Here is a 44,855-nt window from a genome sequence, read left to right on the forward strand (position 1 = left end):
CAAGGCTTCGAACAGGGCGCGCCGCTCCGCCGGCGCGGTGCGATAATGGCGCAGGATGATGCCAGCCTGCCCCTTTGGCAGTGCGGCCGCCGCCGCCAGCAGCACCGCGTCCGCCACCCGCTCGTCGGTCATCAGCCACAGGCCGGGCAGCTTTTTGCGGTGGCGGCGGTGCATGGCCATCCCTATAGCAGCGCGCATGACGACCGCCAGCATCCCCGCCGATCCGGCCGCCCAACGGCTGGCCGCCGTGCGCGACGCCATGGACCGCGCCGCGCGCCTGACCGACCGCACCGCGGACGACGTCCGCCTGATCGCCATATCCAAGACGCATGACGCCGATACGATCCGCCCGCTGATCGCGGCCGGGCAACGCGTGTTCGGCGAAAATCGCGTGCAGGAAAGCCAGGAGAAATGGCCGGCGCTGCGCGAGGAACAGGGCGACATCGAATTGCATCTGGTCGGCCAGCTTCAATCCAACAAGGCGGCGGAGGCGGTCGCGCTGTTCGACGTGATCCACGGGCTGGACCGCCCGTCCCTGCTCGGCGCGCTGACCAAGGCGATGGATGCGGCGGGCCGGCGCCTGCCCTGCTTCATCCAGGTGAATATCGGCGCGGAGGAGCAGAAGGGCGGCTGCGCCATTGCCGACACGCCGGCCCTGATCGCCGCCGCGCGCGACGCCGACATCCCGTTGCTGGGCCTGATGTGCGTGCCGCCGGCCGACATGGAGCCTGCGCCCTTCTTCGCGCTGCTGGCGAAGATGGCGCGGGAGGAAGGGCTGCCGCGCCTGTCCATGGGCATGTCGGGCGATTATGAAACGGCGATCATGCTGGGCGCCACCGATATTCGCGTGGGCACCGCCCTGTTCGGTGAAAGGCCCGCGCCCGCCCGGCCGGTCCCGGCGAGCGGGCGCGGGATGATCAGAAATTCCCGCGCCTAGAAACTCCCGCGCAAAGTGATGCCATAGGTGCGCGGTTCGGCCAGATAGGCCGAGATCAGCTGGTTCGCCATCGGCGCGCCGGCGGCGAACTGGCCGGTGGTCGATGTCGCCGGGCTGCTCGACTGGAGCGGGCTGGAGAAGGCGACCTGGGTATAATCCTGGTTGAAGATATTCTGGCCCCACAATTCGATCGCCCAGCGCTGGTTCGCCCCGCGAATGCCGACGCGCGCATTGACGATGGCATACCCTTCCTGCCGCTTTTCGGGAAACAAGTCGGACCCGGTATTATAATCGCTGGTCATGCGGCCATCGACGTAAAAAAGCGCCGACAGGCCGCTTGAGCCGATCTCCGGCGTCCAGGCCGCACTGGCGGTCGTGACCAGTTGGGGCGCATTGCTGTTGATCGATCCGGGCAGCAGGAACAGCGCCGGGTCGAGCGGCACGCTGCCGTCGCTGCTGCCCACCAGCCGGTTGGCGAATTTGGCGCGGGCATAGGTCAAGCCGCCCGAGATGCGGACATTGCGGGCCGGCGTCGCCGACAGTTCCAGCTCCACGCCCTGGCTGATCAGGCCCGGTCCCACATCGCCGCTGTCGCAGGTGCGCGTGGCGCTGAGGTCGCCGTCGCAGCCGTTGATATTCTGGACGACGAAGCTGGTGCCGTTGAAGGTGTTGAGCTGGAAATTCTTGAACTCCTGCCGGAAGGCGGCGATGTTCGCGGTCCATTTGGGCTGGGCGAATTTCAGGCCCACCTCGAACGCGTCGACCTTTTCCGCGGCGAAGCGCAGGCTGGTGACGTCGGCATTGGTGCGCGGCGCGAACACGGCGGGAATGGCGTTGAGCCCGGTCGATCCAAGCTGGAAGCGATCCAGATTATAGCCGCCCGCCTTATAGCCCTTCGAATAGCTGCCATAGAGCAGCAGTTCGTCGATCGGTTTCCAGGACAATACCGCCGTCCCGGAAAATTCGCCGTCGCTGATGCGGTCATTGAGGTCGAGCGCGTTGAGGCTGGTCGATCCGTTGCCCAGGCATCCGAGCGTCAGGATGCCGCCGGCCAACGCGGCCGCGCTGCCCAGTTGCGGGTTGGTCGCCAGCGACGGCAGCGCGGAGGACTGGAGCGCGGCGCAGGTGGCGTTGTTGTTGTTCAGGTCCGCCGAGAAGCGCTTGCTTTCATGGGTGTAGCGCAGGCCCAGCGTCAGATCGAGCCGCTTGGTCACATGAATGATATTATGGGTGAAGAGCGCCCAATTCTCGCTCTTCTGCCGATAGATGGACCCGACATCGCCCGTGCCTTCGGGAATGGCGGCAAGCGCGCGAAGTCCATCGCCCAGGCCGGTGGAGATTGCGCCCGCCTGCGCCGCTGCCAGTGCGGGCGGCAAACCGGCATTGATGAAGGACGCGGTCAACCCGGCGTTGAGATTGGCCTGCGTCCCCGCGATCAACGGCTGGGTGGCAAGGCCGCTGCCGCAGGCGGCAAGCTGTTGCGCGGTGAAGCTGCTGTTGGTGCCCGCGCCCGCCATCAGGCGGCAGGCGGCGAAGCGGCCATAGTCGGCGCCGAAGCGGATATTGTCCTGAAGCGTCAGCTTTTCATTGGCGTAATAGCCGCCCACCAGCCAGTCGAGCATGTCGCCGAAGGCCGACCCTTGCAGGCGCAGTTCCTGGGTGAAGGTCTTGAACTGGCGATAGGTGCCGGGATCGCGATAGAGAAGGTCGGCGCGATTATAGTCGTAATCGCCATAGTCGCGCGACTTATAGTCGCGATAGGCGGTGATGCTGGTCAGCTTGGCGCCGCCGAAATCATAGTTGATCTCACCCGACAGCCCCCAGTCCTTGAGCTTGCTGACATAGTCCCGGCCCGGCGTGATGCTGAGTTCGCGGTCATAGGGATCGGCGGGAATCACGCTGCCCTGGCCCGCCAGAATCGCTGCGATGCGGTTGAAGGGCGCCTCGACATAGCCGGTGCCGCCGCTTGGGCGCCGCTCGCGCGATTCGATATAGGATGCGCCGCAGCAGCTTTCGTCGCGATTGGTATAATCGGCGATCAGACGGATGGAGAGCGCGTCATTCGGCTCGATCAGCGCCTGGCCGCGCAGGAAATAGCGGTCGCGATCATTGGTGTCGCCGACTTTCGCGCCGGCACCGTCGACCAGATCGTAAAAGCCGTCGCGCTTGCTCCACACGCCGTCGAGCGCCAGCGCGATGCTGTCGCTGATCGGACCGGTGACGCGGCCCGACAGGCGCCAATAATCATAATTGCCGTAGGTGATCTCGCCCTTGGCGTGGAAGGTCTTTTCCGGCGCCTTGCTGATGATGTTGATGAGGCCGGCGGACGCGTTGCGGCCGAACAGGGTGCCTTGCGGCCCGCGCAGCACCTCGACCCGCTCGATCTCGCCCAGTTCGTTGAGGCCCGCGCCGGTGCGCGAGCGGTAGACGCCGTCGATGAACACCGCGACCGAGCTTTCGAGGCCCGGATTGTCGCCGACCGTGCCGATGCCGCGAATGCGCGCCGAGGCATTGGCTTCCGACCCGGTCGAGGACACGAGCAGCGAGGGGGCGAGCTGGTTGAGCGTGCGGATGTCGCTCGCGCCGCTATTCTGCATCGCCTGCGCGCCCACGGCGGACACGGCGATCGGCACGTCCGACAGCGGACTGGCACGGCGGGTGGCGGTGACGATGATATCGGCGCCCGGTTGATCCGCAGCGGCTTGCGGCGTGGCACTCTCCTGCGCCAGCGCGGCGGGGGCACATAGGCACAGCGCCAACGCACCCGAGGTGGTCAGCCAGAGACTCTTGTTCGTCATGATGTCGATCCTCTCCTGGCCCCGCACGGCTTTGGCCGCGTCGGGATGCGGGTGATTATGCTGACACAGCAGGGCGATGGCAATAGAGCCCAGCTTTTCCGCGCCTTTTGGGCGGGCAAGTGACCGCAAAATCATGCCGTGTTGCTTATCGGCAACGCCTTAAAATCCGGTTTCCGTAGCGTCCCCTTACGATAAGGGAAAGCGCAGCAGCCGGTCCGCGACCGGCACCAAAGCGGCCGCGCCCGGCCCCACCGCACGCCGAATCTCTCCATGGCCCGCGTCCAGCCCCCCCGTCAGGGCGCCCAGGGCAGGGAGAATCAGCTTGGTCGCCGACCCCACGAAGCAACGGCGCGACACATGACGACCGCGCAGCGACAGGCGCAGCTTGGGATGGAAATGGCCGGAAATTTCGGGTCGGGGATCGTCCGCTTCGGCTTCGTGCCGCAGCCAGATCCCCCCGACCTGCGCCTCCGCCACGCGCCGTCCCCCCGGCATGGTCATGACACCGACATCGTGATTGCCCGTTATCCAGGTCCAATCCAGCCTTGCCGTCAGCGACATCAGGCGATCGCGGGAGTCGGGGTCCAGCCGGGCGGCGCCGTCGCTGTCATGGAAACTGTCGCCCAGCGACCAGACCGCGCGCGCGCCCGTGCGCGCCACCAGCGCCTCTATCACATCGAGCGTCGCGGCGCTGTCATGGGGCGGCAGGAACTGGCCGAAGCGGGCATACCAGCTCGCCTTTTCAAAATGCAGGTCGGCGACCAGCAGGGCGCGCTGCGCCGGCCAGTAGAGCGCGGCCTCCGGCAGCGCCAGAAACGCCTCACCTGCGAACGAAAGGGGAACCATGCCCCTGCCTATGCGCCTGTCCGGCACGGCTTTCAAGAGGCAGGGCGAGCGCCTATAGGCGCTGCCATGTCCACTTATACCGTCGCTGCCCTTTATCGTTTCGCCCGTTTCGCCGATCCCGGCGTGATCGCCGCCAACCTGCGCACGCGCTGCGCGGCGCTCGGCACCTGCGGCACGCTGATCGTGGCGGCGGAAGGGATTAACGGCACGGTCGCCGGCGATACCGACGCCGTCGCTACGCTGGTGGCGCATATCCGCACGCTGCCGGGCTGCGCCGATGTCGACGTCAAATATGCGCTAGCCAACGAAGCCCCCTTCGCCCGGATGAAGGTGAAGGTGAAGGCGGAGATCGTCACCCTGGATGCAGGCGACCTTGATCCGGCGAACCGGGCGGGGACGCATCTGGACCCGGCCGAGTGGAATGAACTGATCGCCGATCCCGACACGATCCTGATCGACACGCGCAACGGCTATGAAGTGGCGTGCGGCACGTTCGAGGGCGCGATCGACCCCGCCACCCGGTCCTTTCGCGACTTTCCCGCCTGGTTCGACGCCCTGGCGCAGGGGCTGCGCGAGGAAGGCCGCGCGCCTAGGATCGCGATGTTCTGCACCGGGGGCATACGTTGCGAGAAATCGACCGCGCTGGTGAAGGCGCGCGGCTTTGACGAGGTCTATCACCTCAAGGGCGGGATATTGCGCTATCTGGAGGAGATGCCGGAGGCGCAGAGTCGCTGGCGCGGCGACTGCTATGTCTTCGACGAACGGGTGACGGTGGGCCATGGCCTGAAACCGGGCGATTATGTGACCTGCCGCGCCTGCGGCCTGCCCCATCCGCGCGAAGCCGACCATGCGTGTCCGGGCGACGCATCGGGCGCCTGGCCGCATCGCAGCTAAACCGGCGTCTCGACCAGTTCGGCGATTTCGAAGCGATAGTTTTTCCAGCCGCGCATCCGCGCGCCGTCCGCCGCCGCGGTGCGCAGCTTCTTCGCTTCGGCGAGCGAGCGGCTATGGCCCCAGAAGACTTCGGTCCTGCCATTGTCCAGATCCGCGACGATCCGCCAATAATGGGTGAAGGGGTCCGCCGTCGGCCCGATCGTCTTGACATAGCCGTCGGGCATGGTTGCGGTCAGATAGCGTTTCCGGCGCGCCATGCGGCCTTTACCCGCGATAACGGTGCAGGCCGCCGCCATGCGCCCGCAGCCACGCCCGCGCGGGTTTGGGGTCCGCGCCATAGATGCGCGCATGGGCGGCGTGAAAGGCCGGGCTGTGATCCATGTGCAGCAGATGGGCCAGTTCATGCGCCACCGTCGCGCGGCGCACGTCGGGCGGGCAGAGGATGAGCCGCCAGCTATAGCGGATCGCGCCCGACGAGGCGCAACTGCCCCAGCGGCTGCGCGGATCGCCCACTCCCACCGACGCGACGATCAGCCCATGGTCGCGCGCCAGTTCATGGCTTTCGGTTTCCAGCACGGCCCTGGCCCGGTTGACGAGCCAGCGCTGGACCCTTGGCCCGACCGATTCGGCGGCGCCGCCCAGCAGCAGCCGGTCGCCCTCCAGACGGATGGTGCGGGTCGCGCCCTCGATCCAGTGGATCGTCACGTCCCGCCCCTCCAGCGGGAAGACCGCGCCATGGTCCAGCCGGGTCACCGCCGGCTGCCGGGCGATCTGGGCGCGAACCCAGGCTTCATGCGCCTGCGCCCAGCCCAGCGCCTTTTTCAGATTGGCCCGCGCCGGCAGCGACAGGCGCAATTCGCCCCGCGCGCCGTCGATCGTCAGCCGATAGGCGCGCGCCCGCGCGGACCGGCGCACCCGCACGGGCATCGCCACCCCGTCGATCAGGATCGCCGCGTCGGAATCAAAGTTCGCGGTCGACAAGATGATTTTCCCAGTCGCCCGCATCCGCCTCCGCCACGGTCCAGCCGCGCACCGATTCGCCGGCGCGATGCACCGCTTCGCGATCGCCACAGACCAGATAATGCCAGGCCGGCAGCGGCAGCCCTTCGCCCCGCAGGCGATAGGCGCAGGTCCGGGGCAGCCAGCTCAATTGCCGGACCTTGGCCGGGGTCAGCCGCACGCAATCGGGCACGAAGCTGCGCCGGTCCTTGTAATTGCTGCATTGCCCGCTTTGCCGGTCGAGCAGGCGGCAGGCGACATTGGTGGGATAGATGCGGCCCGTATCCTCATCCTCCGCCTTATGCAGGCAGCATTTGCCGCAGCCGTCGCACAGCGCTTCCCATTGGGCGCGGTCGAGCTGGTCGAGGGGTTTTTCCCAGAAGTGCGTCACTTGACCCATTTTTCAAGGAAGGCGAGCACCGTGTCGGGCGCACCTTCGTCCACGTCCGGCGTGCCGGGATCATCGACCGGCACCAGCGCGATCGGCTTGCCCGCCGGGTCGAACAGATAGGGGGTGCGGCTATGGCTTACCAGATATTCGCTCGCGCCTTCGCTTTTCTCCGGGCTGTAGATCACCGCGAAATCCTTGGCGACCTCCGCAATCTGTTCGGGCGTGCCGGTGAGGCCGATCAAACGGGGGTGGAAGGCGGCGACATAATTTTTCAGCACCTGTGGCGTGTCGCGCTGCGGATCGACGCTGATCAGCATCGGCTGCACCTTGGCGGCGAGCGCGGGCCTGGCCTTTTCGAACTGGCTGAACCCCTGCATGATGCGTTGCAGGTCGACCGGGCAGACATCCGGGCAATAGCTGTAGCCGAAATAGACCAGCCGATACTGGCCCGCAAAATCGGCCCAGCGCGTGGGCTGCCCGTCCTGATTGACGAGGGTGAAGGGCGCGCCGATCTTTGCGCCGACCAGGTCGCCCTGCGCGCTCTGGCTTGATGTGTTGCCGCCGCTGCCCATATTACAGCCCGTCAGCAGGGCGAGCATGAGCGGGGCGAAGGCGAGAATGGCTTTGTTCATGGCAAGGCCAGCCATGCCCTGCTAGGAAACGATTTGCAATCAACGGGGCGCATCATGACGACGAAGTTCCTTTCCGCATTCCTGGGTCCGATGGCGCTGGCGCTGCTGACGCCGGGCGTCGCGCACGCCCAGTTTTCGGATAATTATAATTTCCTGAAGGCGGTGAAGGAGCGGGACGGGCAGAAGGTCACCGACCTCATCCAGAAGCCCGGCTCCACCGTCATCAACAGCCGCGACGTGACCAGCGGCGAAAATGCGCTGCACTATGTGGTCGACCGGCGCGACAATAGCTGGCTCACCTTTCTGCTGGCAAAGGGCGCCAATCCCAACCTGACCGACAATGACGGCAACACGCCGCTGATGGACGCGGTGCAGAACCGGTTCGAGGAAGGGGTGCGCACCCTGCTGGCGTACAAGGCGCAGGTCGACAAGGCCAATGACAGCGGCGAAACGCCCCTGATCCGCGCGGTGCAGCTGCGCGACGTCGGCCTGGTCCGCCTGTTGGTGGCGCAGGGCGCCAATGCCGACAAGCGCGATTCCATCGCCGGCATGTCGGCCCGCGACTATGCCGAGCGGGACACCCGCACGCCGGGCCTGTCGGACGCGCTGGACGCGGCCAAGACCAGCACCGCCAAGCCGACCGGGCCGGTGCAGGGTCCGGTATTCTGAACCAGCGGGCAACGGGAAGGCCACTGCGCGGGACTATCTTCCCCCGTCGCGCAAATGCCGGTAAGGGCGGCCGATGACTTCCTCGCCCGCGCCCATCAGCCGCTCGCTCTTCTTCTTTTCGATCTTCTATGGCGGCATGGTCTGCATTGCGGGCGTGCTGGGCAACAAGCAGGTGGCGCTCGGCCCTTTGTCCGGCATCGGCCCGATGGTCGGCCTGGGGCCGCTGGCGGTGGAGGCAGGCATTTTCGCCTTTCTGCTGCTGGTCACGATTTCCAGCGCGGTTGCGGAGCTGCACGGCCGGGCAGTCGCCAACAAGCTGGTCCAGATCGGCTTCCTGCCGCTGATCGCGTCGATCCTGCTGTCGATCCTGGTCCTGGCCGCGCCGGCGGCGGGCGACATGGACCCGCAGCGGGCGCAGGCCTTTGCCATGATGATGGGCGGCACGCCGCGCATCTGGCTGGGCGGCATCATCGCCTATGGCATTTCCCAGACATTGAACGTGACTTTGTTCGCGGCGCTCAAGGGGCGGGAAGGGAGCCGGATGCTGTGGCTGCGCGCGGCAATGGCCAGCATATTGTCGCAGATCGTGGACACGCTGCTGTTTGTGACCATCGCCTTTTACGGCGTCTTTCCGATCGGCGAACTGCTGCTGGGCCAGATGCTGGCCAAGGTGCTGCTGTCGGCGATATTGGTGCCGCCGGTCATCTATCTGCTGGTCGGGCTGGGGCGGCGGCTGGACCGCTGATCGCCCGGCCCCGAACCCTGACCCCCTGCCCGTTAGACGCGACAGCGAAACCGACAGCTGCGCGGCATGGCGATTTTGATTAGTTAGCTAACTAATCATTGAAGCGGCCACGCGGCAAAACTTGCGACGCGCGGCATATGGCCTTATGCGCGCGCGCATGACCAGCAAGCACGCCCCCGATCCCGCGCTCCTCGCGAAGGCCGAAACCCTCGTCGAGGCGCTGCCCTATATGCAGCGTTATGCGGGCAAGACCTTCGTGGTCAAATATGGCGGCCACGCCATGGGCGATCCCGAAGCCGCGCGCGATTTCGCCGAGGATGTCGTGTTGATGAAGGCGGTCGGCATCAATGTCGTCGTCGTCCATGGCGGCGGGCCGCAGATCGGCGCGATGCTCAAGAAGCTGGGCGTGGAATCGCAATTTGTCGGCGGCCTGCGCGTTACCGACGCGGAAACCGCCAAGATCGCCGAAATGGTCCTGGCCGGCTCCATCAACAAGGAAATCGTCGGCTGGATCGCCGGCGCGGGCGGCCGCGCCGTCGGCATTTCGGGCAAGGATGGCGGTCTGGTCCTGTGCGAAAAAGTGCTGGGCAAGCGCGAGGCGGACCCCAATTCGGGGATCGAGCGCAATGTCGACCTGGGCTTTGTCGGCGATCCCGTCTCGGTCGATCGCTCCATCCTCGACACGCTGGCCACGAACGGCATCATCCCGGTGGTCGCCCCGGTGGGGATCGGCACCGACGGCCATACCTATAATGTCAATGCCGACACCATGGCCGGCGCGATCGCCGCCGAGTTGAAGGCGTCGCGATTCTTCCTGCTGACCGATGTTCCCGGCGTGCTGGACAAGCAGGGCCAGTTGCTGAGCGACCTGGACCCGCAGGCGATCCATGGCCTGGAAAGCGACGGCACGATCAGCGGGGGCATGATCCCCAAGCTTGAAACCTGCGTGCGCGCGGTCGAGGGCGGGGTGGACGCCGCCGTCATTCTGGACGGGCGGGTGCCGCACGCGATGCTGCTGGAAATCTTCACCGATCAGGGCGCGGGCACGCTGGTGCGGAAATAGGCGGCGGGAATCGGCTGTTGAAGGCGGAATTTCCGGGTCTTGCCCGGAATGCCGAAGGTCAGGAGCGAGGGCGCAAGTCAGCGCATTTCCCCTCCACCGCCTGCGGCGGTCCCCCTCCCCAAGCAAGCCTGGGGAGGATTGAGGGCGGAACCCGACATCCCTGACGGATCGGAGACGTCGTTGGTGGAATAAGCGGCGCGCGGCGCTTGTGGCCGGGGGGCAGCCTCGGCTAGAGCGGCGGCAACGCTTCAACGGAGACCCATGTGGCCTACGCGCTCTATCAGATCATCGTCATCCTGCTGGATGTGCTGTGGTGGATCATCATCATCCAGATCATCATGAGCTGGCTGATCGCCTTCAACGTCGTCAACATGGGCAATGATTTCGTCCGCACGGTGATGGTCGCGCTCGACCGGATGACCGCGCCCATCTATAATCCGATCCGCCGGGTCATGCCGGACCTGGGCGCGCTCGACCTGTCGCCGATGGTCGTGCTGCTCGCCATGCTCATCGTCCGCCAGGCCATATTGCCACCGCTCTTCGGATTCGTGTGACCGCCTGGCGGTCGGCCGGCGACGACCTGCTGGTCGGCATCCGGCTGACCCCCGGCGCCGCGAAGGACGAGATTGGCGGCGGCTGGCGCGATGACAAGGATGCGTGCTGGCTGTCCGCCCGCGTCCGCGCCGTGCCGGAAAAGGGCAAGGCCAATGCCGCGCTGATCGCATTGATGGCGAAAGGGCTGGATTGGCCGCGCAGCGCGATTTTGCTGGAATCGGGCGACACCAACCGGCTAAAGCGGCTGCGGATCATCGGCGGCGCGCGCGACGGGGCGCGGATCGCCACCCTGATCGAAACATGGACGGAAAACACATGACCATCGGCAAGATCATCGACGGCAAGGCCTTTGCGGCGGGGCTGCGCGCCAAGGTCGCCGAAGGCGTCGCGGAATTCGTCGCGCAGACCGGCCGCAAGCCGGGCCTGGCCGTCGTGCTGGTGGGCGAAGACCCGGCCAGCAGCGTCTATGTCCGGTCCAAGGGCAAGATGACGGTTGCCGCCGGCATGGAGAGTTTCGAATTCAAACGGCCCGCCACCATCGGCGAGGATGATCTGCTCGACCTGATCGAGGAACTGAATCATGACGAGCGGGTCGATGGCATATTGGTCCAGTTGCCGCTGCCCCGCCATATCGACGAAGCCGCCGTCATCGCCGCCGTCGATCCGGCCAAGGATGTCGACGGATTCCATGTCGTCAATGCCGGGCGGCTCGCCACCGGGCAGGAGGCGCTGGTGCCCTGCACGCCGATGGGGTGCATCATGCTGCTGAAGGACGAACTGGGCGACCTGTCGGGCAAGGAGGCCGTCATCATCGGCCGGTCCAACATCGTCGGCAAGCCGATGGCGCAATTGCTGCTGGCGGAAAACGCCACCGTCACCATCGCCCACAGCCGCACCCATGACCTGGCCAGCGTCGTCCACCGCGCCGACATCGTCGTGGCCGCCGTCGGCCGGCCCGAAATGGTGAAGGGCGAATGGATCAAGCCGGGCGCGACCGTCATCGACGTCGGCATCAACCGCGTCGCCGATACGGAGGAAGAGGGCAAGAGCCGCATCGTCGGCGATGTCGCCACCGCCGAGGCGCTGGCCCATGTCCGCGCCATCACCCCGGTGCCGGGCGGCGTCGGGCCGATGACCATCGCGGTGCTGCTGCGCAACACGCTGGTCGCCGCCCATGCGCGCGCCGGACTGGCGAAGCCCGAGGGCCTGTGAGGGCGCGGCTTGCCCTGCTGACCCTGGCGGCGGGCGCGCTGGTCGCCGCGAAACCGCCGATGCGCTATCAACCCGATCCCAGTTCGGTGATTGCGGCGGAAATCGCCTTCAACCGGCTGGCGCAGGAAAAGGGGCAATGGACCGCCTTTCGCGAAACCGCCGCCGACGATGCGGTGATGTTCGTGCCGCAGAAGATATTGGCGAAGGACTGGCTGAAGCAAAAGGCCGATCCGCCCGCCTCGGTGAGCTGGTCGCCCGCCATCGTCTATGTGTCCTGCGACGGCCGGCTGGCCGCGAGCACCGGCAACTGGACGCGGCCGGACGGATCGGTCGGCTATTTCACCACCATCTGGCGCCGCGACAAAAAGGGGCGCTGGCAATGGATATTGGACCATGGCGACACGCTGGCGACCCCGCGCCCGACGCCCGAATTCCTGACCGGCAAGGTCGCCACCTGCAAGCGGGGCGAACGCATGGTCGGGCCGCCGGAGGGGAAGCCGCCGGGCGGGAAGGGGCAAGTCCCCCCGCCTGACGAAAGCCTGCTCTGGAGCGCCGAGGTCGCCCCCGACAACAGCCGCCGCGTCACCGTCCGCATGTGGACCGGGGACGCCTATGAGACGGTGATCGACGATCAGGTAAGGGCCGGATCATGACTGCATTGTTCCTCTCCGCCTTCGTGACGCTGTTCGTCGTCATCGACCCGCCGGGCTGCGCGCCCATCTATGCCAGCCTGACCAGCGGGGCGAGCGCGGCGCAGCGCCGGGCCATGGCGATCCGCGCGGTCGGCATCGCGGCCGCGATCCTGCTGGTCTTCGCGCTGTGGGGCAAGCAGTTGCTGGGCGTGCTGGGAATCGCACTGGACAGTTTCCGCATCGCCGGCGGCATCATGTTGTTCATCATCGCAATGGATATGGTGTTCGAAAAGCGCACCCAGCGGCGCGAGGATCGCGCGCAGAAGATCGCGGACACGCCCGAGATCGAGGATGTGTCGGTATTTCCCATGGCGATGCCGATGATCGCCGGGCCGGGCTCCATCGCGACGGTGATGCTGCTGATGTCGCGCGCCACCGACATTGCCGAACGGATGGTGGTGCTGGGCGCGGTGGTGGTGACGCTGGCGCTGATGCTGGCCGCCCTGATCGCGGCAGGACCGCTGATGGCGCTGCTGGGTCACAAGATCGAGGCGGTGATTACCCGGCTGCTGGGCGTGCTGCTCGGCGCGCTCGCCGCCCAGTTCGTGATCGACGGGCTGAAGGCCAGCTTCTAGAGCGCGCTGCGTTAGATCGGACGCAGGTCGCGCGCTCCAAGCTTTTGCTGACCCATCGTTTTGAGCGGAAAACCGGTTCCTTCTTTTCCGCACGATGCTCCAACGCAAAGCGCCGCCCGATCCCGGTGGGGAGCGGGCGGCGCTGTCGGCGCGTCCGGTCGGATCAGCCGCGCGTGTCGGCTTCGGTGACCGGCGCGATCTTGATTTCGACGCGGCGGTTGGCGGCCTTGCCCTCTTCCGTCGCGTTGGACGCGATCGGCTGGGTTTCGCCAAAGCCGCGGGTGGCCACGCGCGCCGACTGCACGCCCCGGCCGACCAGATAATTGGCGACCGACTGGGCGCGGCGTTCCGACAGGGTCTGGTTATAGGCGTCCGACCCGTCGCTGTCGGTATGGCCATAAATGTCGATATAGGTTTTGGGATATTGCGCCAGCACGCTGGACACTTCGTTCAGCGTCGGCTGGAACTGCGGCTGCACATCGGCGCGGTCATAGGCGAAGGTGATGCCCGAGGGCATCCGCAGCAACAGATTGTCGCCGTCGCGAATCACGTCGACACCGGTGCCGGCGGTTTCTTCGCGCAGCTTGCGTTCCTGCGCGTCCATATAGGCGCCGATGCCGGCACCAGCGACCGCGCCAATGCCCGCGCCCAGAATCTTTTCAGTGCGGTCGCGCCGCCCGCCGACCAGATCGCCGAGCAGATAGCCGCCCAAAGCGCCGCCGATGCCGCCGATCGCAGCCTTCGACACCCGCTGCTGGCCGGTGTTGGGATCGGTGGTGCAAGCAGTGGTCGCCAGCATCGCGGCGAGACCCGCCGCGCCGATGATGCGATGAGAAATCCTCATTATTCCTGTTCCCTTGTCTTTATCGCCCTTGCAGGGCGGATGCCCCCCAAATGGCCGAGCCATGTCGTTTGTTCCACAAGCGAACTGAACTGCCGATGATGGCGATGTTGTGAAATTGAAAGAATAAGCGCTATAGGGAGCAACTGACCACCATGGCCACGATCCCCTCCCCAGCTCTCACGCCCTTTCCCTGGGCCGACCTCGTCATCATTCTGGCATTGGTGGCGCTGAACGGCGTCTTTGCCATGTCCGAACTGGCCATTGTATCGGCGCGCCGGCCGCGCTTGCAGGCGATGGACAAGGCAGGCCGCAGCGGCGCCAAGGCGGCGCTCGCGCTGGCCGCCGATCCGGGCCGGTTCCTGTCCACCGTGCAGATCGGCATCACCCTCATCGGTATCATCGCCGGCGCCTATTCCGGCGCCAGCCTGGGCGGCCCGGTGGGCGAACGGTTGCAGGCCTGGGGACTGTCGCCGAACCTGTCCGAAACGGCTGGTTTCGCGTTGGTTATCGGGCTGACCACCTATGCCTCGCTGATCGTGGGTGAGCTGGTGCCCAAGCAATTCGCCCTGCGCGCGCCCGAACCGATCGCAGTGCTGGTCGCACGGCCGATGCTGTGGCTGGCGAAGCTGACCGCGCCGCTGGTATGGGTGCTCGACGGGTCGAGCGCGCTGATTTTCAAGCTGCTCGGCCTCGACCGCGAATCGGAAAATCATGTCACCGCCGAGGAATTGCACCTGATCGTCGCGGAAGCGAGCAAGTCCGGCGTCATCGAGGAAAGCGAGCGGGCGATCATCTCGGGCGTCGTGCGGCTGGCCGACCGGCCGGTGCGCGAGGTCATGACCCAGCGCATGGATGTCGACTGGATCGACGTGTCCGCCGACGAAGCGGCGATTCGCGCCAAGCTGCTCGACACGTCGCATACCCGCCTGCCGGTGGGCCGGGGATCGGTCGAGGATATTATCGGCATCGTCCAGGCGCGCGACATCATGACCGCGCAGTTCCGGGGCGAGCCGCTGAACCTGGAAAATCTGATGCGCCGGGCGGAGATCGTGCCGGACCAGGTCGACGCCATGGACGCTCTGGAGGTGTTGCGCCGGTCCGACGTGCCGATGGTGATGGTCCATGACGAATATGGCCATTTCGAAGGCATCGTGACCCCGGCGGACCTGCTGTCGGCGATCGCGGGGCATTTCGCGTCCGACCGCGACGCGTTCGACGAGCCGGATCTGGTCGAGCGGGAGGATGGCAGCCTGCTGGTGTCGGGCCAGATGCCGATCGATCAGCTGGCCGAGAGGATCGACATCAGCCTGTCGGAAGACCGCGATTATGCGACGGTGGCGGGCCATGTGCTGTGGCTGATGCGGCGGCTACCCGAGGTGGGCGACTTTGCCGACGATCAACGCTGGCGCTTCGAGATCGTCGATATGGACGGCCGCAAGATCGACAAGCTGCTGGTCGCGCCCCTGCCATAGGGGGCTTGCCCGACGTAGCAGATTGCGAGCAGGTTCCGGCGGCGGAGGACGAGCGGTGCGCGATGCGAGCGACGAGGCGCTGAACAGAATCATTGAAGGAACGCGACAGGCGCTGGCCGGGTCGGGCGGGCGTCTGGCGATGCTGGGCCTCGCCGGTGCGCAGGGCAGCGGCAAATCGACGCTGGCGGCCCGGCTGAAGGCGCGCATGGACGAGTCGGGCGTACCGACCGCGCTGCTGTCGATCGACGATCTGTATCTGGGCCATGCGGCGCGCGCGCAACTGGCCGAGCGGGTGCATCCGCTGCTGCGCACGCGCGGTGTGCCGGGCACCCATGACGTGGCGCTGGGGCTGGCGGTGATCGCCGCGCTGGAGCGGGGCGAGGACGCCTTGCTGCCGCGATTCGACAAGGGGACGGATGATCGGCTGCCCATCGCGCAATGGGATCGCGCGCCCTTGGGCACACGGCTGTTGCTGTTCGAAGGCTGGTGCGTGGGCGCCAGGCCCCGGACGCCCGCAGCGCTCGATCCGCCGATCAACCTGCTGGAGCGGCAGGAGGATGCGGACGGACACTGGCGCCGGTTCGTCCATGACGCGCTGGCCGGTCCTTATCAGCGCCTGTTCGCCCGAATCGACCGGCTGGTATTCCTGGCGGCGCCGGATTTCGCCATAGTGTCGCGCTGGCGGGCGCAGCAGGAAGAGAAGCTGCGCGCATCAGGCCATGGCATGGACGACGCCGCGCTGGCGCGGTTCATCCAGCATTATGAGCGGATCACACGCCATATGCTGGCGGACATGCCCGCTCATGCCGATATGACGATCGCGCTGGATACCGAGCGACAGGTGGTGGCGGTGAGGGACAAGGGCGACGGCCGGCGCACGCACGAAAGGCGCTGACGCTTACCAGCCAAGCTCCGCGGCATGATCCGGGTCGGACAACGCGGTCAGGCGGCGCGCGGCACGGCGCGCGAAGCGGAGCGTTTCCGCCTTGCGGCGCGCGGCGGCGAGGGATTCGACCGGAGCGGGCCGCACCAGTTCGGCATCATATTGGTCCGCGACGATCAGCCCGGTGCGCGTCGGCCATAGCGCGTCGCTTTCGAACGGAGCGAGGTCGAACCCGGCCGGCACCGCCCAGTAGAAACGGTCGCAATAGTCGAAATAATCGGGCCATTTCATATCGCCCAGCAGGTCGGCCCGGCTGCATTTGATTTCGACGATGGTGAGGCGCCCGGCACTGTCGATCGCCATGATGTCGGCGCGGCGCCCGTTGGGCAGCGGAACTTCCAGGATGCCGCTCATGTCGTGGCGGAAGAACAGCCGCAACGTTCCGCGCGCCACCGCCAGCGCAGTGCCGTCGGTCAGCGGTGAGCAGCTATCGGTCGCGGCGCTATCCATGGCCCACCATTAGAACATTATGGGAACAAATGAAAAGGCCGATTCGGCTGTCCCGAACCGGCCTCTGCTGGATTTTTCCGTTCACGCCCCCCCGGGTGCGCCGGATCAGCGGTAGAAGATGTGATTGTCGATCGAGGCGAGCTTGGCCTTGCCCCAGCCCGGCGACACGCGGCGGGCGTGGAAGAAGAGCGCCCCTTCGGCCTGGCTGTCCCAGCTATCGTTCATCGCGATCTGGGCGATGGCGACGGCCTGACGCCAGCTGCGGCTGTTCAGCCGGATCGGCGGCATGGAATGGCCACGCACGAAGCTGAACTGGCTGGGCTGATAGATGACGCCGCACAGGCTGTCGGCGAACCGGCCGGACTTGGCGCGGTTGATGATCACGCGCGCGACGGCCAGCTGGCCTTCCAGGCTTTCGCCCTTGGATTCGAAATAGACCGCTCCGGCCAGGCACTGCATGTCGCCATCCAGCTCCTCGGGCGCGCCCTGGGCGTCGACCAGAGCAGCGAGGCTGTCCGCGGAAAAATCGGAGTCGGTATCGGCCTTGGGCCGCGATGCCAGCGGCTGCGTGATCTCACGCGGCGCGGCGAAGACGACGGCGGGCTGTGCGCCGGCCGAGGACATCTGGGGAAGAGAGGCGACCGAAGCGATCGATTCACCGGCGATCGATATGTCGGAAGCGGACACCGCAGCGGCGGTGGAAAAGGCAAAGGCAGCGAGGATCGCAGCTTTCAGGCGAAAACTCATCGTGGCTCAAAATCAAGCGGTTCTTGGCCTGGGCGTCGTCCTTAACTTATTCTTGCGACGACCGGCCGCCCCCCGTCTGCGTGTTTACCGCACCCGCCCCCCATGGGCGAAAACGGCAACCTGCGCGTTGGCGTGCGCGGGCCTCTGCACGGACCGTGACGATGTGTCAACGATCAGCAGATCGTTTCAGCGGCAAAGCGTTCCGCTTGCGGGATGTCGAGTTCAATGATCCACAGGTCGGGGTCCGACCTGCGCCGGCGCTCGATATAGCTGGCGAGCGCTTGCGAACCCTCCGCCGGGGCGGGTCCACAGCGCATCAACGCATAACCGCCGTCAAGGTTCGGCACACGTTCAAAAAGACCGTTTTCCTGTCCTTTTTCGAGCGCCTGGACCAGAATCACGCCGCTGATCTCATCCCCTTTGACCAGCACCGTCGCAAAGCCGCCCTCCTGCGCGACGCGCCGGCGCAACGCGCCGACCAGCATCGCGCTGGTCAGCCGTGCGTCAGGCGCCATAGCCGGGCAGCGATGACAGTGGAAATTGCGAGCGCATGAAGGTGCCGGTGCCGCGTCCCACTTCCTCGCCATCCGAATCGATCAGGCTGGCTTCGGCGACATAGACCCGGCGCTTGCCGCTGATCCACCGCCCCTCGGCGCGAATCCGGCCCGGCCCGATCGGCCGGGTGAAAAGCAGGTTGAAGGCGGTGGTCAGCAGGAAACGGTCGCTCACCAAACTGTTGGCGGCGTAGAAGGCGGCGTCGTCCAGCATCTTGAAATAGACGGTGCCATGCACGGCGCCGGCGGCATGGAACTGGTTTTCGTCCACATCGAAGTCGATGATCGACCGGCCGGCTTCGGGAATGACGAGGTCGGAACGGAACAGGCGGTTGATCGGCGCGGAGCGGTAAAGCTGCTCCAGCGCCCGGAAATGCGCGGCTTCGCCGCTCGGCCCGTCAGGCAGCGTCACGCGCCCCGCCGCTGGCGAGGAGGGCGAAGAGCGCTTCGGCCGACTGGGCGCCGCGCAGACGCGCGACATTATTGTCGTCGCGCAGGTAACGCGATACGCGCGCCAGCGTCTTGAGATGTTCCGCGCCGCTGTCGACCGGCGACAACAGGGCGAAGACGATATCGACGGGCGCATCGTCCACCGCGTCGAACGCCACCGGCGGATCGAGCAACACGACCAGGCCGCACATCCGGGCAAGGCCCGGTATCTTGGCGTGCGGAATGGCGACACCGCCGCCAAATCCGGTCGAACCGAGCCGCTCACGCTCGAACAGCGCTTCGGCCACGCCATCGGCGTCAAGGCCGTAGGCGCCAGCGGCCAAAGCCGCGACCTTCTGGAACAACTGTTTCTTGCCGTTGACCGTCAGGCCCGTGGCGAGCGCGTCGGCCGCGACGATATCGTTGAAATGCACCATGACAATTCCGAACCAGCCGAGCCGCGCCCAGCCAGTCAGATCATGCGCGTATGCTCGGGGACTATGAAGCCCGGCCCCATAGGCCGCCTGCGTCCACAGGTCAACAGGCGGGGGGCCGGGCGCAGGCGGGTCAGCCTCGCGGTTCGACCCAGCCAATGGTCCCGTCATGCCGGCGATAAACCATATTATAGGCCGACGTGCCCGCGTTGAGGAACAACAGGGCATTGGTGTTTCGCAGGTCGAGCATCATCACCGCGTCCGACACGCTGGCTTCGGGAATGTCGACCCGGGTTTCCGCCACGATCAGCGGCGCATCCGACGGTTCCTCTTCATCGTCGCCGGTGGCGAAGATGGTGTAGCCCGCCCCGTCAACCTCTTCCAGGCTGAAGCCGTTGGACTTGTGCGCCTCGGCCGCCGCGGCCTGCTGGCTGCGATCCTTCAACCGTCGCATGTAGCGGCGCAACTGCTTGTCGATCCGGTCGGCGGCCAGATCGAACGCCGGGTGCGCGTCCTGCGCCTCGCCCGCGCCCTTGAGGATGAGGCCGGTCATCACATGGCAGATGATGTCGCAGTGAAAGGCGCCATGCGGCGCCTTGCGAAAGGTCACCTGGGCGGAAATCGTGCGGGAGAAATATTTCTCGGCCATCGTCTCCAGTCGTTCCGTGACGTGGCTCTTGAGCGCTTCGCCCGTATCGACCTGATGCCCGGAAACACGAATATCCATATGCCTTCTCCTTATTCTTGCCGGATCGCCGGGAGGGCGGCCCGGTTGGTGCGAAAACACAGGCCCTTGCGGGTCTATGCTTCCTCAAGCCAGAGCGGCTTTTCCAGCGTCGCGACAAACGCTGCGTGCCGCTCCAGCTCCAGCGCGCTCGCCATGAAGACGCGCGCGGGACGAACAGGGCGAACCACGGTGGTTTCCGTCAGTTCCACCCTGACGATCTGATTTGCTTCCTCCTGTGCCAGACCCAGGCCGATCTGACGGCCGCCGGTCAATTCGATGTAGAGTTGCGCCAGCAATTCGGCGTCCAGCAAGGCGCCATGCTTGATGCGATGGCTGCGATCGATGCCATAGCGGGTGCAGAGGGCGTCCAGGCTGTGCTTGGCGCCGGGATGAAGCTGCCGCGCGATGGCGACCGTGTCGATCATGCGGTCCATCCGCACCTCGGGATGCCCGCAGAGCCTGAGTTCATGATTGAGGAAGCCGAAATCGAAGCGCGCATTATGCGCGACCAGCGGGCTGTCCTCCAGAAAGTCGAGCAGTTCGCGCGCGCCCAGCGCAAAGAGCGGCTTGTCGCGCAGGAAATCGCCCGACAGGCCATGCACCGCAAAGGCGGCGGCGGGCATGTCGCGCTCAGGATTATAATAAGCATGGAAGGTGCGGCCCGACGGCACCCGGTTGATGAGTTCGATGCAGCCGATTTCGACCAGCCTGTCGCCAGAGACCGGATCAAATCCCGTCGTTTCGGTATCGAAAATAACCTCGCGCATCGCCCTCGCAATCGACTCTATGGGCTAACCCTTATCTGCCTGTCTTGCCGCCAAGGCAAGCGACCAGACGTCGCACCTGGGCGCGGGTGTCGGCAAAGGTGGTGCCCGTATGGATGATATGGTCGGCCCGCGCCCGCTTTTCGGCATCGGGGACTTGCAGACGGACAATCTGGCGGAATTTCCCCGCTGTCATGCCTGGTCGCGCCAGCACACGCCGACGCTGTTTCCAGGCCGGCGCGGTGACGACGATCACCCCTTCCAGCCCTTTCTGCCCGCCGGTTTCGAACAGCAGCGGTATGTCCAGGATCACGAATTTGCGCGACCGGTGGCGGCGCAGGAAGCGCGTCCGTTCCGCACGCACGGCGGGATGGACGATCGCCTCCAGTGCCTTGCGTTCATGCGGGTCGCCGAACACGGCCGCGCCCAGTTTCGCGCGATCGACCCCGGCCGGGCCGGTCGTGCCGGGAAAGCGCGCCTCGATCGCGGGCAGCAACGGCCCGCCCGGTCCTTGCAACAGATGGACCTGCGCATCGGCGTCGAACACGGGCACGCCTTCGCGGCGGAACATCGCCGCGACCGCCGACTTGCCCATGCCGATCGATCCGGTGAGACCGTAGACCTTCATTCCGCGGCGGTCAGCAGCGCGCGCAATTCCTCGTCCAGGTCGCGCGGCGCCTGCGCATCGAAGAAAATGTCGAACGCCAGCGCCGCCTGTCCGATCAGCATTTCCAGGCCATCGAGCGTTTTCAGCCCCCGCGCCCGCGCGGCGTTGAGCAGGCCGGTTTCGAGCGGCGCATAGACGATGTCATAGACGGTCGCGCTGTCCGGCAGGGGCGAAAGATCAAGGTCCAGCACCGGCTGGCCCACCATGCCGAGCGAAGTGGCGTTGACCAGCAGGTCGGCGGCGGGCAGCGCGTCGGACAGGCCGATCGCCCGCCCCCTTATCCCCGCGCGGTCGAGCAAAGCCTGCCCCTTGGCGGGATCGCGCGCCATGATGGTGATGTCGGTGACGTCCAGGCTGGCGAGCGCGAACAGGATCGCGCGCGCCGCGCCGCCCGCGCCGACCAGCACCGCGCTGCGCCCCTTCCATCCGTCGCGCAGCAGCGGCTGGAGGAAGCCGCCCGCGTCGGTGTTGGTGCCGATCAGCGGCCCGCCGATTTCCGACGCGATGGTGTTCATGGCGCCGATCCGTTCCCGCACGCCGCCCGGATCATCGGCATAGTCCATCACCGCGATCTTGTGCGGAATGGTGACGTTGCAGCCCAGCCAGTCGGGATCGGCCCGGCGTTGCAGGAAATAGGCCGCCAGCCCGTCCGGCGTCACATGGGTCTTGCGATATTCCGCCTCGATATCGAGCGCGTCGAGCCAGAAACCATGGATCAGCGGCGATTTGCTGTGGGCGATCGGATCGCCGATCACTTCGGCATAGGGGAGCGTGTCGGTCATGCCGCCAGAACGCCCCGCACGCGCAGAAAGTCAAGCAGAGGCAGCAGCGGCAGGCCCTGAATTGCGAACTGGCTGCCCTCCACCTTGCTGAAAAGCTGCGCGCCCGGCCCTTCGATTCGGTAGCATCCCACGCACCAGCGACATTCGTCCCAGTCGCCATCCAGATAGGCGGCGATGAAGGCGTCGGACAACGGCCGCACCGTCATCCGCACCCGTTCGACATGGCGCCAGATCGGCTCGCCGTTCAACACGATCACCGCCGCGCTGTGCAGATGATGGGCCCGGCCAGAGAGCAGCCGCAGGATGCGTTCGGCGTCAGCGCGATCGACTGCCTTGTCGATCATCATGCCCCGGTCCTCGCCGCCGTCCAGGCTCAATGTCTGGTCGCAGCCCAGCACCAGCGCGCCCGGCACCCGGCGCGACACTTTGAGCGCCTTCAATTCCGCCAGCGCGTCGGCAAGCGCGCGCGCGTCCAGCCCGTCGGCGCGCAGCGCGTCCTTCACCGCCTCTTCATCCACGCCCGGCGACAGCGCCTCGAAAGGCACCTGCGCGGCCGCCAGCAGCGCCCGGCGACTGGCGCTTTGCGATGCGAGAATGATCATGAATCCTGGGCCTCCGCCAATACGCGATCGTTGAACAGGTTGATGATCGCCGCCGCAGCCTCCTCGATCGAGCGGCGGGTCATGTCGATCACCGGCCAGCCATGATCGGCGAACATGCGCCGGGCGAAGACCAGTTCGTCCTGCACCTTGTCAATGTCGACATAGGCGGTTTCGGGCGCCTGGTTGAGCGAGAGCAACCGGTTGCGGCGGATCTGCACCAGTCGTTCGGGACTGACGGTCAGCCCGACCACCATCGGATGTTTGAGGCTGTAGAGACTGCGCGGCGGCGGCGATTCCGGCACCAGCGGGATGTTGGCGGTCTTGTAGCCGCGATTGGCGAGATAGATGGAGGTCGGCGTCTTGGACGCGCGCGACACCCCCGCCAGCACGATGTCTGCCTCTTCCCAATTATCGTGCCCGACGCCGTCATCATGGGCGATGGTGAACTGGATCGCCTCGATCCGGGCGAAATAGGCCTCGTCCAATATATGTTTGCGGCCCGGCCGGGTGCGGGTTTCCTGCCCCAATATGTTGGACAGGGCGTCGGCGACGCTGTCGAGCGCGGCGACATGGGGCAGGCCCAGCGCCCGGCAGCGCGTTTCCAGCCGGCGGCGAAGCATGTGATTGGTGAGGGTGAAGAGGACGAGGCCGGGATTGGCCGCGATTTCCTCCATGATGCGGTCGAGATGGACTTCGGATCGCACCATCGGCCAGAAATGCCGGATCGCCTCGACATTTTCGAACAGGCCGATCGCCGCCTTGGCGACATTTTCGAGCGTTTCGCCCGTGGAGTCCGATAGAAGATGCAAGTGGATGCGCGCCATATGTATATCTCTGTGGGCAGGCTGTGGATAAAGCAAGGGAGGAAATCGGGGATAAAAACCCGCTTTTCCGCCATCCCCATAGCCGGGATTCTTATCCACAGGCCCCCAACAGGCCCGCAATTTCATCCACAGCCTGTGGATAGCGTGGATAGCTGGACTGACTCGAACGGCAAAGCGAGGGCCGGGGGAGTCAAGCTGTTGGCAAATCGGGGCGCAACGCATAAACCCCGCTGCCAACCGACCTACATCTTCAACATCCCTTTTGAATCTTAATTATAAGAGAGAATATAGATGAGCCTCGACGCGCCGACGGATCTCGCTGCAAAGCCGCTCCTGACCGTGTTGAAGGGAGAATGCCCCGCCGTCCCGCCAATGTGGCTGATGCGGCAGGCCGGGCGCTACCTGCCCGAATATCGCGCGCTGCGGGCGGACAAGGGCGGTTTTCTGGAACTGGTCTATGACAGCGAGGCGGCGGCCGAGGTGACGCTCCAGCCGCTGCGCCGCTTCGGTTTCGACGGCGCCATCCTGTTTTCCGACATTCTGATCGTCCCCTATGCCATGGGGCAGCAATTATGGTTCGAAGCGGGCGAAGGCCCTCGCCTCGCCCCGATCCTGGCCGACACCGACCTGTCGGCGCTGACGCCCGATTTCAGCCGCTTCGAGGCCATCTACGAGACGGTGCGGCAGGTGAAGGCGGCGCTGGACCCCCATGTCACCTTCCTGGGCTTTGCCGGCAGCCCCTGGACCATCGCCACCTATATGGTCGCGGGACAGGGCAGCAAGGATCAGGGCGCGGCCCGTCGCCTCGCCTATGGCGACCCGGCGCGTTTTGCCGCGATCATCGATGCGATCGTCGATGCCACCGTCCACTATCTCGCCGGGCAGATCGATGCCGGGGTGGAGGCGGTGCAGTTGTTCGACAGTTGGGCCGGCAGCCTGGCCCCAATCCAGTTCGACCGCTGGGTGATCGAACCCAATCGCCGGATCGTGGAGAAGCTCAAGGCGATCCATCCCGACATTCCCGTCATCGGCTTTCCCAAAGGGGCGGGCGCGAAACTGGCCGATTATGCGGCGCGCACCGGGGTCGATGCGGTGGGCGTGGACGAGACGGTCGATCCGCACTGGGCGCACCGCACGCTGCCGCAGGACATGCCGGTGCAGGGCAATCTCGATCCGCTGGCGCTGATCGCCGGCGGCCGCGCGGTCGAGGAAGCGGTCGACACGATCTGCGCCGCCTTTGCCGGGCGGCCGCATATCTTCAACCTTGGCCATGGCATTTTGCCCGACACCCCCATTGCACATGTCGAAGCGCTCATTAGCTATGTGCGCAGGCAAGGAGACCGCAACTAATGGCCTATCTCGGCGCCGCCTATCTGTGGGTGAAGGCAGCCCATCTGATCTTCGTCATCTTCCTGATGGCGGGGCTGTTCATGATGCCCCGCTTCTTCGTCTATCATCAGGAAACCGTGCCAGGTTCGCCCGAGGACCAGCGCTGGATCGAGCGCGAGGGCCGGTTGCTCAAGATCATCCTCAATCCGTCCCTGCTCCTGGTCTGGATATTGGGCCTGATGCTGATGGTGGAGATCGGCGCCTGGCATTTCGGCTGGTTCCACTTGAAGCTGCTGTTCGTGCTCGGCCTGTCGGCCTATCATGGCTGGATCGCAAGCTATGTGAAGAAGCTCGCCAGGGGCGAACGGCCGCTCAGCGACAAACAGTTGCGGATGCTGAACGAGATTCCCGGCATCGCGGCGGCGGTGATCGTCATCGCGGTGATCGTGAAGCCCTTTTAGAGCTGCATATCAAGCAATGTTATCCTAGTTTACAGAAAAAAGATAAACTCGTATAACATCGCTATGGACCCACGCCGAAATCCCTTTGCGCCCGGCGCCGGTACGCCGCCGCCCGAACTGGCGGGGCGCGATGCGCTGTTGGAACGCAATGCCGTCGCCATCGATCGCATCCGCATGGGACGCGCGGCGCGGCCCGCCATCCTCTATGGCCTGCGCGGCGTGGGCAAGACCGTGCTGCTCTCTTCAATGCGCGACGCCGCCGAGGGCGAGGGCATGACCATCGTCGCGATCGAGGCGCCGGAAAATCGATCGCTGCCCGGCATATTGGTCCCGGCCCTGCGCGCCGCGCTGCTGCGGCTCGACCGGATGCGGCAGGCGTCGGCGGGGGTGAAGCGGGCGCTGCGGGCATTGGCGGGTTTTGCCAAGCTCAAGGTCAAATATGATGATCTGGAGGTGGCGCTCGATTTCGAGCCTGAGCCGGGCCTTGCCGACAGCGGCGACCTGGAGGCGGATCTCGCCGATCTGATCGTGGCGGTCGGCGAGGCGGCCAAGGAACGGGGCAGCGCCGTCGTGCTGGTGATCGACGAGCTGCAATATGTGCCCGAGGAACAGCTTGCCGCGCTGATCAGCGCGCTGCACCGGGCGAGTCAGAAACAACTGCCCATCACCATGTTGGCGGCGGGCCTGCCGCAGCTGCTGGGCCAGATGGGGCGCGCCAAATCCTATGCCGAACGTCTGTTCGAGTTCGTCAATGTCGGTCCGCTGGAGGGGGACGCCGCGCGCGACGCCATCCGCCTGCCGATCGAGCGGGAAGAGGAACAGATTGCGCCTGACGCGCTGGATGCGATCGTCGCCCAGACGCAGGGCTATCCCTATTTTCTCCAGGAATGGGGCAAACATAGCTGGGACGCGGCCGAGGCTTCGCCCATCAGCGCGGCGGATGTGGACGCCGCCACTGTCAGCGCGCTCGCCGAACTTGACGCCAGCTTTTTTCGCGTGCGCTTCGATCGGCTGACCCCGGCGGAAAAACGCTATTTGCGGGCGATGGCGGGCATCGGTCCCGGTCCGCACCGGTCGGGCGACGTGGCCGACGCGCTGGGCGTCAAGGTGTCGAGCGTGGCGCCCACGCGCAACAGCCTGATTGCCAAGGGGATGCTTTACAGCCCCGCCCATGGCGACACCGCATTCACCGTGCCGTTGTTCGACGCCTTCATGCGCCGGGTGATGCCGGCGGGCTAAGGACATATCGGGCGGCCCCTGCTATGACGGGCAAACAAGCGAAGCCAAGGTTGCGGAGAAGCACTGATGAACGATCCCCGTCTCTGGTTCGGTCCCAAGCGCATCGGTTGGGGCTGGAGTCCGCGCAGCTGGGAGGGTTGGCTGGTGGTCGGCCTGTCCGTCGCGGCGGTGGTCGCGCTCAAGCGGCTGGGCTGATTCAGGCCGGGTCGACGGCGATATTGTCGATCAGGCGCGTCTTGCCCAGCTTCGCCGCGCCGAGCAGCCGGGCCGGGCGGTCCAGCACCGTCATCGGCTCCAGCGTCTGCGCATCGCATAGCGACACATAATCGACCGGATCGAACCCCTGGGCGGTCAGCATGGCGATGGCGCGGGCCAGTGCGTCTTCGACCGGATCGCCCTTCTCCATCAGTCGCTTCGCTTCGCCCAAGGCGCGTGGCAAGGCCAGCGCCGCCTGACGCTCCGCATCGCTCAGATAGGCGTTGCGGGACGACAGGGCGAGGCCGTCCGGCGCCCGCCGGGTCGCCAGGCCGACAATCTCTATCCCCATGTCCAGATCCGCGACCATGCGGCGGATCACGGCGAGCTGCTGATAATCCTTCTCGCCGAAGATGGCGATGTCGGGCCGCACCTGGTTGAACAATTTGGTGACGACGGTCGCGACCCCGTCGAAATGACCCGGCCGCGCCGCGCCGTCCAGCCCGTCGCTGACCCCGGATATGCTGATGTTGGTGGCGAATCCGGCGGGATACATGACCTCCACCGGGGGCGCCCATAATATGTCCACGCCCGCGTCGTCCAGCATCTGCGCGTCCTTCGCCTCGCGCCGGGGATAGGCGTCCAGATCCTCGTTCGGGCCGAACTGCCGGGGATTGACGAAGATCGACACCGCCACATGCCGGCCATGCCGCCGCGCTTCGTCCACCAATGCCATATGGCCGTCATGCAAGGCCCCCATGGTGGGCACCAGAACCAGCGGCTTTCCGTCGCTTTTGAGCGCCTGGACGGCGGCGCGGAGGGCGGGCAGGTCACGCAGCGTTTGCACGGGAGGAATGGCTCCGATAAGGGCGAGGGAAATATCGGGCGTTTTGCTAGGCCGGGGCCGGCGCGGCCGTCAATGAACATTGCGACAATCAACGGGGTTATCACAGGATCCATGGCGAATCCTCAGCCACATCTCATCATATTCGCCAATGAAAAGGGTGGGACGGGCAAGTCCACCACGGCCGTGCACACGGCCATCGCGCTCAGCGCGCTTGGCCACAGCGTCGGCATCCTCGACCTTGACCCGCGCCAGCGCACCGTCACCCGCTATATGGAAAATCGCGTGGAGACCGCGCGCCGGCGCAGTATCGACCTGCCCACGCCCGATTTTGCCGTGTTCACCGGCGACAGCGTGGCGGCGCTGGACGATCAGGTGATCCAGCTGGCGCTGGGGAAGGATTTTCTGGTCGTCGATACGCCCGGCCGCGACGATGCCTATGCCCGGCATCTGGCGCCCCACGCCAATACGCTGGTGACGCCGATGAACGACAGTTTCGTCGATTTCGACCTGATCGGCCAGGTCGATGCCGAAACCTTCAAGGTGCGCCGCCTGTCCTTTTATTCGGAACTTATCTTCGACGCGCGCAAGACGCGGGCGAAGGTGGATGGCGTTTCGATCGATTGGGTGGTGTTGCGCAACCGCGTCCAGCATCATGATGCGCGCAACAAGAAGCGGGTCGGCGACGCGCTGATGGAACTGTCCCGCCGTGTCGGCTTCCGCGTCATTCCGGGCCTGTCGGAACGTGTCGTCTTTCGCGAACTTTTCCCATCGGGCCTGACCCTGCTGGACAAGGGGCATCTGGGCGAACTGGGCGTCAGCCATATCGCCGCGCGGCAGGAGTTGCGCGAAATGGTGGCGGGCTTCGCCCTGCCGACGCATGACGGGGCTGCGTCGGTGGACATGCTCGGCGCGGCCTGATGGGGGTGCTGGCGCTGTTGCTTGCCGGACTGGCGATCTGGCTGATCTGGTCAGGAAGGTTGCAACGCATGACGGCCAAGGATGGCATGGCGCTGGGTGCGGCGCTGGTGGGCGCGGTGCTGGCGGCGAAGGGGAAGCCGGTGATCGGCGCGCCGCTGCTGATCAGCGCGGCGCTGTTTTTCGCGCAACAGGGGAAAATCAGGATTCGGCGGCGCAAGCGCGCGATCCCACCCGCGCCCGCGCCGCGCGGCGATGAACTGGCCAGCGCGCGCGCCCTGCTCGGCGTCGGACCGGAGGCCGATGCCGCCACGATCCGCGCCGCGCATCGCCGCCTGATCGCGTCGGTCCATCCCGACAAGGGCGGCACCGAAGCGCTCGCGGCGCAGATCAACACGGCGCGCGACCTGCTATTGTCCCGCCACAAGGACGCATGACGCATCGTTTCGCCCCGACCCTGCTGCGCGACTATGATCTGCGCGGCACGGTGGGGCAGACGCTGGACGCGGCCGACGCCTGGGCGCTTGGCCGCAGTTTCGGCACGGTGATCGCCCGCGCCGGGGGCCGGCGGATCGCGGCCGGCTATGACGGGCGGCTGAGTTCGCCGATGCTGGAGAAGGCGCTGGTCGAGGGCCTGACGCAAAGCGGCGTCGACGTGCTGCGGATCGGACTGGGGCCGACGCCGATGCTATATCATGCCGAAGCGACCGGCGATGTGGACGGCGCCATACAGATAACCGGCAGTCATAATCCCGGCGACCAGAATGGCTTCAAGCTGGTGCAGGCCCATGCCCCTTTTTTCGGCGCGGACATTCAGCGATTGGGCGCCATGGCGGCGGCCGGGGATTGGGACGCGGGCGCGGGCCGGGTCGAAACGGTCGCCATCATGCAGGCCTATGCCGCGCGGCTGGTGCGGGGGTTTGACGGTCCGGCCTGCCGCATCGGATGGGATGCGGGCAATGGCGCGGCCGGTCCTGTGGTGGAGATGCTGGCGCAATTGCTCCCCGGTGAGCATCATCTGCTCTTCACCGATATAGACGGTCATTTTCCCCATCATCATCCCGATCCTTCGCAAGACGCGAACCTGTCCGATCTGCGCGCGCTCGTCCTGGAAAAGCGGCTCGATTTCGGGGTGGCTTTCGACGGTGACGGCGACCGGATCGGTGTGATCGACGGACAGGGCCGGGCCATCGCCGGCGACCAGTTGCTGAGTATCTTCGCGCAGGACGTGCTGCAAAAATGGCCGGGCGCGCCGATCGTCGCCGATGTGAAGGCCAGCCAGTCCGTCTTCGACCGCATCGCCGCGCTCGGCGGACGGCCCGATATGTGGAAGACCGGGCATAGTCACATCAAGTCCAGAATGAAGCAGATTGGCAGCCCGCTGGGCGGCGAAACGACCGGCCATATCTTCTTCGCCGACGATTATCCGGGTTATGACGACGGCCTTTATGCCGCGGTGCGCCTGATCCGCGCTATGTCGACGCTTGGGCGGAGCGTCACCGCGCTGTGCGATGCCCTGCCCGTCAGCATCATCACGCCCGAAATGCGCGTCGCCGTGCCCGAAGCCCGGAAATTCGCGGTGGTCGAGGAAGTGCTTGCGCGATTGAGGCAGGCTGGCGCGGATATTTGCGCCATCGATGGCGCGCGTGTCCGCACAGACGATGGGTGGTGGCTGCTGCGCGCATCCAATACCGAGGCGGCGCTGGTCGCGCGGGCGGAGGCGGTGAGCGAATCGGGCCTCGCCGGCCTGATCGCACAACTTGATTCGCAACTGGCTGATTCGGGCGTCTACCGGGCAGAAGCGGGCTGAACGCTCTTCGCCATGCACCTTCATCTGGTATCGCTATCGTTTTCTTGCGCAACTTTCCCTTACGGAATGCAAGGCATGAAAGCATGATTGCAGAAAATGCAATCGGTGTTCCACGTTTCGCATTTGCGACAATTGATGCTGCACCGCAAAAGGAACGGGCCTTTCAGGCATCCTCTCCTAAAACTTCAAAGCTGCCCTTCCGGGTGGCTTTTTTTTTGCTTTTTTTCGGGCGCCGCTTTTGCCAGACGCCGTAGCGTCCAGACAGGCGCCGACCATCGCACAGGCACGTTGAATCGCCGCTTATGCGGCGGGTCGCACTGGAAATTAACGACATCTTTGGTAAGGCGCCGGGTTCATAAACCCGTTCAGCGCGTTGGAGCGACGCCGATCGGGCTTAAAAGAGTCGCCATTAGTAGAGGATGCATCATGTCCCTTAGCCGTCGCCTTACCCCTTTCCTTCTTGTGACCGGGGCCATGGCCATCCCGATCCCGGCCTTTGCCGGTGGCTTTTATTTGCAGGAACAGTCCCCCAAGGAGACGGGCCGCGCCCTGTCGGGCGGCGCGGCGGCGGGTGACGATCCATCGACCATCTATTTCAATCCCGCGGCAATGACGGAACTGGACGGCATCCAGACGTCGATCGGCGGCGTCGCCCTGATGGCGTCGGCGCACCAGACCAATCGCGGGTCCAGCCGCACCGTGCCGGGGCTGCCGGTATCGGTGCCGGTCAACGGCAATGACGGCGGCAACCCGTTCGAAAGCGTGATCCCGATTCCGAGCTTCTATGCCAGCGCGCAGGTCAGCGACCGGCTGTGGGTCGGACTTGGCGTCAACGCGCCCTTCGGCCTGAAACTGGAATATGATGACGGCTTTTTCGGCCGTTATGACTCGCTCTACACCGACCTTAAAACCTATAATATCCAGCCGTCCGCCGCGTATAAGCTGACCGACAATCTTTCGATCGGCGGCGGCGTCGACGTGCAATATGTGAAGGTGACGCTGACCAACGCGCTGCCGCAGGTATCGCCGCTCGTCACCACGGATGGATTTACCGAACTCAAGGGCGACGACTGGTCGGTCGGCTGGAATGCGGGCCTGTTCTACACCATGGGCGACACCAATTTCGGCGTCCATTATCGGTCCGGCATCAGCCACAAGCTGAAAGGCACGCAGACCATCACCGGCCTGGCCGCGCCGCTGAGCGCCGCCAATGGCGAGTTCGCCGCGTCCGCGCCGCTCGACCTGCCCGACATCGTCACCGTCAGCATGATGCACAAGCTGACGCCGCAGCTGCGCGCGATGATTACCGGCAAATGGTATAATTGGTCGCGGTTCAAGGGGATCGAAGTCACGTCCGCCACCGGCACGACCAACAAGGAACTGGACTACAAGGACAGCTATTCGGTCAGCGTCGGCGGCGAATATGATGTCAGCCCCGCCCTGACGCTGCGCGCGGGCACCATGTTCGACCGTTCGCCGACCAATCCGCAATATCTGACGACCAGGGTGCCCGATGGCGACCGCGTGTGGCTGACCGGAGGCGCGACCTATAATATCTCGCAGGCCGCCGCGCTGAACATCAGCTACGCCCATACCTTCGTCGAGAAGGCGGACATCATCCGCCCCGACAGCTATTTCCCCGCGCCCGCGACCGTCACCGCGACCACCCTGGCGCAGACCAGCGGCAATGCGGACCAGGTCGCGGCGTCGCTGACCCTGCGTTTCTGAAAGCCGGCGGTTTCAACCGGCCTCCCGAATGACTATAGGGGCTTCGTAACCACGGAGCCCCTTTTTCATGTCCGATCATAATCCAGGCCTGCGTCCCTGGCGCGATATCGCCCGCCGCCAATGCCGGCAGATCATGGTCGGCAATGTGCCGGTGGGCGGCGATGCGCCGGTCACGGTCCAGACCATGACCAACACGCCCACGCATGACGTGCGCGCGACCGTCGACCAGATCCGCCGGTGCGAGGAAGTGGGCGTCGACATCATCCGGGTGTCCTGCCCGGACGAACCGTCCACCGCGGCGCTCAAGCAGATCGTCCGCGCCGCGCGCGTGCCGATCGTCGCGGACATTCATTTCCATTACAAGCGCGCGCTGGAAGCGGCCGATGCGGGCGCCGCCTGCCTGCGCATCAACCCCGGCAATATCGGGTCGGAAGCGCGGGTGAAGGAAGTGGTCGACGCGGCGAAGGCCAATGGCTGTTCGATCCGCATCGGCGTCAATGCGGGCAGTCTGGAAAAGGATCTGCTCGAAAAATATGGCGAGCCGTGCCCCGAAGCGCTGGTCGAAAGCGCGCTCGACCATATCAAGCTGCTCCAGGACCAGGATTTTCACGACTATAAGGTCGCGGTGAAGGCCAGCGACGTGTTCCTGGCCGTCGCCGCCTATATGCAACTCGCCGACGCGGTGGATTGTCCGCTGCATCTGGGCATCACCGAAGCGGGCGGGCTGATCGGCGGCACGGTGAAAAGCGCGATCGGCATCGGCAACCTGCTCTGGGCCGGGATCGGCGACACGATCCGCGTGTCCCTGTCCGCCGAACCGGAAGAGGAAGTGCGGGTCGGCTATGAGATATTGAAGTCGCTCGGCATCCGCACGCGCGGGGTGAAGGTGATTTCCTGCCCGTCCTGCGCGCGCCAGGGATTCGACGTCATCCGCACCGTGCAGGCGCTGGAGGAACGGCTCCAGCATATCCACACGCCCCTGTCGCTCTCGGTGCTGGGCTGCGTCGTGAACGGCCCCGGCGAAGCGCGCGAAACCGACATCGGCCTGACCGGCGGCGGCGCGGGCAAGCATATGGTCTATCTGTCGGGCGTCACCGACCATGTCATCCAGGACGCCGACATGGTCGATCATATCGTCAAGCTGGTCGAGGCCAAGGCGGCCGAGATCGAAGCGGCGAAGCTGGAGGCTGAAAGCACCGACGCGGGCAAGGTAGAGGCGGCGGAGTAGGCCGGGGCGCTTACCATGGATGGCCCGTCGCGCGGTTTCGCACTCCCCTTCGCCGTCTGCTGCATCGGCGTCGCGCTGTTTTCCGTCATGGATGCGGCGATGAAGGGGCTGGGCCTGTCCATCGGGCTTTACAACGCCCTGTTCTGGCGCGCGCTCACCGGGACGTTGCTGGGGCTTGCGCTGATGCTGCTGACCCGCCAGCGCTGGCCCTCGCGTGGCGTGCTGCGCATCCATCTGCTGCGCGGAGTGGTGGTCGCGCTCATGGCGGCGCTGTTCTTCTGGGCGATCCTGCGCCTGCCGCTGGCCGAAGCGATCGCCTTGTCCTTCATCGCGCCGCTCATCGCGCTCTATCTCGCCGCGCTGCTGCTCAAGGAAAAGGTCGGGCGGCAGGCGATCGGCGCATCGATGCTGGGGCTGGTCGGCGTGGCGGCGATCCTGTCGGGCCGGGTGCAGGGGCGTTATGAACCCGATGCGCTGCTGGGTGCGCTGGCCGTGCTGGGATCGGCCGTGCTGTTCGCCTGGAATCTCATCATCCAGCGGCAACAGGCGCAGCTTGCCTCGCCGATCGAGGTCGCCTTCTTCCAGCATCTTGTCATGCTGGGCGTGTTCGCGACCGCCGCGCCCTTCTGGGCCGCGCTGCCGCCGCCCGGCGCGGTTTGGCTGATCGGCCTGGCCGCGATCCTGGCCTTCACCTCGCTTGCCGCGCTGGCCTGGGCCTATGCGCGGGCGGAGGCGCAAAGGCTGATCCCGGTCGAATATAGCGCGTTCGTCTGGGCCGCGATCATCGGTTGGCTGGCCTTTGGCGAGCGAGTCACGCCGACGACGGTCGCGGGCGCCTTGCTGATCGTCGCCGGCTGCCTTATCGCGGCGCGCTCGAACCGGGCGGCCATCGCCGATTATGATGGCGCCCATGTGGAAGCGGGAACGGCATGACCGACATCATCATTCGCGAAGCACAGGCCGAGGATATCGGCACCATCCATGACTTCATCCGGGCGCTGGCCGATTATGAACGGCTGGCCGGGGAAGTGAAGGCCGACCGCGAGACGCTGGCGCGCTATCTGTTCGGGCCGCGTCCGATGGCCGAAGTGCTGATCGCCGAGCATGAGGGCGCGCCGGTCGGCTTCGCCCTTTTCTTTCACAATTTCTCGACCTTCGAAGGCCGGCCCGGCCTGTATCTGGAGGATTTGTTCGTCCTGCCAGAAGCGCGCGGACTGGGGGCGGGCAAGGGGCTGCTCGCGCGCCTCGCCCAACTGGCGATCGCGCGCGACTGCGCCCGGCTGGAATGGTCGGTGCTCGACTGGAACGAGCCGTCGATCGCCTTTTACCGCGCGCTGGGCGCGCGGGCGATGGACGAATGGACGGTGCAGCGCGTCGACGGCAAGGTGCTGGCGCGCCTGGCCGCGCTTTAGTTTTTGCGACCCTCTATGCTGACGAACAGCAGCACGGCGGCAAAGGCGCCCATGGCGACGAGGACCATGGCGGGATAATAAGCGCGATCATGGGGCGGCTCCTTTCCACCCCCTGATGCGCCCGCGAGCGTCACGCCTGCCATAAGGGTTGATACGGACCCTGGAGCGCGCTGCGTCAAAGCGGACGCAGGTCGCGCGCTCCAAGCTTTTGTTGTCGCATCGTTTTGAGCGGAAAACCGGTTCCCACTTTTCCGCACGACGCTCTAAGAGACGAGCCGGGAGCGTCGGGCTTGACGCGGACTCGCCCCCGGAGGCATTGTGCCGATACGGAACATTTGGGGGACAGAGACTAGCATGGCCGTCGGCCGCACCGTGAAACGCTCGCCGGAATGGCGCGAAATGCTCAAGCGCAGCCTCATTCGCAGCGGCGCGCTGATCGGCGCGATCGCGCTCATGCTGGCGACATTGTTCCTGGCGCTGGCATTGCTGAGCTATGCGCCGAGCGATCCGTCGATGAATACGGTCGCGGGCGATCATGTCGCCAACATCATGGCTACGCCCGGCGCCTGGGCGGCCGATTTCCTGCTGTGGCTGCTGGGCGTGCCGGTGGCGCTGATCCTGCCGCTGATGGCGGTCACCGCCCGCCGCCTGTGGGGCGACCAGGATATGGGCGGATGGAAGGCGCAGTTCGGCAAATGCCTGTTCGGCATCATCCTGATCGGTGTCGCGCTCGCCCTGTTCCAGACCGATCCGCTGGTCGGCCTGCCCGCCGGCTGGGGCGGGCTTATCGGCATGGTCACTGCCAAGGGGATCGCCAGCCTGGCCATGCAGGCGCCGGCTGCCGCGCCGTGGATCAAGGGCGGGCTGATCGTCGCCGCGCTGATCGCGGGCCTGTTCACCTGCTATCGCAGCCTTGCGCTGGAAAAGCCGATCATCGCGCTGCGCCGCCCCTCCCTGCCGAAGCTCAGCATCCCGCGCCCCAGCCTGCCCTTCGCCGGCGGCGGGGCGGTGGAGGATGAAGGGGAAGACAATGGCACTGCCGAGCGCGTGATCGCGCCGCGCAAGCAGGTGTCGAACGAACCCAAGCCGCCGATCACCATCCAGGCCCCCAAGGCTGCGCCGGTTCAGCGCGCGATGGCGCCGGTGAGCCAGGATGACCTGTTCGGCAACAGCTCCCTGCCCTCCCCCGACCTGCTCAACCCGGTGCCTGTCAACCAGGGCGGCAAGATCGACAAGGCGGCGCTGGAGCGCAATGCGCGGCTGCTCGAATCCGTGCTCGACGACTTTCATGTGAAGGGCAATATCGTCGAGGTGCGGCCCGGTCCGGTCGTCACCATGTATGAGCTGGAACCTGCGCCGGGCATAAAGGCCAGCCGCGTGATCGCGCTGGCCGACGATATCGCCCGCAACATGTCCGCGCTCTCGGCCCGTGTCGCGACGATTCCGGGTCGCACCGTCATCGGCATCGAATTGCCCAACGCCAATCGCGAGGGCGTGTCTTTCCGCGAACTCATCACCAGCGAACAGTTCATGCAGGACGCGACCCTGCCGATCATTCTGGGCAAGAATATCTCGGGCGAGCCGATCATCGCCGATCTGGCGCCGATGCCGCATCTGCTGATCGCGGGCACGACCGGTTCGGGCAAGTCGGTGGGCCTCAATGCGATGATCCTCTCGCTGCTCTACCGGATGACGCCGGATCAGCTGCGCCTCATCATGATCGATCCCAAGATGCTGGAACTGTCGACCTATGATGACATTCCGCATCTCCTCTCGCCGGTAGTGACCGAACCGAACAAGGCGATCCGTGCGCTTAAATGGGCGGTGGAGCAGATGGAGGACCGCTATCGCATGATGGCGTCCATTTCCGTCCGCAACCTGGCCAATTACAATGAAAAGGTCCGCGCCGCGAAGGCCAAGGGCAAGCCGCTCGGCCGGCGGGTCCAGACCGGCTATGATCCCGAGAACGGCAAGCCGATCTACGAGGAAGAACAGCTCGATTTCCAGCCGCTGCCGCAGATCGTGGTGGTGGTGGACGAGCTGGCCGACCTGATGATGACGGCGGGCAAGGAAGTCGAATTCCTGATCCAGCGGCTGGCGCAAAAGGCGCGGGCGGCGGGCATCCACCTGATCCTGGCGACGCAGCGCCCGTCGGTCGACGTCATCACCGGCGTCATCAAGGCGAATCTGCCGACCCGCATCAGCTTCTTCGTCACGTCAAAGATCGACAGCCGCACCATATTGGGCGAACAGGGCGCCGAACAGCTGCTGGGCAAGGGCGACATGCTCTATATGCATGGCGGCAAGGGGCTGACCCGCGTCCATGGGCCGTTCGTGTCGGACGACGAAGTGCGCGTGGTCGCGGACCATTGGCGCGCGCAGGGCCAGCCCGATTATATCTCCGCCGTGACCGAGGAACCGGAAGAGGGCAGCTTCGCGCTCGACGGCGTCGACCTGGGCGACGACAGCCCGGATGCCCAGCTGTTCCGCAAGGCGTGCCAGTTGGTCTTCGAAAACCAGAAGGCATCGACCAGCTGGCTCCAGCGGCAATTGCGCGTCGGTTACAACAGCGCCGCGCGCCTGATCGAGCGGATGGAGGAGGAAGGGCTGGTCGGCCCGCCCAACCATGTCGGCCGCCGCGAAGTGCTGCGCGACGAAAATGGCAATCCGCTCTGAATTGCGGAAAAGCGAGGTGGTTGCATGTCATGCAATCGTCATTTCGCCCTTCGCATTTGCAGCAATGCGCGCGCGGCGGCATATCGAACGGGCCTTTCAGGCATCCTCTCCTAAAAACTTTCCGGGCCGGTCTTCGTGATCGGCCCTTTTTTTGTGCCGTCATTTGGGGGCGTGCCGCGGGTTTGCGCCTCACTTCGCGCGGCGAATCCTTGCAATTTCGGAACGAGAGGGTTCACAGCGGGTTCAAGCCCGACCCTTTAGTCCCCGTCCCCTAAGGAATAACCGGAGATGACGCCATGAAGCGCATGTTTGCGCCCCTTGTGCTGGCCCTTGCCGCCGCGCCGCTGGTCGTGCCGACCCTGCCCGCCGCCGCCCAGCAGGGCCAGTCCGACCTTGCCAGGGTCAATGCCTATATCCGCGCGGTCACCACCATGACCGCCGATTTCAGCCAGACGGATCGCAATGGCCAGACGTTGACCGGCAAGCTGACCCTGAAGCAGCCGGGCAAGATACGCTTTCAATATCAGAAGGGCGTGCCGCTGCTGATCGTGGGCGACGGCAAGGCGCTGACGGTCATCGACTATGAGGTGCGGCAGGTGCAGCGCTGGCCGATCGGCAATTCGCCGCTGGGCGCGCTGATCGATCCGTCCAAGGATCTGTCGAAATTCGGCAAGGTGATCCCGACCGGCGATCCGTCGATCCTGTCGGTCGAGGCGCGCGATCCCAAGCGCCCCGAATTTGGCACCATCACCATGATCTTCAAGCGCGATGCGAGCAGTCCCGCGGGCCTGCAACTTTATGGCTGGGTGGCGCTTGATTCGCAGAACAACCGGACGGCGGTGCGGCTGAGCAACCAGCTTTATGGCGTGCAGGTGGCCGATTCCGCCTTTCGCTGGACCGATCCGCGTCCCCGTGGACGATCGGCCGGGGGCTGATCCGAGCGCCCCGGGCGACGAGCGGAAAAACTTTCCCTTCCGTTCATCTGCCGCTCATATCCGGGGCGCTAATCAGAAACCCACGGCGAGAGGCAAAACCGGGATTTCCCCCCTGTTACCCGGTCCCCATCTCCCGCCGCGAAGCGCTTCAAGGGCGCGATCGAGACCCCCGTTCCACGCCCCCGGAGCGGGGGTCTTACTTTGTCGGCCATGGCGCCTCCGACGCTTGCGCGCGCGCGCGCGGCCTCCTAGGGCATGGCCATGGCCGACACGCTCTCCATTTGCTCCTGGAACATCAACAGCGTCCGCGCGCGGATCGACATCGTCGAACAGCTGTTGCGGCAGGAAGCGCCCGACATATTATGCCTTCAGGAAACCAAGGTGGTGAACGAGACCTTCCCCACCGACATGTTCCGGCGGCTGGGCTATGTGCATCAGGTGCTGAACGGCCAGCGGATGCATCATGGCGTGGCGATCATGAGCAAGGTGCCGGTCCATGAGGATGACCGGTTCGACTGGCAGGCCAATGGCGAAGCGCGCCATGTCGGCGTGCGGCTCGACAATGGCGTGCGGATCGAGAATGTCTATGTGCCCGCCGGCGGCGACGTGCCCGACCGGACGGTCAATCCGAAATTCGGGCAGAAGCTCGATTTCCTGGAGCGGATGATTCAATGGTCGAGCGCGCTCGACGCCAAGCCGACCATATTGACCGGGGACTTCAACATCGCCCCGCTCGAATGCGATGTGTGGAGCCACAAGCAGCTGCTCGACGTCGTCAGCCATACGCCGATCGAATGCGAGATATTGGGGCGCCTCCAGGCGTCGAACGACTGGGTCGATATCGGCCGCCATTTCCACCCCGCCCCGGCCCGCCTCTATACCTGGTGGAGCTATCGCGCGAAGGATTGGGTCGCATCCGATCGTGGTCGCCGGCTCGACCATATGTGGATGACGCGCGATGTCGCGGACCGGGCGGTCGGCCACCGGGTGATCGAACCGGCGCGCAGCTGGGTGAAGCCGTCCGACCATATCCCGATAATCACGGACTTCGCCTTCTGATGCCCGGCCCGGCCATGGCCCGCAACGCCGCGCGCGCCATCGATGCGCTGCGCCGGGGCTGGGCGGTGCGCCTGAGCGCGCCGGACGGTGCGATCCGGCTGATGGCGGTCGAGGGGGCGGACGCTGTCACGCTGGATGGCTTCGATCCCGACAACGAAGCCGACATCCTGATCTCCGCCGCGCGCGCCGAAACATTGAAGCTTGCCAACCAGTTGGCGGCGGCCGATCCCGACCGGCCGGTGCTGGTCGAACGCGCGCCCTGGATCGACGCGGATGTCGCCATGAGCATCGCCGATCCGGTGATGGATCTGGCGTCGCCGCTCAAGGGGCCGTTTCGCGCGCGCGCGCTGCCCGCACCGCTGGCGGCCAAGGCGGCGCTGCACCTTGCCCGGGTGGCCGGCATCCTCCCGGCCTATTTCCTGCTCCAGGGCGATGGTCCGGTCGAAACGGAACTCAGCGCCGACGATGTCGCCGCCTATGACGATGCCGTCCATCTCGCCATCGCCACCCGCGCCCGCCTGCCGGTGTCGGCGAGCGAGACGGGCGAGATCGTCGCCTTCCGCAGCCCCGACGAACCGCGCGAGCATGTCGCGCTGATCGTCGGCCGGCGCGACGGGTCGCCGCCCGTGGTGCGCATCCACAGCGAGTGCCTGACCGGCGACGTGCTGGGGTCGCTCAAATGCGATTGCGGGCCGCAGCTTCACCAGGCGCTGCACCAGATGGCGGACGCGCCCTGGGGCATCCTTCTCTATCTGCGTCAGGAAGGGCGCGGCATCGGCCTCGTCAACAAGCTGCGCGCCTATGCGTTGCAGGACCAGGGGTTCGACACCGTCGACGCCAATGTGCGGCTGGGCTTTGCCATCGATGCGCGCGATTTTTCGGTCGCGGGGCGGATGCTCGACCTGCTGGGCGTGGGCACGGTGCGCCTTTTGACCAACAATCCCGACAAGGTCGCGGGGCTGGAGGCGGCCGGCATCAAGGTCACGGAACGGCTGCCGATCATCCTGCCCGCCAACCCGCATAATGAACGCTATCTCGCCACCAAGCGCGACCGCACCGGCCATCAGCTATGAGCGTCGTCCGCGTCGAAAGCGGCGCGGGTCGTCTGACCTTCGGCGACATTGCGATTGCTTGCGCCATCGGCCGCGCGGGCGCCTGCGCGGCGGCGGTCAAGCGGGAGGGGGATGGCTGCACGCCGATCGGCGCATGGCCGATCCGGGGCGTGCTGTTGCGGCCGGGCAAGGTCGAGGCGAAGGGCATCCGCCTGCCCTGGCGCTGGGTGCGGGCGCAGGATGGCTGGTCGGACGACCCGGCCGATGCGGCCTATAACCGGCCGGTCCGGTTGCCGCGTTCCTTTTCCGCCGAAAGCCTGATCCGGGGCGATGACGCCTATGACATCATCGTCGTGCTGGGCCATAATGATGCGCCGCCCGTGCCGGGACAGGGAAGCGCGATCTTCTTCCATCTTTCGGAAGGCCGCCCCACGGCCGGCTGCGTCGCGATCGACCGGGGCGACATGCTGCGGCTGTTGCCGCTGCTGGCAGCGGGGGATGCGGTCGAGATTCTGCCCTGAACGCTGCTACGCCCGTTGCAGCGCTTCGCCCACTTCGCCGCCGGCGGCTTCGAGCAGGCGGCGTTCCAGCGTTTGCAGCCGCGCCTTGCTTTCGATTTTTCCACCGATCAGGTCGGTGACGTAGAAAGTGTCGACGGCGCGTTCGCCATAGGTGGCGACATGGGCGCTGTGGACGGTGACCTTCGACTGGAACAGCGCATTGGCCAGGCTGAACAACAACGCCGGCCGGTCGCGGGCATTCACCTCGATCACGGTGAAGCGGTTCGACGCCTTGTTGTCGATCAGCACATTGGGTTCGATGCGGAAGGCTTCGGCGCGGGTGCGGGGCAGGGGGCGCGCGGACAGCTTGGTGATCAGGCGGTGCCGGTTGGAGAGCGAATCCTCGATCGCGCCGCGGATGCGTTTTAGCTGCTCGGGGCTGTGGAACGCGCCGCCGAGCGGGTCCTGCACCAGGAAATTGTCGATGGCGGCCCCGTCGCGCGTGGTGTGAATGCGCGCGTCGATGATGTTGCCGCCGGCCAGATGGATGGCGCCCGCGATCCGGTAGAACAGGCCGGGATGGTCGGTCGCATAGACAGTCACCAGGGTCGCGCCGCGTTGCGGATAATAGTGCGCGGCGATTGACAGCGGGGAGTCGCCCGACGCCAGGATATGCTGGGCGTTGTGGATCAATATGTCTTCCGGCTCGGCGATCCAGTAGGATTCGGGCAGGCGGCTGCTGAATGCGTCGAACGTGGGTTCGTCCATGTTCAGCGCCTCGCGCAGCGCATCCTGCTTGGCGGTGACGCGCTCGCTGCGGCCCTTCTGCTTGTGGCCCAGGCGCAGCAGTTCCTCGGCCGCCTCATAGAGGTCGCCCAGCAATTGCCGTTTCCAACTGTTCCACACGCCCGGCCCGACGGCGCGGATGTCCACGACCGTCAGGCACAGCAGCAGGCGCAGGCGCTCGGGACTCTGCACCACCTCGACGAAATCGATGATGGTCTTGTAATCGGCCAGGTCGCGCTTGAAGGCGGTCGCCGACATGAGCAGGTGATAGCGGACCAGCCAGGCGACGGTTTCCGTCTCGGCCGGTGTGAGGCCAAGACGCGGACAGAGATGCTCGGCGACGTCCGCGCCCAATATGCTGTGGTCCCCGCCGCGCCCCTTGGCGATGTCGTGCAGAAGCACGGCGATATAGAGAACCCGGCGCGACAGCAGCCTGTCCATGATTTCGGTCGCGAGCGGATGATCCTGCCCCAGCTCGCCCTTTTCGATGCGGGCGAGCAGCCCGACCGCGCGGATGGTGTGCTCGTCGACCGTATAATGATGATACATGTCGAACTGCATCTGCGCGACCACCCGGCGAAAGTCGGGGATGAAGCGGCCGAAGACGGTCGATTCATTCATCCAGCGCAGCACCGTTTCGGGGTCGCGTGGCGATGTCAGCACCTCCATGAAGGCGGCGTTGGCGCGGGCATCCTTGCGGACCTTCGCGGTGATGAGGCCTGCGTCGCGGCTGGCGGCGCGCATCGCGCTGGGGTGGATGGCCAGGCCATGTTTGTCGGCCAGCGCGAAAATCTCCAGCAGCCGCACCGGGTCCTGCTGAAAGAAATCGTCGCTGGGCAGGCTGAGCCGCCCGCGTTCCAGCACGAAGCCGTCGAGCTTCTTGGGCCGGCGAAAGATGGACGGGATGTAGCGGCGCCCCTTCGGCCCCAGCTGGTCGTCCAGATGCGCCAGGAAGACGGCGGTCAGGTCGCCGACCGTCTTCGCGTTCAGGAAATAATAGCGCATGAAGCGCTCGACGCCCGACCGGCCGGTGCGGCCGGTGAAGTGCATCCGCGTCGCCGTTTCGAGTTGCAGGTCGAAGGTCAGCCGATCCTCGGCGCGGCCGGTGATGCTGTGCAGATGGCAGCGCACGGCCCAGAGGAAATCCTCCGCCCGCTGGAACTGGCGCAGTTCCGCCTGGGTCAGCAGGCCGACCTTGACCAGTTCGGCGACCGAGCGGACCCGGTTCACATATTTGCCGATCCAGAACAGGGTGTGCAGGTCGCGCAAGCCGCCCTTGCCTTCCTTCACATTGGGTTCGACGACGTAACGACTGTCGCCCATGCGCTTGTGCCGTTCGTCGCGCTCCTCCAGCTTTTCGGTGACGAAGGCGCGGGCATTGCCCTGCATCACTTCGCTGTCGAAGCGGGTGGACGTTTCCTCATACAAGGCCCGGTCGCCCCAGATATAGCGCGCTTCCAGCAGGGCGGTGCGCACGGTCAGGTCGGCCTTAGCCATTCGCATCGTTTCATCGACCGAGCGGCTGCTATGCCCGACCTTCAGTCCCAGATCCCACAGCGAATAGAGCATGGATTCGATCACCTGCTCGGTCCACCCGGTCGGTTTCCAGGGGGTGATGAAGCCGATGTCGACATCGCTGTGCGGCGCCATTTCGCCCCGGCCATAGCCGCCCACCGCGATCAGCGCGATCCGCTCGCCCGTGCTGCGGTTGGCCGCGGGATAGAGATGATGGGTGGTGGCGTCGTAGAGCAGGCGCAATAGCTGGTCGATCAGGAAGGCGAAGGCGCTCACCGCCTCGCGCCCGCGGGTCGGCTTGGCGGCGAGCCGGCGCGCCACATCGTCCCGGCCATGGTCGAGTGCGGTCTTGAGTTCCTTGACGATCAGCCCGCGCAGCCGCATGGGATCGCCCCGATGCTCCTGCGCCAGGGTGTTGATCCGATCGGAAATCGCGCGCCGATCGATGATCGCCCGGCGCGACCCGAGGGCGGGAAACGGCATTACCATCCGCGCTATCTAGTCGGGTGACACGTCGGCGGCCAGTTGTTTCAATCGATATATATGATCGAGCGCCTCGCGCGGCGACAGCGCGTCGGCATCGATCGCCGCGATGGCGTCGCGCAGCGGATCGGCCTTGTCCTCCTCCTGCGCGGCGACGGCGGCGAACAGGGGGAGGTCGTCGAGGCCCGCGGCGATCCCGCCGGTCTTCGCCTTGCCCGCTTCCAGCCGCGCCAGCACGTCCCTGGCGCGCTTGAGCACGGCGGGCGGCAGACCGGCGAGCCGCGCCACGGCCAGGCCATAGCTGCGGTCGGCCGGACCTTCGGCCAGTTCGTGCAGCAGGATGAGGTCGCCCTTCCATTCGCGTGCGCGGACATGGTGGAGCGAGAGCGAGGAGAGGGTTTCGGCGAGCCGCGTCAGCTCATGATAATGGGTCGCGAACAGGCAGCGGGAGCGATTGACCTCATGCACCGCCTCCACCACCGCCCAGGCCAGCGCCAACCCGTCATAGGTGGAGGTGCCGCGCCCGACCTCGTCCAGGATGACGAAGCTGCGTTCCGTGGCCTGGGCAAGGATCGCGGCAGTCTCCACCATCTCGACCATGAAGGTGGACCGCCCCCTGGCGAGGTTGTCGGATGCGCCCACCCGGCTGAACAGCCGATCGACCAGCGTCAGCGTCGCCGCTTCGGCCGGCACATAGCCGCCCGCCTGCGCCAGAATGACGATCAGCGCATTTTGCCGCAGGAAGGTCGACTTGCCGCCCATGTTCGGCCCGGTGACGAGCCAGAGCCGGTCGCTTTCGTTGAGGCGGCAGTCATTGGCGACGAAGGGCTGGCCCTCGCGCCGCAGCGCGTCTTCCACCACCGGATGCCGGCCGCCGACAATGTCCAGGCATTGGCCCGCGCCATCGGCGGGCACGAAATGGGGCCGTTGCCAGCCGCCCTCGGCCGCGCGTTCGGCCAGCGCGGCGGCGAAGTCGACCAGGGCCAAGGCGATCGGCGGGCACGAAATGGGGCCGTTGCCAGCCGCCCTCGGCCGCGCGTTCGGCCAGCGCGGCGGCGACGTCGAGCCGGGCCAGGGCGTCGGCGGCGCGGGCGATGTCGGCCTTGCGATCGAGCACCGCGTTGATCAGTTCCTCCAGATGCGCGGCTTCGGCGACCAGCGCATGGGCGCCCGCCTGCGCCACGCGCCCCGCTTCCTCATGCAGGTCGATCGAATTGAAGCGCACCACCCCGGCCAGCGTCTGGCGATGGGTGAAGCCGCTGTCGGACTGCATCAACTGGTCGGCGGCGCGGGCGGGCACCTCGACATGATAGCCAAGCACGCCATTATGCCGGATTTTGAGCGCGGCGATGCCGGTCTGCGCGCGATATTTCGCTTCCAGCGCGGCGATGGCGCGGCGGATGGAGACGCTGGCAAAGGCGCGCGCGGCGGCGCGGCG

General features: G+C 65.8%; 51 protein-coding genes and 2 pseudogenes. 29 read left to right on the plus strand and 24 right to left on the minus strand.

The features are described 5' to 3' along the window. Positions 1-180, minus strand: a pseudogene (locus tag C100_RS0124805) (thiamine phosphate synthase); the annotation flags it as partial. Between the two features lie 16 nt (positions 181-196). On the opposite strand from C100_RS0124805, the gene C100_RS37330 reads away from it, so the two are divergent. Continuing rightward, on the plus strand, positions 197-937 hold the full coding sequence (locus C100_RS37330; RefSeq protein WP_024020195.1) for a YggS family pyridoxal phosphate-dependent enzyme: 741 nt from the start codon (positions 197-199) through the stop codon (positions 935-937). Here the strand turns inward: C100_RS37330 and C100_RS37335 are convergent. Together C100_RS37335 and pdeM are read right to left on the minus strand one after the other, a co-directional pair. Further along, a complete protein-coding gene (locus tag C100_RS37335; RefSeq protein ID WP_031309588.1) occupies positions 934-3,735 on the minus strand; it encodes a TonB-dependent receptor in 2,802 nt (933 codons plus the stop codon). The genes C100_RS37330 and C100_RS37335 overlap by 4 nt on opposite strands. Positions 3,736-3,921: 186 nt before the next feature. Continuing rightward, positions 3,922-4,581 (minus strand): ligase-associated DNA damage response endonuclease PdeM, encoded by a 660-nt coding sequence (gene pdeM / locus C100_RS37340; RefSeq protein WP_024020197.1) that lies wholly within the window; start codon positions 4,579-4,581, stop codon positions 3,922-3,924. Positions 4,582-4,647: 66 nt separating this feature from the next. On the opposite strand from pdeM, the gene trhO reads away from it, so the two are divergent. Then, a complete protein-coding gene (gene trhO / locus C100_RS37345; RefSeq protein ID WP_024020198.1) occupies positions 4,648-5,475 on the plus strand; it encodes an oxygen-dependent tRNA uridine(34) hydroxylase TrhO in 828 nt (275 codons plus the stop codon). Here the strand turns inward: trhO and C100_RS37350 are convergent. Genes C100_RS37350 through C100_RS37365 form a run of 4 tightly spaced genes read right to left on the minus strand, consistent with a single transcriptional unit; the run spans position 5,472 to position 7,512 of the window. Next, positions 5,472-5,732: a hypothetical protein gene (locus C100_RS37350; RefSeq protein WP_024020199.1), complete on the minus strand. Its 261-nt coding sequence runs from the start codon at positions 5,730-5,732 to the stop codon at positions 5,472-5,474. The two genes, trhO and C100_RS37350, sit on opposite strands and share 4 nt — an antisense overlap. Positions 5,733-5,739: 7 nt before the next feature. Then, complete coding sequence (locus tag C100_RS37355) at positions 5,740-6,480, minus strand: YgjP-like metallopeptidase domain-containing protein (protein ID WP_200866570.1); 741 nt, start codon at positions 6,478-6,480, stop codon at positions 5,740-5,742. Beyond that, on the minus strand, positions 6,437-6,874 hold the full coding sequence (locus tag C100_RS37360) for a YcgN family cysteine cluster protein (protein ID WP_031309591.1): 438 nt from the start codon (positions 6,872-6,874) through the stop codon (positions 6,437-6,439). The genes C100_RS37355 and C100_RS37360 overlap by 44 nt, the downstream gene beginning before the upstream one ends. Next, positions 6,862-7,512 carry an SCO family protein gene (locus tag C100_RS37365; protein ID WP_024020202.1) on the minus strand — a complete coding sequence of 217 codons (651 nt, stop codon included), beginning with the start codon at positions 7,510-7,512 and terminating at the stop codon, positions 6,862-6,864. Before C100_RS37365 ends, C100_RS37360 begins: the two co-directional genes overlap by 13 nt. A gap of 39 nt (positions 7,513-7,551) precedes the next feature. On the opposite strand from C100_RS37365, the gene C100_RS37370 reads away from it, so the two are divergent. From C100_RS37370 to C100_RS37405, 8 genes are all read left to right on the plus strand, one after another. Then, the gene (locus C100_RS37370; protein ID WP_024020203.1) at positions 7,552-8,166 is read left to right on the plus strand and encodes an ankyrin repeat domain-containing protein; all 615 of its coding nucleotides are present in this window, start codon (positions 7,552-7,554) and stop codon (positions 8,164-8,166) included. A 73-nt stretch (positions 8,167-8,239) separates the two neighbouring features. Next, a complete protein-coding gene (locus C100_RS37375) occupies positions 8,240-8,911 on the plus strand; it encodes a queuosine precursor transporter (protein WP_024020204.1) in 672 nt (223 codons plus the stop codon). Positions 8,912-9,056: 145 nt separating this feature from the next. Continuing rightward, entirely contained in the window at positions 9,057-9,974 is a 918-nt protein-coding gene (argB, locus tag C100_RS37380; protein ID WP_024020205.1) for an acetylglutamate kinase, read from the plus strand. Positions 9,975-10,237: 263 nt separating this feature from the next. Continuing rightward, positions 10,238-10,528 (plus strand): YggT family protein, encoded by a 291-nt coding sequence (locus tag C100_RS37385; protein WP_024020206.1) that lies wholly within the window; start codon positions 10,238-10,240, stop codon positions 10,526-10,528. Then, on the plus strand, positions 10,525-10,848 hold the full coding sequence (locus tag C100_RS37390; RefSeq protein WP_024020207.1) for a DUF167 domain-containing protein: 324 nt from the start codon (positions 10,525-10,527) through the stop codon (positions 10,846-10,848). The genes C100_RS37385 and C100_RS37390 overlap by 4 nt, the downstream gene beginning before the upstream one ends. Then, positions 10,845-11,741 carry a bifunctional methylenetetrahydrofolate dehydrogenase/methenyltetrahydrofolate cyclohydrolase FolD gene (gene folD / locus C100_RS37395; RefSeq protein ID WP_024020208.1) on the plus strand — a complete coding sequence of 299 codons (897 nt, stop codon included), beginning with the start codon at positions 10,845-10,847 and terminating at the stop codon, positions 11,739-11,741. The genes C100_RS37390 and folD overlap by 4 nt, the downstream gene beginning before the upstream one ends. Next, on the plus strand, positions 11,738-12,394 hold the full coding sequence (locus C100_RS37400; RefSeq protein ID WP_024020209.1) for a hypothetical protein: 657 nt from the start codon (positions 11,738-11,740) through the stop codon (positions 12,392-12,394). Before folD ends, C100_RS37400 begins: the two co-directional genes overlap by 4 nt. Beyond that, a complete protein-coding gene (locus C100_RS37405) occupies positions 12,391-13,008 on the plus strand; it encodes a MarC family protein (RefSeq protein ID WP_024020210.1) in 618 nt (205 codons plus the stop codon). The genes C100_RS37400 and C100_RS37405 overlap by 4 nt, the downstream gene beginning before the upstream one ends. Before the next feature lie 163 nt (positions 13,009-13,171). Here the strand turns inward: C100_RS37405 and C100_RS37410 are convergent, their stop codons facing one another. After that, complete coding sequence (locus C100_RS37410) at positions 13,172-13,852, minus strand: OmpA family protein (protein ID WP_024020211.1); 681 nt, start codon at positions 13,850-13,852, stop codon at positions 13,172-13,174. A 152-nt stretch (positions 13,853-14,004) separates the two neighbouring features. Here C100_RS37410 and C100_RS37415 point away from each other — a divergent pair, with 152 nt between their 5' ends. Both C100_RS37415 and C100_RS37420 read left to right on the plus strand, forming a co-directional pair. Next, positions 14,005-15,324 (plus strand): hemolysin family protein, encoded by a 1,320-nt coding sequence (locus C100_RS37415; protein WP_024020212.1) that lies wholly within the window; start codon positions 14,005-14,007, stop codon positions 15,322-15,324. Positions 15,325-15,463: 139 nt separating this feature from the next. Beyond that, a complete protein-coding gene (locus C100_RS37420) occupies positions 15,464-16,219 on the plus strand; it encodes a kinase (RefSeq protein WP_235219088.1) in 756 nt (251 codons plus the stop codon). A 3-nt stretch (positions 16,220-16,222) separates the two neighbouring features. Here the strand turns inward: C100_RS37420 and C100_RS37425 are convergent, their stop codons facing one another. The 11 genes from C100_RS37425 to C100_RS37475 all read right to left on the minus strand — a co-directional run bounded on the left by C100_RS37425 (position 16,223) and on the right by C100_RS37475 (position 23,247). Then, complete coding sequence (locus tag C100_RS37425) at positions 16,223-16,717, minus strand: MmcB family DNA repair protein (protein ID WP_024020214.1); 495 nt, start codon at positions 16,715-16,717, stop codon at positions 16,223-16,225. A gap of 105 nt (positions 16,718-16,822) precedes the next feature. After that, complete coding sequence (locus tag C100_RS37430) at positions 16,823-17,464, minus strand: cell wall hydrolase (RefSeq protein WP_024020215.1); 642 nt, start codon at positions 17,462-17,464, stop codon at positions 16,823-16,825. A 173-nt stretch (positions 17,465-17,637) separates the two neighbouring features. Continuing rightward, complete coding sequence (locus C100_RS37435; RefSeq protein ID WP_442800317.1) at positions 17,638-17,949, minus strand: DUF1491 family protein; 312 nt, start codon at positions 17,947-17,949, stop codon at positions 17,638-17,640. A gap of 19 nt (positions 17,950-17,968) precedes the next feature. Next, positions 17,969-18,499, minus strand: coding sequence for a PaaI family thioesterase (locus tag C100_RS37440; RefSeq protein WP_442800318.1), 531 nt, complete (start codon positions 18,497-18,499; stop codon positions 17,969-17,971). After that, positions 18,417-18,884: a PTS sugar transporter subunit IIA gene (locus tag C100_RS37445; protein ID WP_024020218.1), complete on the minus strand. Its 468-nt coding sequence runs from the start codon at positions 18,882-18,884 to the stop codon at positions 18,417-18,419. The genes C100_RS37440 and C100_RS37445 overlap by 83 nt, the downstream gene beginning before the upstream one ends. 130 nt (positions 18,885-19,014) lie before the next feature. Continuing rightward, a complete protein-coding gene (gene hpf, locus C100_RS37450; protein WP_024020219.1) occupies positions 19,015-19,608 on the minus strand; it encodes a ribosome hibernation-promoting factor, HPF/YfiA family in 594 nt (197 codons plus the stop codon). Positions 19,609-19,682: 74 nt separating this feature from the next. Continuing rightward, on the minus strand, positions 19,683-20,375 hold the full coding sequence (dnaQ, locus tag C100_RS37455; RefSeq protein WP_024020220.1) for a DNA polymerase III subunit epsilon: 693 nt from the start codon (positions 20,373-20,375) through the stop codon (positions 19,683-19,685). Between the two features lie 31 nt (positions 20,376-20,406). Then, complete coding sequence (gene coaE, locus C100_RS37460) at positions 20,407-21,000, minus strand: dephospho-CoA kinase (RefSeq protein WP_024020221.1); 594 nt, start codon at positions 20,998-21,000, stop codon at positions 20,407-20,409. Continuing rightward, positions 20,997-21,821 (minus strand): shikimate dehydrogenase family protein, encoded by an 825-nt coding sequence (locus C100_RS37465; protein WP_024020222.1) that lies wholly within the window; start codon positions 21,819-21,821, stop codon positions 20,997-20,999. Before C100_RS37465 ends, coaE begins: the two co-directional genes overlap by 4 nt. Continuing rightward, entirely contained in the window at positions 21,818-22,423 is a 606-nt protein-coding gene (locus tag C100_RS37470) for a Maf family protein (RefSeq protein ID WP_024020223.1), read from the minus strand. Before C100_RS37470 ends, C100_RS37465 begins: the two co-directional genes overlap by 4 nt. Beyond that, positions 22,420-23,247: a pyruvate, water dikinase regulatory protein gene (locus C100_RS37475; RefSeq protein ID WP_024020224.1), complete on the minus strand. Its 828-nt coding sequence runs from the start codon at positions 23,245-23,247 to the stop codon at positions 22,420-22,422. Before C100_RS37475 ends, C100_RS37470 begins: the two co-directional genes overlap by 4 nt. Before the next feature lie 291 nt (positions 23,248-23,538). Here C100_RS37475 and hemE point away from each other — a divergent pair, with 291 nt between their 5' ends. The 4 genes from hemE (at position 23,539) to C100_RS49320 (ending at position 26,471) form a co-directional block, all read left to right on the plus strand. Further along, positions 23,539-24,597 carry a uroporphyrinogen decarboxylase gene (hemE, locus tag C100_RS37480; protein ID WP_024020225.1) on the plus strand — a complete coding sequence of 353 codons (1,059 nt, stop codon included), beginning with the start codon at positions 23,539-23,541 and terminating at the stop codon, positions 24,595-24,597. After that, a complete protein-coding gene (locus tag C100_RS37485; protein WP_024020226.1) occupies positions 24,597-25,037 on the plus strand; it encodes a CopD family protein in 441 nt (146 codons plus the stop codon). The genes hemE and C100_RS37485 overlap by 1 nt, the downstream gene beginning before the upstream one ends. A 63-nt stretch (positions 25,038-25,100) precedes the next feature. Beyond that, a complete protein-coding gene (locus C100_RS37490) occupies positions 25,101-26,276 on the plus strand; it encodes an ATP-binding protein (RefSeq protein ID WP_024020227.1) in 1,176 nt (391 codons plus the stop codon). Positions 26,277-26,342: 66 nt separating this feature from the next. Beyond that, the gene (locus tag C100_RS49320) at positions 26,343-26,471 is read left to right on the plus strand and encodes a hypothetical protein (protein ID WP_024020228.1); all 129 of its coding nucleotides are present in this window, start codon (positions 26,343-26,345) and stop codon (positions 26,469-26,471) included. A 1-nt stretch (position 26,472) separates the two neighbouring features. On the opposite strand, the gene panC is transcribed toward C100_RS49320, so the two are convergent. Further along, positions 26,473-27,318, minus strand: coding sequence for a pantoate--beta-alanine ligase (panC, locus tag C100_RS37495; protein ID WP_024020229.1), 846 nt, complete (start codon positions 27,316-27,318; stop codon positions 26,473-26,475). Positions 27,319-27,429: 111 nt separating this feature from the next. On the opposite strand from panC, the gene C100_RS37500 reads away from it, so the two are divergent. The 8 genes from C100_RS37500 to C100_RS37530 all read left to right on the plus strand — a co-directional run bounded on the left by C100_RS37500 (position 27,430) and on the right by C100_RS37530 (position 34,411). Then, on the plus strand, positions 27,430-28,236 hold the full coding sequence (locus tag C100_RS37500) for a division plane positioning ATPase MipZ (RefSeq protein ID WP_024020230.1): 807 nt from the start codon (positions 27,430-27,432) through the stop codon (positions 28,234-28,236). Further along, complete coding sequence (locus C100_RS37505) at positions 28,236-28,670, plus strand: J domain-containing protein (RefSeq protein WP_024020231.1); 435 nt, start codon at positions 28,236-28,238, stop codon at positions 28,668-28,670. The genes C100_RS37500 and C100_RS37505 overlap by 1 nt, the downstream gene beginning before the upstream one ends. Next, on the plus strand, positions 28,667-30,043 hold the full coding sequence (gene pgmG, locus C100_RS37510; protein WP_024020232.1) for a phosphoglucomutase/phosphomannomutase PgmG: 1,377 nt from the start codon (positions 28,667-28,669) through the stop codon (positions 30,041-30,043). The genes C100_RS37505 and pgmG overlap by 4 nt, the downstream gene beginning before the upstream one ends. Before the next feature lie 83 nt (positions 30,044-30,126). Next, positions 30,127-30,297, plus strand: coding sequence for a hypothetical protein (locus C100_RS48630; protein ID WP_161633919.1), 171 nt, complete (start codon positions 30,127-30,129; stop codon positions 30,295-30,297). Between the two features lie 172 nt (positions 30,298-30,469). Beyond that, positions 30,470-31,771 carry an OmpP1/FadL family transporter gene (locus tag C100_RS37515; protein ID WP_031309594.1) on the plus strand — a complete coding sequence of 434 codons (1,302 nt, stop codon included), beginning with the start codon at positions 30,470-30,472 and terminating at the stop codon, positions 31,769-31,771. Positions 31,772-31,838: 67 nt separating this feature from the next. Then, on the plus strand, positions 31,839-32,999 hold the full coding sequence (gene ispG / locus C100_RS37520) for a flavodoxin-dependent (E)-4-hydroxy-3-methylbut-2-enyl-diphosphate synthase (protein ID WP_024020234.1): 1,161 nt from the start codon (positions 31,839-31,841) through the stop codon (positions 32,997-32,999). A 15-nt stretch (positions 33,000-33,014) separates the two neighbouring features. Then, complete coding sequence (locus tag C100_RS37525) at positions 33,015-33,932, plus strand: DMT family transporter (RefSeq protein ID WP_024020235.1); 918 nt, start codon at positions 33,015-33,017, stop codon at positions 33,930-33,932. Next, entirely contained in the window at positions 33,929-34,411 is a 483-nt protein-coding gene (locus tag C100_RS37530) for a GNAT family N-acetyltransferase (RefSeq protein ID WP_024020236.1), read from the plus strand. The genes C100_RS37525 and C100_RS37530 overlap by 4 nt, the downstream gene beginning before the upstream one ends. On the opposite strand, the gene C100_RS48770 is transcribed toward C100_RS37530, so the two are convergent. After that, positions 34,408-34,545: a hypothetical protein gene (locus C100_RS48770; RefSeq protein ID WP_162472042.1), complete on the minus strand. Its 138-nt coding sequence runs from the start codon at positions 34,543-34,545 to the stop codon at positions 34,408-34,410. The genes C100_RS37530 and C100_RS48770 overlap by 4 nt on opposite strands. A gap of 220 nt (positions 34,546-34,765) precedes the next feature. On the opposite strand from C100_RS48770, the gene C100_RS37535 reads away from it, so the two are divergent. The 5 genes from C100_RS37535 to C100_RS37555 all read left to right on the plus strand — a co-directional run bounded on the left by C100_RS37535 (position 34,766) and on the right by C100_RS37555 (position 40,654). Then, positions 34,766-37,087, plus strand: a complete 2,322-nt coding sequence (locus C100_RS37535) for an FtsK/SpoIIIE family DNA translocase (RefSeq protein WP_024020238.1) — start codon at positions 34,766-34,768, stop codon at positions 37,085-37,087. Between the two features lie 296 nt (positions 37,088-37,383). Continuing rightward, the gene (locus tag C100_RS37540; protein WP_024020239.1) at positions 37,384-38,022 is read left to right on the plus strand and encodes a LolA family protein; all 639 of its coding nucleotides are present in this window, start codon (positions 37,384-37,386) and stop codon (positions 38,020-38,022) included. A gap of 261 nt (positions 38,023-38,283) precedes the next feature. Then, positions 38,284-39,081 (plus strand): exodeoxyribonuclease III, encoded by a 798-nt coding sequence (locus C100_RS37545; protein ID WP_031309595.1) that lies wholly within the window; start codon positions 38,284-38,286, stop codon positions 39,079-39,081. Beyond that, positions 39,081-40,154, plus strand: coding sequence for a GTP cyclohydrolase II (gene ribA / locus C100_RS37550; protein WP_024020241.1), 1,074 nt, complete (start codon positions 39,081-39,083; stop codon positions 40,152-40,154). Before C100_RS37545 ends, ribA begins: the two co-directional genes overlap by 1 nt. Beyond that, entirely contained in the window at positions 40,151-40,654 is a 504-nt protein-coding gene (locus C100_RS37555; protein ID WP_024020242.1) for a L,D-transpeptidase family protein, read from the plus strand. The genes ribA and C100_RS37555 overlap by 4 nt, the downstream gene beginning before the upstream one ends. A gap of 6 nt (positions 40,655-40,660) precedes the next feature. Here C100_RS37555 and C100_RS37560 read toward each other — a convergent pair whose 3' ends face one another. The 3 genes and pseudogenes from C100_RS37560 to C100_RS49555 form a co-directional block, all read right to left on the minus strand. Continuing rightward, a complete protein-coding gene (locus C100_RS37560) occupies positions 40,661-43,423 on the minus strand; it encodes a [protein-PII] uridylyltransferase (protein ID WP_024020243.1) in 2,763 nt (920 codons plus the stop codon). Between the two features lie 9 nt (positions 43,424-43,432). Then, on the minus strand, positions 43,433-44,179 hold the full coding sequence (locus C100_RS49550) for a MutS-related protein (RefSeq protein WP_442800319.1): 747 nt from the start codon (positions 44,177-44,179) through the stop codon (positions 43,433-43,435). Between the two features lie 49 nt (positions 44,180-44,228). Continuing rightward, a pseudogene (locus C100_RS49555) lies at positions 44,229-44,855 on the minus strand (hypothetical protein); the annotation flags it as partial.

Origin of the sequence: Sphingobium sp. C100 (assembly GCF_000508185.1) — a bacterium.
GTDB lineage: Bacteria > Pseudomonadota > Alphaproteobacteria > Sphingomonadales > Sphingomonadaceae > Sphingobium.

Bases quoted from the DNA above. Each gene is read 5' to 3' on its own strand.
- C100_RS37330 (WP_024020195.1), top strand. From the start codon at position 197: ATGACGACCGCCAGCATCCCCGCCGATCCGGCCGCCCAACGGCTGGCC.
- C100_RS37335 (WP_031309588.1), bottom strand. From the start codon at position 3,735: ATGACGAACAAGAGTCTCTGGCTGACCACCTCGGGTGCGTTGGCGCTG.
- pdeM (WP_024020197.1), bottom strand. From the start codon at position 4,581: ATGGTTCCCCTTTCGTTCGCAGGTGAGGCGTTTCTGGCGCTGCCGGAG.
- trhO (WP_024020198.1), top strand. From the start codon at position 4,648: ATGTCCACTTATACCGTCGCTGCCCTTTATCGTTTCGCCCGTTTCGCC.
- C100_RS37350 (WP_024020199.1), bottom strand. From the start codon at position 5,732: ATGGCGCGCCGGAAACGCTATCTGACCGCAACCATGCCCGACGGCTAT.
- C100_RS37355 (WP_200866570.1), bottom strand. From the start codon at position 6,480: ATGCGGGCGACTGGGAAAATCATCTTGTCGACCGCGAACTTTGATTCC.
- C100_RS37360 (WP_031309591.1), bottom strand. From the start codon at position 6,874: ATGGGTCAAGTGACGCACTTCTGGGAAAAACCCCTCGACCAGCTCGAC.
- C100_RS37365 (WP_024020202.1), bottom strand. From the start codon at position 7,512: ATGGCTGGCCTTGCCATGAACAAAGCCATTCTCGCCTTCGCCCCGCTC.
- C100_RS37370 (WP_024020203.1), top strand. From the start codon at position 7,552: ATGACGACGAAGTTCCTTTCCGCATTCCTGGGTCCGATGGCGCTGGCG.
- C100_RS37375 (WP_024020204.1), top strand. From the start codon at position 8,240: ATGACTTCCTCGCCCGCGCCCATCAGCCGCTCGCTCTTCTTCTTTTCG.
- argB (WP_024020205.1), top strand. From the start codon at position 9,057: ATGCGCGCGCGCATGACCAGCAAGCACGCCCCCGATCCCGCGCTCCTC.
- folD (WP_024020208.1), top strand. From the start codon at position 10,845: ATGACCATCGGCAAGATCATCGACGGCAAGGCCTTTGCGGCGGGGCTG.
- C100_RS37405 (WP_024020210.1), top strand. From the start codon at position 12,391: ATGACTGCATTGTTCCTCTCCGCCTTCGTGACGCTGTTCGTCGTCATC.
- C100_RS37410 (WP_024020211.1), bottom strand. From the start codon at position 13,852: ATGAGGATTTCTCATCGCATCATCGGCGCGGCGGGTCTCGCCGCGATG.
- C100_RS37415 (WP_024020212.1), top strand. From the start codon at position 14,005: ATGGCCACGATCCCCTCCCCAGCTCTCACGCCCTTTCCCTGGGCCGAC.
- C100_RS37420 (WP_235219088.1), top strand. From the start codon at position 15,464: ATGCTGGGCCTCGCCGGTGCGCAGGGCAGCGGCAAATCGACGCTGGCG.
- C100_RS37425 (WP_024020214.1), bottom strand. From the start codon at position 16,717: ATGGATAGCGCCGCGACCGATAGCTGCTCACCGCTGACCGACGGCACT.
- C100_RS37430 (WP_024020215.1), bottom strand. From the start codon at position 17,464: ATGAGTTTTCGCCTGAAAGCTGCGATCCTCGCTGCCTTTGCCTTTTCC.
- C100_RS37435 (WP_442800317.1), bottom strand. From the start codon at position 17,949: ATGCTGGTCGGCGCGTTGCGCCGGCGCGTCGCGCAGGAGGGCGGCTTT.
- C100_RS37440 (WP_442800318.1), bottom strand. From the start codon at position 18,499: ATGTCGCGCGTCTGCGCGGCGCCCAGTCGGCCGAAGCGCTCTTCGCCC.
- C100_RS37445 (WP_024020218.1), bottom strand. From the start codon at position 18,884: ATGGTGCATTTCAACGATATCGTCGCGGCCGACGCGCTCGCCACGGGC.
- hpf (WP_024020219.1), bottom strand. From the start codon at position 19,608: ATGGATATTCGTGTTTCCGGGCATCAGGTCGATACGGGCGAAGCGCTC.
- dnaQ (WP_024020220.1), bottom strand. From the start codon at position 20,375: ATGCGCGAGGTTATTTTCGATACCGAAACGACGGGATTTGATCCGGTC.
- coaE (WP_024020221.1), bottom strand. From the start codon at position 21,000: ATGAAGGTCTACGGTCTCACCGGATCGATCGGCATGGGCAAGTCGGCG.
- C100_RS37465 (WP_024020222.1), bottom strand. From the start codon at position 21,821: ATGACCGACACGCTCCCCTATGCCGAAGTGATCGGCGATCCGATCGCC.
- C100_RS37470 (WP_024020223.1), bottom strand. From the start codon at position 22,423: ATGATCATTCTCGCATCGCAAAGCGCCAGTCGCCGGGCGCTGCTGGCG.
- C100_RS37475 (WP_024020224.1), bottom strand. From the start codon at position 23,247: ATGGCGCGCATCCACTTGCATCTTCTATCGGACTCCACGGGCGAAACG.
- hemE (WP_024020225.1), top strand. From the start codon at position 23,539: ATGAGCCTCGACGCGCCGACGGATCTCGCTGCAAAGCCGCTCCTGACC.
- C100_RS37485 (WP_024020226.1), top strand. From the start codon at position 24,597: ATGGCCTATCTCGGCGCCGCCTATCTGTGGGTGAAGGCAGCCCATCTG.
- C100_RS37490 (WP_024020227.1), top strand. From the start codon at position 25,101: ATGGACCCACGCCGAAATCCCTTTGCGCCCGGCGCCGGTACGCCGCCG.
- C100_RS49320 (WP_024020228.1), top strand. From the start codon at position 26,343: ATGAACGATCCCCGTCTCTGGTTCGGTCCCAAGCGCATCGGTTGGGGC.
- C100_RS37500 (WP_024020230.1), top strand. From the start codon at position 27,430: ATGGCGAATCCTCAGCCACATCTCATCATATTCGCCAATGAAAAGGGT.
- C100_RS37505 (WP_024020231.1), top strand. From the start codon at position 28,236: ATGGGGGTGCTGGCGCTGTTGCTTGCCGGACTGGCGATCTGGCTGATC.
- pgmG (WP_024020232.1), top strand. From the start codon at position 28,667: ATGACGCATCGTTTCGCCCCGACCCTGCTGCGCGACTATGATCTGCGC.
- C100_RS48630 (WP_161633919.1), top strand. From the start codon at position 30,127: ATGATTGCAGAAAATGCAATCGGTGTTCCACGTTTCGCATTTGCGACA.
- C100_RS37515 (WP_031309594.1), top strand. From the start codon at position 30,470: ATGTCCCTTAGCCGTCGCCTTACCCCTTTCCTTCTTGTGACCGGGGCC.
- ispG (WP_024020234.1), top strand. From the start codon at position 31,839: ATGTCCGATCATAATCCAGGCCTGCGTCCCTGGCGCGATATCGCCCGC.
- C100_RS37525 (WP_024020235.1), top strand. From the start codon at position 33,015: ATGGATGGCCCGTCGCGCGGTTTCGCACTCCCCTTCGCCGTCTGCTGC.
- C100_RS37530 (WP_024020236.1), top strand. From the start codon at position 33,929: ATGACCGACATCATCATTCGCGAAGCACAGGCCGAGGATATCGGCACC.
- C100_RS37535 (WP_024020238.1), top strand. From the start codon at position 34,766: ATGGCCGTCGGCCGCACCGTGAAACGCTCGCCGGAATGGCGCGAAATG.
- C100_RS37540 (WP_024020239.1), top strand. From the start codon at position 37,384: ATGAAGCGCATGTTTGCGCCCCTTGTGCTGGCCCTTGCCGCCGCGCCG.
- C100_RS37545 (WP_031309595.1), top strand. From the start codon at position 38,284: ATGGCCGACACGCTCTCCATTTGCTCCTGGAACATCAACAGCGTCCGC.
- ribA (WP_024020241.1), top strand. From the start codon at position 39,081: ATGCCCGGCCCGGCCATGGCCCGCAACGCCGCGCGCGCCATCGATGCG.
- C100_RS37555 (WP_024020242.1), top strand. From the start codon at position 40,151: ATGAGCGTCGTCCGCGTCGAAAGCGGCGCGGGTCGTCTGACCTTCGGC.
- C100_RS37560 (WP_024020243.1), bottom strand. From the start codon at position 43,423: ATGGTAATGCCGTTTCCCGCCCTCGGGTCGCGCCGGGCGATCATCGAT.
- C100_RS49550 (WP_442800319.1), bottom strand. From the start codon at position 44,179: ATGGGCGGCAAGTCGACCTTCCTGCGGCAAAATGCGCTGATCGTCATT.